At 31.3% G+C, this 45,744-nt stretch carries 57 protein-coding genes, 1 tRNA gene, 1 pseudogene and 2 riboswitches; of the genes and pseudogenes, 13 read left to right on the forward strand and 46 right to left on the reverse strand.

The genetic code is table 11. The features are described from left to right. Both Q0977_RS14245 and Q0977_RS14250 read right to left on the reverse strand, forming a co-directional pair. On the reverse strand, nt 1-459 hold a 459-nt coding region (locus Q0977_RS14245), incomplete at its 3' end, for an SH3 domain-containing protein (RefSeq protein ID WP_299515211.1). A 791-nt stretch (nt 460-1,250) separates the two neighbouring features. Continuing rightward, nucleotides 1,251-1,895 carry an alpha/beta hydrolase gene (locus Q0977_RS14250; RefSeq protein WP_124217533.1) on the reverse strand — a complete coding sequence of 215 codons (645 nt, stop codon included), beginning with the start codon at nt 1,893-1,895 and terminating at the stop codon, nt 1,251-1,253. A 155-nt stretch (nt 1,896-2,050) separates the two neighbouring features. On the opposite strand from Q0977_RS14250, the gene Q0977_RS14255 reads away from it, so the two are divergent. Beyond that, the gene (locus Q0977_RS14255; RefSeq protein WP_299515215.1) at nt 2,051-3,202 is read left to right on the forward strand and encodes an acyl-CoA dehydrogenase family protein; all 1,152 of its coding nucleotides are present in this window, start codon (nt 2,051-2,053) and stop codon (nt 3,200-3,202) included. A 268-nt stretch (nt 3,203-3,470) separates the two neighbouring features. On the opposite strand, the gene Q0977_RS14260 is transcribed toward Q0977_RS14255, so the two are convergent. The 3 genes from Q0977_RS14260 to Q0977_RS14270 form a co-directional block, all read right to left on the reverse strand. Then, the gene (locus Q0977_RS14260; protein WP_367269480.1) at nt 3,471-3,908 is read right to left on the reverse strand and encodes a DUF3139 domain-containing protein; all 438 of its coding nucleotides are present in this window, start codon (nt 3,906-3,908) and stop codon (nt 3,471-3,473) included. 123 nt (nt 3,909-4,031) lie between these two features. Beyond that, entirely contained in the window at nt 4,032-4,703 is a 672-nt protein-coding gene (locus tag Q0977_RS14265) for a CPBP family intramembrane glutamic endopeptidase (protein ID WP_299515217.1), read from the reverse strand. A 77-nt stretch (nt 4,704-4,780) separates the two neighbouring features. Next, a complete protein-coding gene (locus tag Q0977_RS14270) occupies nt 4,781-5,428 on the reverse strand; it encodes a bifunctional 2-polyprenyl-6-hydroxyphenol methylase/3-demethylubiquinol 3-O-methyltransferase UbiG (protein ID WP_299515219.1) in 648 nt (215 codons plus the stop codon). A 1,255-nt stretch (nt 5,429-6,683) separates the two neighbouring features. On the opposite strand from Q0977_RS14270, the gene Q0977_RS18275 reads away from it, so the two are divergent. After that, on the forward strand, nt 6,684-6,968 hold the full coding sequence (locus tag Q0977_RS18275) for a DUF5658 family protein (RefSeq protein WP_367269479.1): 285 nt from the start codon (nt 6,684-6,686) through the stop codon (nt 6,966-6,968). 369 nt (nt 6,969-7,337) lie between these two features. On the opposite strand, the gene Q0977_RS14275 is transcribed toward Q0977_RS18275, so the two are convergent. From Q0977_RS14275 to Q0977_RS14300, 6 genes and pseudogenes are all read right to left on the reverse strand, one after another. Then, nucleotides 7,338-8,303 carry a zinc-binding dehydrogenase gene (locus tag Q0977_RS14275; protein ID WP_299515221.1) on the reverse strand — a complete coding sequence of 322 codons (966 nt, stop codon included), beginning with the start codon at nt 8,301-8,303 and terminating at the stop codon, nt 7,338-7,340. Between the two features lie 18 nt (nt 8,304-8,321). Beyond that, complete coding sequence (locus Q0977_RS14280) at nt 8,322-9,554, reverse strand: MFS transporter (protein WP_299515223.1); 1,233 nt, start codon at nt 9,552-9,554, stop codon at nt 8,322-8,324. A 50-nt stretch (nt 9,555-9,604) separates the two neighbouring features. Further along, on the reverse strand, nt 9,605-10,201 hold the full coding sequence (locus tag Q0977_RS14285; RefSeq protein ID WP_299515225.1) for a DJ-1/PfpI family protein: 597 nt from the start codon (nt 10,199-10,201) through the stop codon (nt 9,605-9,607). Between the two features lie 19 nt (nt 10,202-10,220). Further along, entirely contained in the window at nt 10,221-10,874 is a 654-nt protein-coding gene (locus Q0977_RS14290) for a VOC family protein (protein WP_299515227.1), read from the reverse strand. A gap of 111 nt (nt 10,875-10,985) precedes the next feature. Next, a complete protein-coding gene (locus Q0977_RS14295) occupies nt 10,986-11,537 on the reverse strand; it encodes a hypothetical protein (protein WP_299515229.1) in 552 nt (183 codons plus the stop codon). A gap of 26 nt (nt 11,538-11,563) precedes the next feature. After that, nucleotides 11,564-12,039, reverse strand: a pseudogene (locus tag Q0977_RS14300) (GNAT family N-acetyltransferase). A 257-nt stretch (nt 12,040-12,296) separates the two neighbouring features. On the opposite strand from Q0977_RS14300, the gene Q0977_RS14305 reads away from it, so the two are divergent. Together Q0977_RS14305 and Q0977_RS14310 are read left to right on the forward strand one after the other, a co-directional pair. Then, a complete protein-coding gene (locus tag Q0977_RS14305; RefSeq protein ID WP_119417284.1) occupies nt 12,297-12,830 on the forward strand; it encodes a hypothetical protein in 534 nt (177 codons plus the stop codon). Between the two features lie 298 nt (nt 12,831-13,128). Further along, nucleotides 13,129-13,566 (forward strand): GNAT family N-acetyltransferase, encoded by a 438-nt coding sequence (locus Q0977_RS14310; protein WP_299515231.1) that lies wholly within the window; start codon nt 13,129-13,131, stop codon nt 13,564-13,566. 133 nt (nt 13,567-13,699) lie between these two features. On the opposite strand, the gene Q0977_RS14315 is transcribed toward Q0977_RS14310, so the two are convergent. From Q0977_RS14315 to Q0977_RS14330, 4 genes are all read right to left on the reverse strand, one after another. Next, on the reverse strand, nt 13,700-13,987 hold the full coding sequence (locus Q0977_RS14315) for a hypothetical protein (RefSeq protein WP_299515233.1): 288 nt from the start codon (nt 13,985-13,987) through the stop codon (nt 13,700-13,702). A 1-nt stretch (nt 13,988) separates the two neighbouring features. Continuing rightward, the gene (locus Q0977_RS14320) at nt 13,989-14,579 is read right to left on the reverse strand and encodes a tetratricopeptide repeat protein (protein WP_299515235.1); all 591 of its coding nucleotides are present in this window, start codon (nt 14,577-14,579) and stop codon (nt 13,989-13,991) included. A gap of 198 nt (nt 14,580-14,777) precedes the next feature. Further along, nucleotides 14,778-15,584: a cytochrome c oxidase assembly protein gene (locus Q0977_RS14325; protein ID WP_124217572.1), complete on the reverse strand. Its 807-nt coding sequence runs from the start codon at nt 15,582-15,584 to the stop codon at nt 14,778-14,780. Next, a complete protein-coding gene (locus tag Q0977_RS14330; protein WP_119417280.1) occupies nt 15,574-16,065 on the reverse strand; it encodes a DUF2243 domain-containing protein in 492 nt (163 codons plus the stop codon). Before Q0977_RS14330 ends, Q0977_RS14325 begins: the two co-directional genes overlap by 11 nt. 278 nt (nt 16,066-16,343) lie before the next feature. Here Q0977_RS14330 and Q0977_RS14335 point away from each other — a divergent pair, with 278 nt between their 5' ends. Then, nucleotides 16,344-16,835 carry a GNAT family N-acetyltransferase gene (locus tag Q0977_RS14335; protein ID WP_124217520.1) on the forward strand — a complete coding sequence of 164 codons (492 nt, stop codon included), beginning with the start codon at nt 16,344-16,346 and terminating at the stop codon, nt 16,833-16,835. A 29-nt stretch (nt 16,836-16,864) separates the two neighbouring features. Here Q0977_RS14335 and Q0977_RS14340 read toward each other — a convergent pair whose 3' ends face one another. Further along, on the reverse strand, nt 16,865-17,434 hold the full coding sequence (locus Q0977_RS14340; protein ID WP_299515238.1) for a hypothetical protein: 570 nt from the start codon (nt 17,432-17,434) through the stop codon (nt 16,865-16,867). Between the two features lie 90 nt (nt 17,435-17,524). Here Q0977_RS14340 and Q0977_RS14345 point away from each other — a divergent pair, with 90 nt between their 5' ends. After that, nucleotides 17,525-17,983, forward strand: coding sequence for an N-acetyltransferase (locus Q0977_RS14345; RefSeq protein ID WP_299515240.1), 459 nt, complete (start codon nt 17,525-17,527; stop codon nt 17,981-17,983). 722 nt (nt 17,984-18,705) lie between these two features. Here Q0977_RS14345 and Q0977_RS14350 read toward each other — a convergent pair. The 9 genes from Q0977_RS14350 to Q0977_RS14390 all read right to left on the reverse strand — a co-directional run bounded on the left by Q0977_RS14350 (nt 18,706) and on the right by Q0977_RS14390 (nt 22,816). Next, the gene (locus tag Q0977_RS14350; RefSeq protein WP_299515242.1) at nt 18,706-19,200 is read right to left on the reverse strand and encodes a GNAT family N-acetyltransferase; all 495 of its coding nucleotides are present in this window, start codon (nt 19,198-19,200) and stop codon (nt 18,706-18,708) included. Between the two features lie 267 nt (nt 19,201-19,467). After that, complete coding sequence (locus tag Q0977_RS14355) at nt 19,468-19,938, reverse strand: hypothetical protein (protein WP_164489544.1); 471 nt, start codon at nt 19,936-19,938, stop codon at nt 19,468-19,470. A 160-nt stretch (nt 19,939-20,098) separates the two neighbouring features. Beyond that, nucleotides 20,099-20,653, reverse strand: a complete 555-nt coding sequence (locus tag Q0977_RS14360) for a GNAT family N-acetyltransferase (RefSeq protein ID WP_124217514.1) — start codon at nt 20,651-20,653, stop codon at nt 20,099-20,101. 40 nt (nt 20,654-20,693) lie between these two features. Then, nucleotides 20,694-20,918: a hypothetical protein gene (locus tag Q0977_RS14365; protein ID WP_124217513.1), complete on the reverse strand. Its 225-nt coding sequence runs from the start codon at nt 20,916-20,918 to the stop codon at nt 20,694-20,696. A gap of 23 nt (nt 20,919-20,941) precedes the next feature. After that, the gene (locus tag Q0977_RS14370) at nt 20,942-21,439 is read right to left on the reverse strand and encodes a GNAT family N-acetyltransferase (RefSeq protein ID WP_124217512.1); all 498 of its coding nucleotides are present in this window, start codon (nt 21,437-21,439) and stop codon (nt 20,942-20,944) included. A 45-nt stretch (nt 21,440-21,484) separates the two neighbouring features. Next, the gene (locus Q0977_RS14375) at nt 21,485-21,676 is read right to left on the reverse strand and encodes a hypothetical protein (RefSeq protein ID WP_124217511.1); all 192 of its coding nucleotides are present in this window, start codon (nt 21,674-21,676) and stop codon (nt 21,485-21,487) included. 62 nt (nt 21,677-21,738) lie between these two features. Then, a complete protein-coding gene (locus tag Q0977_RS14380) occupies nt 21,739-22,008 on the reverse strand; it encodes a YesK family protein (RefSeq protein WP_124217510.1) in 270 nt (89 codons plus the stop codon). A gap of 95 nt (nt 22,009-22,103) precedes the next feature. Continuing rightward, the gene (locus Q0977_RS14385) at nt 22,104-22,616 is read right to left on the reverse strand and encodes a hypothetical protein (RefSeq protein WP_299515251.1); all 513 of its coding nucleotides are present in this window, start codon (nt 22,614-22,616) and stop codon (nt 22,104-22,106) included. Nucleotides 22,617-22,630: 14 nt separating this feature from the next. Next, nucleotides 22,631-22,816: a hypothetical protein gene (locus Q0977_RS14390; RefSeq protein ID WP_299515253.1), complete on the reverse strand. Its 186-nt coding sequence runs from the start codon at nt 22,814-22,816 to the stop codon at nt 22,631-22,633. Between the two features lie 288 nt (nt 22,817-23,104). Here Q0977_RS14390 and Q0977_RS14395 point away from each other — a divergent pair, with 288 nt between their 5' ends. Then, nucleotides 23,105-23,410, forward strand: a complete 306-nt coding sequence (locus Q0977_RS14395) for a hypothetical protein (RefSeq protein ID WP_299515255.1) — start codon at nt 23,105-23,107, stop codon at nt 23,408-23,410. A 182-nt stretch (nt 23,411-23,592) separates the two neighbouring features. Continuing rightward, nucleotides 23,593-24,630: a WG repeat-containing protein gene (locus tag Q0977_RS14400; protein WP_299515257.1), complete on the forward strand. Its 1,038-nt coding sequence runs from the start codon at nt 23,593-23,595 to the stop codon at nt 24,628-24,630. A gap of 579 nt (nt 24,631-25,209) precedes the next feature. Here Q0977_RS14400 and Q0977_RS14405 read toward each other — a convergent pair. The 4 genes from Q0977_RS14405 to Q0977_RS14420 all read right to left on the reverse strand — a co-directional run bounded on the left by Q0977_RS14405 (nt 25,210) and on the right by Q0977_RS14420 (nt 29,470). Then, the gene (locus tag Q0977_RS14405) at nt 25,210-25,668 is read right to left on the reverse strand and encodes a hypothetical protein (protein ID WP_119417373.1); all 459 of its coding nucleotides are present in this window, start codon (nt 25,666-25,668) and stop codon (nt 25,210-25,212) included. A 74-nt stretch (nt 25,669-25,742) separates the two neighbouring features. Further along, a complete protein-coding gene (locus Q0977_RS14410; protein ID WP_299515260.1) occupies nt 25,743-27,281 on the reverse strand; it encodes an NAD(P)H-hydrate dehydratase in 1,539 nt (512 codons plus the stop codon). Between the two features lie 542 nt (nt 27,282-27,823). Next, nucleotides 27,824-28,462 carry a hypothetical protein gene (locus tag Q0977_RS14415; protein ID WP_164489543.1) on the reverse strand — a complete coding sequence of 213 codons (639 nt, stop codon included), beginning with the start codon at nt 28,460-28,462 and terminating at the stop codon, nt 27,824-27,826. A 639-nt stretch (nt 28,463-29,101) separates the two neighbouring features. After that, complete coding sequence (locus tag Q0977_RS14420; RefSeq protein WP_119417402.1) at nt 29,102-29,470, reverse strand: hypothetical protein; 369 nt, start codon at nt 29,468-29,470, stop codon at nt 29,102-29,104. A gap of 186 nt (nt 29,471-29,656) precedes the next feature. On the opposite strand from Q0977_RS14420, the gene Q0977_RS14425 reads away from it, so the two are divergent. Then, nucleotides 29,657-30,322: a hypothetical protein gene (locus Q0977_RS14425; RefSeq protein WP_124217503.1), complete on the forward strand. Its 666-nt coding sequence runs from the start codon at nt 29,657-29,659 to the stop codon at nt 30,320-30,322. 79 nt (nt 30,323-30,401) lie between these two features. Here the strand turns inward: Q0977_RS14425 and Q0977_RS14430 are convergent, their stop codons facing one another. The 8 genes from Q0977_RS14430 to Q0977_RS14465 form a co-directional block, all read right to left on the reverse strand. Next, on the reverse strand, nt 30,402-30,707 hold the full coding sequence (locus Q0977_RS14430; RefSeq protein ID WP_119417400.1) for a hypothetical protein: 306 nt from the start codon (nt 30,705-30,707) through the stop codon (nt 30,402-30,404). Nucleotides 30,708-30,860: 153 nt separating this feature from the next. Then, nucleotides 30,861-31,040, reverse strand: coding sequence for a hypothetical protein (locus tag Q0977_RS14435; RefSeq protein WP_299515267.1), 180 nt, complete (start codon nt 31,038-31,040; stop codon nt 30,861-30,863). Between the two features lie 577 nt (nt 31,041-31,617). Then, nucleotides 31,618-31,782 carry a GNAT family N-acetyltransferase gene (locus tag Q0977_RS14440; RefSeq protein ID WP_299515269.1) on the reverse strand — a complete coding sequence of 55 codons (165 nt, stop codon included), beginning with the start codon at nt 31,780-31,782 and terminating at the stop codon, nt 31,618-31,620. A gap of 76 nt (nt 31,783-31,858) precedes the next feature. After that, nucleotides 31,859-32,053: a DUF6366 family protein gene (locus tag Q0977_RS14445; protein ID WP_124217499.1), complete on the reverse strand. Its 195-nt coding sequence runs from the start codon at nt 32,051-32,053 to the stop codon at nt 31,859-31,861. Between the two features lie 37 nt (nt 32,054-32,090). Continuing rightward, nucleotides 32,091-32,612: an AAA family ATPase gene (locus Q0977_RS14450; protein WP_299515272.1), complete on the reverse strand. Its 522-nt coding sequence runs from the start codon at nt 32,610-32,612 to the stop codon at nt 32,091-32,093. A 157-nt stretch (nt 32,613-32,769) separates the two neighbouring features. Next, nucleotides 32,770-33,552, reverse strand: a complete 783-nt coding sequence (locus Q0977_RS14455; protein ID WP_299515274.1) for an alpha/beta hydrolase — start codon at nt 33,550-33,552, stop codon at nt 32,770-32,772. Nucleotides 33,553-33,780: 228 nt separating this feature from the next. Continuing rightward, entirely contained in the window at nt 33,781-34,302 is a 522-nt protein-coding gene (locus Q0977_RS14460) for a hypothetical protein (RefSeq protein ID WP_299515276.1), read from the reverse strand. Nucleotides 34,303-34,477: 175 nt separating this feature from the next. Next, on the reverse strand, nt 34,478-35,215 hold the full coding sequence (locus Q0977_RS14465; protein WP_119417113.1) for a hypothetical protein: 738 nt from the start codon (nt 35,213-35,215) through the stop codon (nt 34,478-34,480). A gap of 183 nt (nt 35,216-35,398) precedes the next feature. On the opposite strand from Q0977_RS14465, the gene Q0977_RS14470 reads away from it, so the two are divergent. The 3 genes from Q0977_RS14470 (at nt 35,399) to Q0977_RS14480 (ending at nt 36,880) form a co-directional block, all read left to right on the forward strand. After that, nucleotides 35,399-35,827, forward strand: a complete 429-nt coding sequence (locus Q0977_RS14470) for a DUF4395 domain-containing protein (RefSeq protein WP_119417112.1) — start codon at nt 35,399-35,401, stop codon at nt 35,825-35,827. A gap of 115 nt (nt 35,828-35,942) precedes the next feature. Further along, nucleotides 35,943-36,013, forward strand: a tRNA-Thr gene (locus Q0977_RS14475). Between the two features lie 291 nt (nt 36,014-36,304). Then, entirely contained in the window at nt 36,305-36,880 is a 576-nt protein-coding gene (locus Q0977_RS14480) for a TcaA NTF2-like domain-containing protein (RefSeq protein WP_119417111.1), read from the forward strand. A gap of 72 nt (nt 36,881-36,952) precedes the next feature. On the opposite strand, the gene Q0977_RS14485 is transcribed toward Q0977_RS14480, so the two are convergent. Genes Q0977_RS14485 through Q0977_RS14495 form a run of 3 tightly spaced genes read right to left on the reverse strand, consistent with a single transcriptional unit; the run spans nt 36,953 to nt 39,683 of the window. Continuing rightward, nucleotides 36,953-38,053 (reverse strand): ABC transporter substrate-binding protein, encoded by a 1,101-nt coding sequence (locus Q0977_RS14485; RefSeq protein WP_119417110.1) that lies wholly within the window; start codon nt 38,051-38,053, stop codon nt 36,953-36,955. Between the two features lie 27 nt (nt 38,054-38,080). Beyond that, on the reverse strand, nt 38,081-38,857 hold the full coding sequence (locus Q0977_RS14490) for an ABC transporter ATP-binding protein (protein ID WP_233548154.1): 777 nt from the start codon (nt 38,855-38,857) through the stop codon (nt 38,081-38,083). A 4-nt stretch (nt 38,858-38,861) separates the two neighbouring features. Further along, nucleotides 38,862-39,683, reverse strand: a complete 822-nt coding sequence (locus tag Q0977_RS14495) for an ABC transporter permease (protein ID WP_299515283.1) — start codon at nt 39,681-39,683, stop codon at nt 38,862-38,864. Nucleotides 39,684-39,888: 205 nt separating this feature from the next. On the opposite strand from Q0977_RS14495, the gene Q0977_RS14500 reads away from it, so the two are divergent. Next, entirely contained in the window at nt 39,889-40,275 is a 387-nt protein-coding gene (locus Q0977_RS14500) for a hypothetical protein (protein WP_119417108.1), read from the forward strand. 72 nt (nt 40,276-40,347) lie between these two features. Here Q0977_RS14500 and Q0977_RS14505 read toward each other — a convergent pair whose 3' ends face one another. The 6 genes from Q0977_RS14505 to ribD all read right to left on the reverse strand — a co-directional run bounded on the left by Q0977_RS14505 (nt 40,348) and on the right by ribD (nt 45,211). Further along, nucleotides 40,348-40,500 carry a YpzG family protein gene (locus Q0977_RS14505; RefSeq protein WP_119417107.1) on the reverse strand — a complete coding sequence of 51 codons (153 nt, stop codon included), beginning with the start codon at nt 40,498-40,500 and terminating at the stop codon, nt 40,348-40,350. An 81-nt stretch (nt 40,501-40,581) separates the two neighbouring features. Then, the gene (locus Q0977_RS14510; protein WP_299515284.1) at nt 40,582-40,995 is read right to left on the reverse strand and encodes a hypothetical protein; all 414 of its coding nucleotides are present in this window, start codon (nt 40,993-40,995) and stop codon (nt 40,582-40,584) included. An 800-nt stretch (nt 40,996-41,795) separates the two neighbouring features. Next, on the reverse strand, nt 41,796-42,263 hold the full coding sequence (gene ribE, locus Q0977_RS14515) for a 6,7-dimethyl-8-ribityllumazine synthase (RefSeq protein ID WP_119417105.1): 468 nt from the start codon (nt 42,261-42,263) through the stop codon (nt 41,796-41,798). 12 nt (nt 42,264-42,275) lie between these two features. Then, on the reverse strand, nt 42,276-43,466 hold the full coding sequence (locus tag Q0977_RS14520) for a bifunctional 3,4-dihydroxy-2-butanone-4-phosphate synthase/GTP cyclohydrolase II (RefSeq protein ID WP_299515285.1): 1,191 nt from the start codon (nt 43,464-43,466) through the stop codon (nt 42,276-42,278). Between the two features lie 14 nt (nt 43,467-43,480). Beyond that, nucleotides 43,481-44,119, reverse strand: a complete 639-nt coding sequence (gene ribE / locus Q0977_RS14525) for a riboflavin synthase (protein ID WP_119417103.1) — start codon at nt 44,117-44,119, stop codon at nt 43,481-43,483. Nucleotides 44,120-44,128: 9 nt separating this feature from the next. Further along, nucleotides 44,129-45,211, reverse strand: coding sequence for a bifunctional diaminohydroxyphosphoribosylaminopyrimidine deaminase/5-amino-6-(5-phosphoribosylamino)uracil reductase RibD (gene ribD, locus Q0977_RS14530; RefSeq protein WP_299515286.1), 1,083 nt, complete (start codon nt 45,209-45,211; stop codon nt 44,129-44,131). Between the two features lie 142 nt (nt 45,212-45,353). After that, nucleotides 45,354-45,483, reverse strand: a riboswitch (FMN riboswitch). A 140-nt stretch (nt 45,484-45,623) separates the two neighbouring features. Beyond that, nucleotides 45,624-45,744, reverse strand: a riboswitch (FMN riboswitch). This riboswitch is flagged as partial in the annotation.

Below are 45,744 nucleotides of genomic sequence, written 5' to 3' on the forward strand. Positions count from 1 at the left end.
CGTTGTGGTCTTTGTAACAGTAAGTTTGGTTCCATTCGGAATTGTCGCCAATTTTGTTGTTTTTGTTGATGCTGATTGTCGTAGGTTGACATTCGCTGTTGTTTTCACTGTTTCTTTTACGGAAATTGTTGTATTTTTAGGTTCTTCGTTTAATTTTAAATAATTTTTTGCTACCCAGCCCACATGATCTTGCCATTGTATTTTAGCCCAATTAATGCCGTCAACCTTTTTAGTTGAAATAACTTTCACTTTATTTCCTTTTTTTAATACAAAGAGCAGTTTACCATTTAAACCAGCTGCTTGACGGAACTTCACGTTTGCTGTTGTTAAGTAGTTTGCAGTTGCTGCTTTTGCTTGTAATTCTTGCAAATTGAATGGATTTTCAACATAAAAAGCTGTTCCGACAGAACCTGTAATTGCACTAATTAACACTAATTTCGATAATTTTTTAAATGACAAAGTAAAAATCCCCTTTTATCTCTTTATTGATTAGATTTTTGTCAGGTACAACTATTGATCCTTCTCCAACAAAGAATAATTCTATATTGCAAGTCAAATTAATGAATGAGTTATCATTCAGTTAATTTCCATAACGTTAATTTTTAGTATAAAATTATTAATTTATTTATATTTTAAATCATATTCTATTTTCTGCTTGCAAGAATATGAAAATAGGCTTATAGTAATCGCAATTTTATAGTTATAAAACGCTAAAACGAATGACCCTAATAACTAAGCATTTCCATATATTTCATTCTAAAAATCCTGGAGTATTGGTTTAACTTTTTTGACTTATTTATCTTATCTAACTATACTAAATGTTTTTTACATAACATTGTATATGTGTTTGATCTTTATAATTTTTATAAATAGCCAAAGCTAATACATTAAATACCTACCAATAACCTCTATCTGTAAGAATCAAATTCTACGAACATATTTAAATTATTTCATGCCTTATTTAAGCAATATAGATAATATATACCCTTTGCATAGTTTAAATGAATAAAACCTAATTAGTGCATCTTCTAATTATTTTTTTAAATATTTATTCTATGTAAAAATAGTAATACTTTTAGTGGATAAACTATCAATAGAGACCAATGACGACACCTGAATAAGTATAGCACCAATATGTAAAATTATGTATATATCTTTATAACCACCATGGTAATAATGTTATATTATGGATATGCAAAAAAAGAAAAGACCATTTTCTATATAAGAAAATGGTCTTGGTAATTTTATTATTATAACATATTCTCTTTTAAGAATATGACCAATGAACTAGCTATTTCTGGTGTAACACCATGTCCGTCTTCAAAACGTTTGAATGTAACATCTGCACCGTTTTCAATAAAGAAGTCTCTACTTGCTTCTCCCCATTGATATGGAAGTGCCATATCATATGTACCATGTGATATGAAAACAGGCATACCTTCAATAGAATGTTTTTTGTATTCATTTTTAACGAATTCCGGAATATAACCGCTTAATGCTACAATTCCAGCTAACTTTTCTTTTCCCATTGCAAAAGCTAAAGATTTTGCTAAAATTGCACCTTGACTGAATCCCATTAAAAAGATTTTTTCTGCATCAATTGAATATTCGGTAAGAGCTTCTTCTATAAAATTCATAATATGGAGTACAACTTGATCAAATACTTTTCTATGAGGTTTGCCAAACTCTTCAATTGTAAAGAATGCATAACCTGGTTCATGTATGATGGGGCCTTGTAGACTAAATATGTGACATTGATCTTTAATATCATTTAATAATCCTGGTAAATCATGTTCGTCGCTTCCCATACCATGCATTAAAAAAACGGCAGGATATAATTTTCCATGCTCCATATCTTTTGGCGCAGAATGTATAAATGTGAATGGTGAATTCATTAATATCTTCCTTTCAGGATAATCTGGTTCTATGATAACATACTATTTTTTTAAGTCATAACAAGCTTTCTCGAATTCGACAATTTTTCACATTAAGCATAGAAATAAAGTAGGAATAAGATGTATGATATGAATAAAGATTGGGAGGCGTTATCATGGATAGTTTTTTACGAACAGATACTCAAAGAGAATTAATAGCAAAGCTTGAGGAATTAATCCCTGTTTTTCAAAAGCGTGAACCTCAATTAGACATTCGAGGATCTTTTCCATTTGAAAATCTTGAGGATTTGAAAAAAATAGATTATACAAAATTGACATTACCTAAGGAATATGGTGGTCTAGGTCTTGGCTTATATGAATATATTCTAGCTCAAGAAACTATTGCAGTTGGATGTGGTTCTACAGCTCTTGCTCTTGGTTGGTCAAATGGTACGATTCTTGAATATGTGGAAAGTCAACATTGGAATCCAGAAGCAGCTAAAATCGTACTAAATGCCATCGCGGATGGTGGCCTTATCAATACAGCAGCATCAGAAAGAAATGCAGGGAGTCCAACTCGCGGAGCTTTACCTACGACAACTGTTGTAAAAGATGGCGATGAGTTAATTATTACGGGAGAAAAAATCTTCACATCTGCAGCTCCGGCCCTAACTCATTTCATCATTACTGCCACAAATAGAGATAATGAAGTGGAATCTATACTTGTTCCAAGTAATACTAAAGGCATTTCATTGGAAGATTCATGGGATTCACTTGCGATGAGAGGAACTGCCAGTCAAACGTTGATATTAGATCATGTACGTGTTCCAAGTACATACATTTTACAAACAAGCGCTCAAAGAGCCAAAGGAACGAAAGGTTGGCAATTACACATTCCTGCATGTTATATAGGGATAGCAAGAGCAGCTCGAAACTATGCGATGAAATTTGCTACATCTTATATTCCAACTTCTTTAGGTAAACCTATTGCTGAAGCACCTAATATTAAGCACATGATAGGAGAAATGGAACTAACTCTCACAACAGCAAGACATATGTTATATGGAACGATCGAGAGATATGAACATTGTGATGATAAAGCGAACTTTAAGGAACCTTTAGAAGTTACAAAAATTCACGTAACAAATGCTGCGATGAAAGTTGTTGATCTTGCGATGAGAATTGTAGGGGCAAGGGCATTATCAGAATCCAATCCAATGCACCGTTATTATTTAAATGTGCGTGCAGGATTATATAATCCTCCGATGACTGATGTGATTCAAACAAAATTAGCGAATGAAGCAATTAATACGTTTTTGAATAAATAGAAGCAAAAAGCCGATTCTCAACTAAGAGGATCGGCTTTTTCATTCGTAGAAATCCATATACTTTTTATCTCCTTATATTAAGCTAACCTATATTCTATTGTACCTGTGTGGAATTCGCACATGCATTTACGAGATCTTGCCGTCTTCCGCTCCACAATTATTAATGTTGCTTTGAGCTAAAAATTTGATCGTTTTTTCTGTTATTCATAATCGTACCTGTTTATTTAATTAAGCAATGATAAATTTTAGAGATTTCATTGAATCACATTTAATTTCGATTTTCTAGAGAATTAACACATTTTCCTTCACTGTGTTTTGTCTTACCTTCAAAAATATCTGTAACACCATCAGATAATAATTTATCTTTTTCACAAAATTGTTTAACTGTTTTCCTTTTTTTGGTGATTCCATAATAGTATGTCACATCTTGTTCATCTTTAAAAATAACCATGTAATGGCCATGATAAAAATCTTTATTTATAATATATTTCGGCTCTACGTAACTTGCTTCCATTATGTCCTTTTTCGTATAACCCTTTTTCTCTAAATAGACTGGAACATTTTTATTTGCTATATATTTTGTATAAGGATTTCCGTTATTTAATACATAAAAGAAACCAAAAGGAAACGCCACGATAATGAATATAATTAGACCAACAGCAAACCATATAATTTTCTTCTTGATATCATTTTCCTCCCTATTAATAAGGCATTAATTTAGAGTTTAAAAAAACTTTACTTAAAGTCGTGCCTCAATTGTTGTTCGATGAAGTCAAACTTGTTCGTTTATTGGTATTTACATTATTTACTTGAACCCATATTTTAAAAGCTAACTGATCGTAACAATAAAATTATGAAATATATGTAAAATAACAACTGACCATAATGAACCCGTCTTCTTGTAAACAAAACCAAAAAGTAAACCAACAGCGAAAATATATATATGACTCCCAAACACGAAAAACTCTGAATTATAAATCCAAATTGGATAGTGTATTAACAAAAATAATAAAGCTGTAATGATATTCGCTTTCCAAAAAGTAAATTTTTTATTAATCTCTTGTAAAATTAATCCCCTGAAAACAATTTCTTCAGCAATACCTGCCATAAGAAAAGAATTAAGATAGTCGTCAAAAGACAGTGAAAATTGAAACGATTTTCCATTAAGAATATAAGTTACAAATGCAAAATATAAACCAAGCACGAGTGATAGAACTGCTCCCCATAGTAATCCTTTCTTTACATTAACATTCAGTTTTAAATAGTGAACTGGTGAATTGTTTAGATAGTATTTTATATATAACCAAGCAGGAACTATCCAAATTAAAAACTTAACTATTGCCTCAAATATCGCTGAGGTTTTTTCATCAAATAAATCAATATACTTTACAAACCAAAGTTCTTTTAGAGCCCACATCAAGTAAAATATTAATAGATACATCAGCATTATTTTTACTTCACTAATTCTATCTCTTTTTTTGATACTTAACTTTGATTGCATAACCCCCTCCATAAACCATAAATTTAAAATTTAAAAATTTGCTTAGATTACCAATAGAAATGAACAAAATGAATATATTATTTTCTCGATAAGATCTCAAAACTGCTGTGATAATGTGGTTTACCATGCGATAAATCCAAAGAATATGAATTGGAAAAACTAATAATTTCATATTCAGAAACTAATCCTTTAAACTCAGTTTCCGTGAAATAATGTAGATTCATGTTTTTGTTATGATTAAAATATGTATTCTCATCTATTTCTTCATACTTTTTCTTTATACTTTCAATACTAGGTTCAGCTATATTAAAAGCAGTTATGTAAATAAGTCCATTCTTTCGCAAGCCTGTATTTACTTTATTAATAATTTTGCTTATTTCATCTGGAGTGAAAAAATTTAATACATTTGATAGGATGATTAAGTCGTATTTTTCAGAAGAAATATCAAATGATAGAATATCATTTACACTTGCTTTTAACTGAACACCATACTTATTAGATAATTCTTTACATCTTTGAACTGCAGTTTGCGAGAGGTCTATCCCCTCTACTTCAAAGCCAAGCTTCGCAAAAAATAGTGCGTTTCTACCTTCACCAATTCCTATATCCAAAACCTTTCCGTTTTCCGGTAGTAATTTTACATATCTAGTCAACACTTCATTTGGCTTTAATCCCCATAAAATGTCGTTTGATTTGTAATCCTCTTCCCAATTATATTGATTCATAAGTACCTCCACCCACGCGAAATTTTTATAAAGAAAATAATTCAATTTTCAATTTAATAAACATATAATAATAGAATATCGCATTTACAATACATAATTATACCACATATACTTTTTAGAGGGATTTATCAAATGAATTTTAACGGAGGTTTCAATGAGGAAGTATACAGGGATTTTATCAATATTATTGCTTCTTTTTAGTATCAGTTCACTTTTCTTAGGGTCTCAATTCAAATTTTTTTCTGATTACTTATACCAAATTATGTTTCTTTCATATATATTATCTTGGATCTTTACACTTATTTCAAAAAAGGGCATCTGGAAAACATTATCTCTAATTGCATTAATACTCGTCTCTATTGTATTCATCGGATTCTTTCTAATAATGACTATACTTTGGGATAGACCATAATCGTTCTTCTTTATTTTAGGTTGATTTATAGCTATTTTGCGTCTATAAAAAGTTTCCACGAATTAAAGGATTACATCACGAAACTATCAATGAACGTCAGAACACCATCATAAGAAAATTGGATGAAACATTTTCAAGGTGTAGGTCGCTAATTCGAGGCCATCTATTAAGTAAGCAAACAAACTTTGGTTTACCAACATTTGTTTGCTTTTTCTTTTTAGAATACTTCTGTACAACCTTTTATTGGGGCAATGCTCTAGAATTTTTCCGATTCTTTTACTGAAATACTGTTATTTTTTATAAGACGATAGTGAAATTATTTAATTTCGAGTATTTTTCAAATTTATATATAAATCTAAGGTAAATTTCCTATACTAATAACACCATTCACAGGAGTGTCATCATGATTTCATTCATCCTAACTAGAAACCGATACTTAAAGATTTAATGCATTCATTCAAAGAAAAAGTGTTTTTATCTTTCCTATCAACGTTACTTCTCATTAATTTACCTAGTGTTCTCTATTACACATAAATTGAAGGCTGGCGCACTCTGGAGGCGACCTACTTCTCACGGGTTAGCTTGATCCCAAGTAGCCTTGAAATTGAGCTATTTCCGCGAACCAATCCAAGAAAAATCTTTACAATGTGATGTATTTAATAGTCGGCGTAGGAGTCATGATTGGGCTTTTGGCGATTAATGCAAAAGAGTTCATTAATTTTGTTTAATAACTTGATAAAAAAGAACATCCTATGGAGAGTTTGAAAGAAAAGTGCGACAAGGAGAGCTTGCGCTTATAGCGAGGAGTGATATACAACGATTCATTTGTTCGATATCAAAAGGATGCTGTTGGTCATTTTGGTGTTAAATCTAATAGATGGCATTTGTACGGCTTGGGGACTCAGCAATCAATGGATTGAAGAAGCGAACCCACTGTTGAGTTCGTTTTCGCCCTTAACGATTCTTGGAATAAAGGTTTTCTTATCTGGTTTCATTTTGTTTTTGTGGAAATCAAATTTCCCTACAAGGTTAACGAATGTTTGGCGTGTAGTACTTTCTTTCATCATGTTCTTATATAGCGGGATATTCTTTCTACACATGACATGGATGGTTCTTGTGCTAATATAATTTGTTAGAAATATAGTCCCTCAATAGACTATAAATCTGTGAATTAAGATACTACACCAAATAATCTATATATGAATTCAATCTCGCTTTTGACAGACTTCTCCCTTTTGGGAAGTTGTCCTTTTCTGAACGTATGTATAAACTATAGATAATTTGTTTGGTTGTTCGAAATGTTTTTGTTCCAAGCATAGAACTATCTGTTTCTTAATTTATCCTACAAGGAGGCGCTATATGAATTGCTCTTTCTTTATAACCAAGTATACGCGGTGAAGTTTTCCTAACAACCAAAGGCAAAACAATTTAATAGTTTAAAAAGAATTAGGGGCTGATCCACTCATTTTGTTAGCCCCTAAGCCTTATATCAAATCATCATACCTTCAACAAAATCTTGCCTTGATATTGACGGCTTTCCATCAAATCATGAGCCTTAGGTGCATCACATAATTCAAATATACGTGCAATTGGTAGTTTTAATAAGTCTTCTTCAAATAGTTTACATACCTTTTCAGCAACAGATTTTAAACGTTCAGGATGGTGTTTTCTTGTTGTTCCTAAGCTGAACCCTTTTACATTTCTACAGCTTGAATGAACATCACTTGTTTTAAAATGACCTGCTTTCCCACTACTATTTCCAAATTGTACGAGTGTCCCATAGAACGCTAAACACTCCATGCTTTGACTTGTCACATCACCAGCGACAGAATCGAAGATAACATTGGCACCTTCTCCATCTGTCAAATTTAATACAGTTTCAACAAATGTGTCATATGTAGTCACTACGTCTGCACCTAGTTCTTTTACATAGGCTTCTTTATCAAAATTCCCTACTACACCTATAATTCTTTTTACTTTTGCTAGTTTTGCAAGTTGAACAAGCATTGATCCCACTCCACCAGCAGCACTATGAATGACAACTGTATCTTTTTCTCGTACTTGTCCTATTTCATGAATAAGTATGTATGACAATATTGCAACTGTTGGAAAAGTTGCTGCGATTTCAAATGACAGAGCATCAGGAATTTTATAAACGAGGGCTTCTGTTGCTACTACATATTCTGCGTAAGAGCCATTCTTCGGAAAGGCAATCACTCGGTCCCCTTTTGAAAAAGAACTGTTTTCACCTACTTCCTCAATTGTCCCCGCTATATCTAAACCTAAAACCATTGGAAAATTCCCTTTATCTTTCTTTCCCGTTCTATTTTTTATATCTGCAAAATTCACGCTTGTAAAGGCTGTGCGAATTAATACTTCACCCTCACCCAATACAGGTTTTACTACATCTGTATACTTTAAAACATTTGAATCACCGAATTCATTTTGAATAACTGCTTTCATCATAATTCCTCCCTCGTATTATCTCTCTAGGGTGTTCTTTATTGGTTCATTATTTTTTAATGAATTAATCCCCATCAAACCAACAATTACAATAACTCCTCCTCCAACTAAAAATATACTAGCTGTAGAAAGAAGAGGTAACACACTACCGATGACCATTAAAGATAATGTATCGCTTGTATAATTAATAGACGATGATATGCTGAACATTTTGCCTAACATATTACTAGGAGCATGCTTTTGGATGATGACAATTCTTGCAAGGCCTTCACTCGCCTGGCCTATTCCAATGATAATTGCCGCTAAATAGATAACAAAAATAGTTGGTGATAACCCCATTATTAATAAACCAATACCCCATAGAGTGATTCCTATATTAAAAACTATTATTGGATTAAAACTTTTCAGTGTACCTAGAATAATAGAAGTCGAGAATGCTGCAGCCCCAAGTATTCCTGTAATAATTCCGAATGTTGAAATATCTTTACCTAAATTAGAATCTAAATAAATGGGCAATCCCACACGCCATAATCCTGTATTGATCAGTATACTGATTCCTTGAACAAATACAATGAAGAGAATACTTCTATTTGATGTTAAGAAAGCTAAAGTAGATTTAATTTCGCCTATTGTTCCTTGTTCACTTTGATTCGTATCAAAATGAGTATGATAGTTAATCAGTAAATGAAAGATAATCGATATACTTATTAAAATAAATGCTATTGTTATAATGTGAATTTGATCTGTAAACTTAACAACTATACCTACTGAAGCAGGAATTAGAATGCTAGCACCACGTTGAATTGAATCTAAAAGGGCGTTACTTCTTTGTAATTTATTATTCGTAACTAATTCTGGCAACAAAGCTCGAAAACTAGGTTCTGAAAAACAATTTAGAACACTTATTAAGATTGCTATACAGATTAGTAAAACATAATTTAGAACCCCGGAAAAATACATAATCGGAATAGCACCAATTAAAATCGCAATTAGAAAATCACAATTAATCATTAATCTTTTTTTGTTCCATTTATCAGCTTTCACGCCCCCATAAATACCTAAAATAATAAATGGCAAAGTTTCAGCCATAACCATGAAAGACAAATACAATGGTGAATTATTCGTTAACTCCATCGTTAACCAAATTAGTTCCAAGCTAAATAATATTAAAGAGCTTCTTTTAAAGAATCTACCCATTAATAAAAAGATAAAATTTCTCTCACTTAAAGTATGTTTAAATGGAAGTTTCAATTGCAAGCATCCTTTCCGGTAAAGCTTACAAGTCTATTAATAAGATTGTTTTACTTCGATGCATAAAAAGTTAACTCCTCTTCTGAATATGGTGGTTCTTTACGAATACCAGAAAATAATGACTCATCAACAGGTATATTGAGCATTTGACCAACCTTAATCGCAAATTCACGATACGCGAAGGCGATTGCAGTAATGATATTTTTATCTACAGTAATTGGTTGCCGAACAGCATTCCTTTTAGGCAGGAATTCAAACATCTCAAATGCTTCCTCAAATAATCCTGAACTAAATTTTGTATCTTCTAACAATCCTGCTTTCGCTAACAAAACAGGAGAACTTGAAATACTTGCTATTAGAATATTCTTATTATTTTTTAGAGTTTTTAATAATTGTATATTACGTTCATCTTCTATCGCTTCTTTAAAATCAATCATTCCCGGTAAGACAAGTACATCATATTCATCTTGATTGAATTCAGCAAAGGTCTTATTCGGAATAACTTGGATATAATCCTCACTCATATAAATCTTATGTTCTGCTCCGAACACATCCAACTGCTTTTTATGAAACATAAACAATGACGTGAGACAGGTAACTTCTTGTAATGAAAAATTTGGATATATCATAAGTGCTGCCTTTTTCACAAAATTCCTCCTTTGAACCTTAACTTTCACTATGATTAATAATACCTCGATTTGTTTTAATGAATATAGGTGCTACGATTCCCTTTTTGTTTGAGAAAATCCATCTTCTCCCCACAGGGGCAACAATTATATAAACGCCATCTTCATAATCACCCATAAAGTTTAGGTATTGATCATACGAAATCGGTTCATTATTTTTGGATGATATACCTAGTTTCTGAATCCTTTCGATATCCTTTTTAATATCTTGTGAGGTTAATCCAATTTCACTTATATTTACAACATGCATTGGTGTAAATATTTCTTCCGTTGCAGGTGCAGTTGTTTCTCTAGCAATATACTCTACAATATTGCCTGCTGGATCTTCAAAGTAAAAAGATTTGGCTTTCGATTCAACAAATTGCACTTCATCTTCACCCTCTTCTGTCGCTAACGATATTCGTTGTTGAATCCATCTTTTTGCCTCGTTAAAAAGATTTGGTGGAATATTAAATGCAAAATGATAATAATAAGAATGATTTTCGGCCTTGTGCAAAGTTAAGACACTACTGCCTGTTTGAAAATTTGTGACTATATTATTTTCAGAAATACATCTAAACTCCAGAACATTCTTATAAAAAGAAACCGTTTCTTTGTAATTCGAAATATAAAGCTCAATTTGTTCAATTTTCACATTAATCGCCTCCTTTTCTCTATCATAAATTGGAAAAGGAAGGATTAACATACATCATTAGATTGAACTTCAAGTTTAAGATCCAAAACTATAAATTTATACTTGCCATATTTAAAACATTATTTTTGTTTTCTTTTTCTTCGGCCATATAAAATAAGAAATCGTAAAAAGAAAATCAATGCCTAGTACTAGCGCCCATATTTTAATCACCTCAAGTAGTGCTTCAGTTCGTGTTGTATCTTTTATTAAGCTAATCATCATTATTATTAAGCCAGCACCAAGTAGAAATGATAATATGTGCTTACTAAAACCTTTTAAATAATGCAATGCATAGTCCATTCCGGATAACATAACTGGCTTTGTACCTTCCTTTTTAACATAGAAAAGGAATCTCTTATCTGCCCAATCAATCATGCTTTTTCCAAATCCAATTGATATACCGATATAAACGGCAGCGATACCATGCGCTACTGTCGCAGTAGCACCACGATATAAATCGATAGTTGTTATGATTAATAAAATTAAATCAATAACGGGTGTTAAAGCCATTAAAAATAGTCCTAATTTTTTGCGATTGAACACATATCGTGTAACAAGTCCTAAAACAATAACGATCCAAAACATAATTTCACATGCTACAATCATCCATGCTACAAAATTCAAAGAAACCCTCCATATCTAATTATTTTCTATAAGTCTTTATATAATATCTCCCCAGGTAAACCATCAATCTCGCATACCTTTAGAGAATGAAAACCTAAGCTTATTAATATTTTCCTCGATGCTACATTATTTGGGTCAATAATGGCAGTTAATTTTTTTAATCCATCTTCTTTTGCTTTTTCAACTAAGGCATTAGCTATTTCACTACCAAATCCCTTTCCCCAATATTTTGGTAGTAGCATATAGCTTCATTGTCATTATCTTTATTGAAAGTTAGATTACCTGAACCTAGAAATTCATTTGTGGCATTATTAAAAACTTTGAAGCTTCCATACTTATCAAAAAGCGTATTTTGTTTAATAATTTTATTGAATCTTTCCCTAGCAACTTCTAATGTAATGGCCTTTTCAGTAATCATGGCCATTACCTTTTCATTTGAAACCAACGAATAATAAAGTTCAAAATCATTTACAGTAAATTTAGCTAATTTAAGATTCGTCATTTTATTTAATCCTTTCTATAAATTTCCTATTTCAAATAGACAATATCTATTATAGTATAAAGATGGTTTTAAGTTTAAAAAGAATATTCTATAATTATTTAATATCTTATTGCGCTTTTCTTTTTTGTTTATATAGACTATCGAGGTCTGTAATTTTAATAAAAATCAATTTTTATTATTAAAAATATGAACGATTTACATAATATTCGTATTTTGAATCAGCCTAACTATAAATAATTTATATAGAGGTGATTCGAATGAATAAATACTTCGTTTTTCTGTTTACATTTATGCTCACTTTTTTCTCACTCTCTTTTTCATCAAATGCTGATTCAACAAGTGATGACATTGAGTTGTATTATTACGACATCGGCTATAAAGATGTGGCAAATGCTGTTATAGATGGTCAAAAACATTTCAAGAAACAAATATCTTTGCCATCAAAATTGCCGGAAGTAACGTTTACACATGCTTTTGGCCGGATGAATGACTTAGAAGGTGATGAAAGTGATGAATTAGAGTTTACTTTTTTACACGAAGACAAGGCACAAAACCATTTTAAAATTCTCATTAAACCAGTGAAGTATCAGCTTCCTTTTGAAGAAAAACATATTAAGCAAAAGATCAAACTCAATAATGGAGATGAAGCTATATATAGTAAAAGGTTTACTGGATTTGATACTATTGCTTTCGAAAAAAATGGATTTCAATATCTATTAAGCATGGATGAAGACTGTGGGAAGAAAATGTCTGTTGATGCACTAATTGATATAGCTAACTCCATTAAGTAAAACAATTCAATTAGTGTTGTGACCTTATCCCTACATTTGGACATTTAGGTTATTACAGAACTGAATATAGATGAAATTAAAAGAAAGACTTGACTCAACACCTTTTGTTGAATCAAGTCTTCAAAATTTTGATGATTTATAAAATATTTTATTGTATTATTCGTTTGCAATTAAACTTAAAATTGTATAAGATTTTGTCTATGCAATTATAAGCTTGTTATTTGGTATGCTCATTTACTAAATTACCTTTTAAGCATAATAGTCAATTTTAAATACAATTACCAATAAAGGAGAAGCCATGGACATTTTAATAAGACCTATTAAGAGAACTGATTATAGTAAGCTCAAACCGTTATTAGATGAGTTAGGTTATCCTTCTTCAGCTGAGGATATTACTAATCGTTTTATTGAATTACAGAAACATCCTGATTATGAGGGTTTAGTAGCCATTAAAAACAGGCAAATCGTTGGTTTCGCAGGAGTTTGTAAAGCTTATTACTTCGAAATGACAGGTAAATACAGTAGAATCTTAGCATTTATCGTAAGCTCAAAAGAACGTCAACAAGGTATTGGAACAAAATTACTAAAATCATGTGAGCAATGGTCTATCGATCAAGGTTGTAATGCAATCACACTTAATAGTGGTAATCGTGAAGAACGTCAAATTGCACATACTTTTTATAAAGGAAATGGCTATACTGGAAAAAGTACAGGGTTTGTTAAGAAACTCAATTAATCCATTAAATGAATAAATCATACATATCATTGATCAATAAGACGACTATCTCACTCTAATAAATCTGATATTTCATTTTCTGTAATTGGTTTATTTAGTGAATAGTAAATGTCATTGATTTCAATTTCATCATCTAAAAATGTAATAGAAAATTCTTTTTCGTCACTAAAAAGGTTTCATGATATATATAACCCTTTGTTTTTTCATGATGTTTCATTTCCTTATATATTCTTTCATTTAATAGATCAACAAATTGTTGTTTGTCTTCATCACTTATACTGTATCGTTTACCATTTCTTCCATCAATGACTTCTATTTTGGATAATGATTTCACGTCAACAATCTCTTTAAATTCCTTTGAGTTTGTCTGAGTGCAGCCGCTAAGGGTTAAAAGAAATAAAAATGCAATTACTTTTTTCATATTATTCTCCCCTTTCGTTCTGCACTAAGATAGAGTTTCTACCTATAAAATCAATTACTTGGCGAGTTGAATAAACTAACGCATCATTTTCTATTTTCTCTCTTATGCTGAGTGCATCATGAAGATAATCCTTTGCCAAATTTACATCACCTAATTCTAAGAAACATTTCCCTTTGTGTTGATAAATGTAATGCTCATAATCTTCAATTTGATATTCCTTTGATATCTTCATAGCATCATCGAACAATTCGAGTGCTTTTTTATGTAAATTCGCATATTTGTATGCTTCACCCAAACGTATCATTGTTATGATCTGCTTCCGTGGTTCATGTTGACTAATGGTTAAACATTTTTGGAAATATTTAATTCCTTCAGTAGGATTGTTTAGTATGCGATATGAGTAACCTAGAAAGCTAAATATACAATATTGTTCATCCATTGTTAGTGAAGTTTCTAGTAAAATCTCTGTCTCTTGAATAAAGATATGAAAATGTGATTTTGAATTTGTTTGTTCCCTAAAATATTGATTCTCATCAAAGAATACATATTGACTTAACCTATTAAAATCTTTCTTCACTTTTTCTATACTCATGACTACCTCCATCACTAATTTTCAGTAAGTCCTTTCTTGAATAAACCATTTTACTAATATCACGATACTCAGCTATTTTGAGTGATAAAGCCCCAAAAAAGAATATATTATACTAAAAGCCTAAATTTCCTGCTTTAGCAAAGAAAATTTAGGCTTCACACTCAAAATTTCATTGACGATTATTTTTTCAATTACTGATCAATGGGCTAGCATTGTTCGAGGGCGAGTTGCCTTAAACCAATGTAAACAAAGTATGAAAATGATTACGATATCAATAATATCTCCCCCATAATACATGAGCATGCCACCAAGTTCTGCTTGATCTACGGTTACTCCATTAGGCGGGTTCGCATAAATATACTTTGATAGAATACCATGGCCAGCTAAGGCAGCGACTAATACGATTGCTCGGGTTCTAAAAGAAATTCTATGAGGTATTGGATCGATATAAATCATTGATACTGTAAACAAATAACCGGCCAAAAATATATGGAAATGGACAATTAGATGTAAAAGGATATACTCATGCATAAGTGAGAATAGATTGGTAGTGTATAAAATCCAAAGCCCTCCTATGTTAAGAAGGGATGCAACAACAGGATTAGTAATTATACGGAATGGCCAGCTTCTTATAACTTTTGAAAATCTTCTAGCTATTGGAACACTTAACGTTCGTAGTAAAAGTGTCATTGGCGCAGCAAGGACCATAAGCAGCGGCGCAAGCATGCCTAAAAAAAGATGTCCAAACATGTGAGCTGTAAAATCTACATGTGCGCGATTTGCTAAAGGGCCTACAACTGAAAAAGTTGCTAAAATACAACCAAGAGCCCAACAGAAAATACGATGGATTGGCCAAGGTTTGTAACGCTTATTGGATACCACAACAGCAACGATATACATGACCAAAGCCAATACAAACGGTAGTCCCAAGACAAGCTGGGGAATTATTTCGACTATATTGTGGAATTGTGTTCCATTGCTATGATGAATATGGTTATTGATAATCATGCGAGATATCCTTCCTCAATTGATGTCTATCTCTTGTACTTACAAGAAGACGAAGACCATTTATAATCATTAAAAACGCCAATATATTCCATATTAAATCGTAAATAATTACATTCTCTACATAACGAATTTGGTGTATCTCCATTATCTTGTGTTGAATGGTACCGTCATATAATTGAAATCCGCCAGAACCTGTAAACACTCCTCCTAACCATCTCTTAAACCACAGTGCATTTCGTCGCCTGAGATCTGCGAAAAGAAATAATCCTCCAATAGTTGCAAACCAACTAAATGCATGAAATAGTCCGTCTGAAATGAGTCCAATATCAGTTGTGGATTTGTCATAAAAATGATGCCATCGTAGAAGTTGATGAAAAACTGTCTCGTCTATAAAGGCTGCTAGCCCCATTCCAAATAGAACTCCAGACCACAAATTACGACTTAAATAAGCAGATTGAACATTATTTTTGTCAGCCATTTTTTACTCCCTTATAACATAATTATCTATATTCAGTGTTACCTCCAATTTTCCTAATTAAACAAGGCTATTCAGGATTGTCAGAAAAATGGCCATCTATTTTCTTAGTTAACGCTTGCTCAAATACTAACAATCTATCAAATTCAAAGTTTATTATTAATTTGTAGGTCTGACTTTTTTATCACCATATAAGATAAACCGAATTATTTTATTTCTATTTACTTACCAATTAAAAAGTAATAGAATTTTCAATTAATATATAATGCGAGGTGATAACCATGAACTATACGATTAGAAAAATGGATAAAAAAGATATATCCGGAGTACAACAGGTGGCCAAAACAAGTTGGCATCATACTTATGCTGGGATCATTCCTTTTGATATTCAAGAGAATTTTTTAAACATGGCATATAATGACGAAAGGTTGCAAAGAAGGTTAGAACTATCGCATATGTTTGTTGCGGTTTCAGAAGGTAAAATAGTTGGTTTTGCTAATTACTCCCCTTTAAAAGAGGATGCAACAGCTGAACTTTCTGCCATTTATCTATATCCTGAATATCAAGGATTCGGCATAGGCACTTCCCTTTTACACGAAGGCATAAAACTTCTAAATGGTGTTAAAGAGATATATATTAACGTTGAACGCGATAACAAATCTGGAAGAGATTTTTATCACGCAAAAGGATTTACAATTGTTTCAGAATTCGATGATAACTTTGATGGCCATATTTTAAAAACTGTTAGAATGGTTTTGAAAGTTTCATCATAACAACTAAAAATGCAGAAATATAGATAATACTATTTCTGCATTACTTTTATTTCTTTATGATCTTGATCATAAGTAATGATATTTTCCGAAGCATCATTTGATTTTATAGCTTTCGGTAATCGATCAATTTTCATAAAAAAATCCTGGTTTGAATTGATATTAGTCGAATATTGATAGTCATAGCTTAATAATTTTACTTTTATAGAGTGGATTTTCCCCTGTGGATTAGAACCATAGACAATACCAAATCGTCCATCTTTGGTATTAACTGTTTGATATTTTAAATGATTTGTTCCATACCCAGCAGATATTATTTGAAATTTCCCGTTCCATCCTTTATCTAGTTTCACTATGCCAAGTTTTTTAGATTTGAATTGTAGAAAACCAATATATGAATTTGAATTGCCTAATTGATGTAACTTAACCTGATTATTTAGAGTGATCTTTTCATTTCCTCTACTTAACCATTCTTCTATATTTTCTGTTAGATGTTCATCATTTTTTACATTGAAACGATGGTTATAATTTAAAATATAGATAACACCTATAATCATTAATAATCCAATAAAAGAAAAGAAGACTGCTTTTTTATGCTTCATAGTAACCTCCTGCAGGAAAGAAATTTATTCCATTAATGTAATTAATATTATATACTAAAAGAATCAATAAACGAATATGGAGAGATTAAATTGAAGCTATTAGTTAAAATGAATGAAGCAGAATTTGAAAAGTATATAGCAGACAAAGAAAAAAGATATGCTGAAACTTTAGCATCTCATACATATGAAATCACAGAATCAGCAGATATTCGTGCAAAAAAATCGATGCAACAATACTTACCTAACGGTTTTCACACCAACCAACATGAATTTTATAAGATTGTGTATCACAATGATGATTGTGGTTACGTATGGATTAAGATCGATGATGGAAAAAAGAGTGCATTTTTATATGAGATTTTTATATTTGACCAATACCGATCTAAAGGAATTGGCACAATGGTAATGAATGAAATTCAAGAATATTTAACAAGTAAAGAAATTCAATACTTTAAGCTACATGTTTTCGGAACAAATGTAAAAGCCATAAAACTGTATGAAACATTGGGATTTGAAGTTGCTGGGATTAATATGTATAAAGAAATTTAATCATTATATGATAACAAATTGCCCCCGAAAAATTTATCCTAATAGGTGGCAAGTACATTTACGATAATCTTCTATTTTCTCTTTTTATAGAAATACCAACCCGAGAATAATCCTAAAAAGAAACCAATCAAAACGATACGTAAAACGGGTATTATGAAATCAACAAGTGGTTCATAAGATGTTATAGATGATCCTGCATCAATATGTTCAACTGATGTATATTTTACAAATAGTATTCCTAATCCTAATCCAATATAGAACCCGTAATTCAATATGTTCTGATATTTTTTCCATTCTATTCCCCCTAAATGAAATTTTGAAAGGATTATTTCTATGAGATTATATTGGCAAACTTATAAATATATTTTAAAAAAAGATATAATGTTACTGATTATAGCTTGTTTTATGTTATTTTTTACATTTGGTCTTTGGGTCGGGTTACCTGTGTGGGTTATATCAGTCTATATAGAACAGTATACAAATAGTATTTTACTTGTAATTATAATTGTCCCTATATCAGTTGGGTTATTTTTTTCACTATATTTTATGCCTATTAATATCAAAGTCGCTAGAAGAATAGCACATATCAAAAAAAGCAGCACATGGAAAATATTACTCAAAATTGAGAGTGTATTTGTCTTGATGATTGTTATTATTTTTATTTTAATAGTTTTTATTATTCTTTTATTGAATCAATTATTATAAATAAAATATTACCATTACTATTTCCCTTTTTGCATTGTTACTGTCGCCATTTTAAAACCCGTTGGACTAGTTGTGAGTTCCTCTTTTGTAATGTGATAGCCAAGCTTGCTATATAAGCGAATATTATCCTTTTCAGATTTTCTAACTTTGCATTTAACGTGATTAATGTTCTCTTCATAGGCTACCTTTTCAATATAAGTCACTAACGCTGAAGCTATGCCCTTTCCTTGATATGTGGGTAGTACCGATAGTCTAGAAAAATATAAAGAATCCTTTTGATTCATTACTTTAACTACACCAACTAGTTGTTCTTTAACATAAGCTCCAAAAATACGTATTCCATCTTTTAGATTTTCTTCAACTGTCATACTTGTTTCAGATAAAGCGCTTGAAGGCATAGGGTCTGTCTCGTAGCGTTTAAATGCTGCATGAATAACATCAATTATTTGTTTTGAGTTTGTTACGTTTTGGATACGATCAATAAGATTTAATTCTTTTTGGTTAATTTGCATAATAGCCTCCTAATTTTTTGAAATATTTTGCAAGTTCCCTTTAATTATATAAAAGATTAGTGATCTTCTGAAATTTTTATTCGCTTTTGACAAGAACTTATTCGCTAATTAGGAGGTTTTATTCGCTCCTGCAGTCAGTTTATTCGCTCGAAATGAAATTGAATTCGCTCTTTCGAAAATTTAAGTCCTTATAGGAAGGCAACTTAATAAGAAATCCAGCTCAATAATCTGGTCCTTTTGCTAAGTAGCGGAGTCGATGGAATGGTACTACTCAACTTCTATAACAAATGCATAAGAAGCATCACCTTTAGACATATTCGAATCTTTTTCATCCGTCCATCTAACTCCATATGAATAATAATAAATACCTTTTTTCATGGGTGCTTTTATCTCGTTATCTATTATTTCTATATCCGATACTTTGTTGTTCATAAACTGTTCTACCGTAAATTCTGTTGGTTTAGGTTCATAGTCCATCAGGAATGATATTGTTTCACCAGGTTTCACCTTAATAGGATCTTTTCCTTCTAAAAGTTTAACTGGTCCAACAGTATCAACACATCTTGCTTTATTCGTTTCTTTCCAACAATAAGTTCCTAATTTCGTTTCATACTTTTCATTTCCGATTTGAAGCCATACTTTTGGTGGCTTTCCATCAGTCATCTCATTATCATTATTAGAACACCCTATTAGAAAACATCCTACAAGAATTACTAAAACAAACATCCACCTACTCATATAACACCCCTTTTAATTATTAACCAATTTCTATGAAAATCACTGTCTTAGTTTTCTTTTTCTCAGGAGCTTCTTTCCTCTTGGGTTATAAGTAAAGGTAACTAAAAAAATAATAGTTATAACGCCTTTCTGATTAATCTATTTTAATCCCCTTTGTTGATCAAGCTTTCGTATTCTGCTCCCACTCATTAGCTAGTAAACTATAAGTAACAATATCTTCATAATGATCGTATAGCCATTGCCCATGTCTTTTAATGCCTTCTTTTACAAAACCTAATCTTTCAGGTATTGCTATGCTTTTATGATTATTTACTGCACATTGAATTTCGACCCTAGTTAAGTTCAAATTTTTAAATATGTATTCCAATAAAGCTGTTATTGTTCTTGTAATAATTCCCTTCCCTTGAGCCTCTTCAGCAAGAAAGTAACCTATACTTGTTGCTCTATTATTCCAATCTATATAGTGAAGTCCAACCATGCCGACTAATTGATCATGGTATAGAATCCCTGCATCAAAACCGTTATTATTGGCATAATTACTGATCCAAATCGGAATAATTGGTTCAAAATCTTGAGCAGACTTCCTTTTATCTACCCATAGCAACCATTTTCTTAAATGTTCTCGATTAGTATCTATAAGCTTGAATAATTCTTCCTTATGATGTTGTTGTAATAATACAATAGAAATTTCTTCATCTACTTTAAATGAAAACACAAATATCCCCCTTTGTAATTCCCAACTGATTAACTAGACATCATTTCATCATTTGATAAGAAATATAGATGTTATATAATAAAGGAACTAATAAAGCTATAGCTAAACAAAGTACTGCCCCTTTTTTGGCTTGCGCTGTCTGACTTTTGTCATCAGCTTTTAAATATTGTAAGAATGTCAATGTAAAATAAAAACATAATACTATAAATACATTTGAAACAATTCCAATCCACCCTGCTGAACTTAGTATATTTAAATTATCCATTTATTTATCTCTCTTTCTATTATTTAAATTGTAAAAATCTTCACCTGTTTACCTTTTAAATCAATCTCCCTTTCCTCTTTCATCCCTATATTTCTTGCTACTTTTTGGGAAGCCAAATTATCAACTTGTATAAGCGCAATCATCTTTTGTAAATGCAATTCTTTTTCTCCATAATCTCTTAATGCTTTTGCTACTTCAGTTGCGAATCCTTCCCCCCAGTAATTTGTACTTATCCAATATCCGATTTCTATAAGCTCTTCACCATTGATTATTTGCGGTACTAATCCTGCATGTCCAATTCGTTCCCCTGTGTCCTTTAATTCAATTATTTTCAAACCATAATCTTTGTTTTGATCATAGGATGCTTTGATCCAATCATAAAACGCTTTTGCTTCTGTTTCATTTTTAGTTTTACCATTGCCGATAAATCTCACCATTTCGGGGGCTTTTAAAAGCGAATTTAAAAAATGAAAATCATCCGTATTATAATCTCTAAGTTTTATTCTTTTAGTTTCAATCATTAACGTCTCTCCTAACTCCAAATTATATTAAGACAACTATTTTACTTAATCGAAAATCTGAACATTTCGATTAGGATAGTCAATAACCAAGCGTTTTCCCTTTATAATATCAATTCCAAAAACACCGTCCAACTTGAAAAACGTTGCAAATTCACTTAACACTTGATTTAACTTTTCAAATTGGATTGCTTGATTTGTATTAAAAAGAACAGGAAATTTTCTATATGTTTTACGCATTAAAAAAATGGGTCTGCTTGTAAAACTGCTGACCTTATTAGAACTAGTCATCTTGAAATGTCTTAATGAGTAGATTGAATTTTTCTAAAATTCAAGACAAACGTTACTATTGAAAAGACCACAATCGGAAAGCCTAAAAGTAAATATGCAAACCCTTCAAATCCTCTAACAACTAAATAACCATAGAATGCGATTGCTACACCAAGAATCATAGTTCCTAAAGAATAGATTTGTATATAGGTTTTAGAAACACCATTCTTATTTAACACTGTAGCAATGACAGTCAAAATAATCCCGGCCAATACGCCGAGTAATAAAGGCACAAAAATCATTTTTTCACCACCTTTAAAATCTAATTATAAAAAGGCTCTACTTATTATATTATACAAATTATTGTAGAAAACCATGATTTTGTATATACGGATTATTACTTAGTTTTTTTAAATTCCATTATTTCGCTTAATTGAAACTGTTGATTTACTTTCTTATTATTTTTATCAGTCCAAGAAACAGTTGTGTGGGCATTTTTAAATTTGGCTTTGAGCTCTTTTTCAGATAATCCTTTTGCATAAAAAACAATTTTCGCTTTATGTTCTATAGAATTTTCTGTTGGACGTTCTTCTTCCATTATATTACCGAACCAGTATCTCTTAATATCATCAGTATCTCCTAGAGCTTTTTTCCAATCATCGTATGAATGAATTTTAAGGTTCTTTATTGTATTCGTGTTTGTAATTCGCAATTTATAGTTAATTTTTTGAAAATCTGTTTGCTTTGGGTTATTTAACTCTTTGGTCCCGATAACTCCATATTCTTCTGCACTTATTGGTGAAATTTTAAATTGTACATTAATTATTGGCTCTTCGCTCTTACTACAGGCTGTTACAAGAAAAAACGTCAACATTCCAACAAAAATCATGAATAACCGTTTTATCTTCATCTTCATCTCCCCTCTTATCCATTTAGAATACCTACAATTATTAGGGCTAAAATAATGGTAAATATGATAATACCACCCGCAGTTGGGCTCCCGAAAAATGTTCGATTATAATAATCATGATCATCGATTATTCTCTTTTGTTTTTCGTTCCACTTCTCTCTATCCTTTTCAAACATATCCATTTTTTTCTTATCAAGCATTTTCCTACCCCCTAAAGAGAAAACAGACAGACATCACAGTTCTTCAAAAATGATATCTTAATAATTTATTTTAACATTCCGGCCTCATCATTTACAGTAATTTCTAATTATAGAAGTTCAATAATTAGACAATTTTTAGAAAAATAGATGTTAAAATCAATTCTGCTATCATATTATTTTATAAGATGATTTATTGAAACGTAGGCTTATTTATCCCTATTTATAATGGAATTACTGTTTTTCTTAGACTGAAGTGAATGACCATTTCGTTTTAGGGGGGAATATTGATTGGATAATAGGCTGTTGAATTTTATTTCGATTATTTCTTTCGTAACTACAATTGTCTCTTTTCTAGTTTGCTTTTTATTGTATCGATTCACAAATGATACAAAGGCAATCGCTGAATTTAGTAATACTGGATTTATTGGTTATATCTTTTTCATCTTGGTATTTACAGCACCATTAGCTGGAATCCTATTTGCAATACTAAGTAAGAAGACAATTCTAAAACCTGCATTAATTTTAGGAAATACAGTTGCTTTTTTAACGCTTGCCTTAATCGTAGCAAGTAAAGCATTTTATGATTTTATATAACAATTGAAGAGTTCGTCCATCATAAAAACACCTTATTTTTAAGGTGTTTTTTCTTGTATCCTCTTAACATTCCATTAATAATTAGCCTCCTTTACATTTATCTGGTAGAATAATCTTTACCATTTCTATAACTCTTAATATTATGCAATAAATTCAAAGATTCCAAGATAGGAGAGTTTTATATGAAGAAAATTATCGGCAGTATTATTACAGGGATCATATTAAGCTTTACAGTTCTTACAGATGCAAATGCTGAAAATAACTTTTTGCCTTACAATGAAGTAAGAAATTTTAGTGAAGGTTTAGCTCCTGTTTCAATTTTAAAGAAAAATGATAAAGGCATTGAATTCGAGCTATATGGATTTATGGATGAAAAAGCTAAAGAAGTAATTGCACCGAAATATGAGGATGTCGGTAAATTTAGTGAAGGTTTAGCAAAGGTACAACTAGAAGGAAAATGGGGATTTATTGACCAAACAGGTAAGCTTATAGTTTCCAATAAATACGATCAAGCTGATAAATTTAAAAATGGCTTAGCAGCTGTTCGTAAGAATGGAAAATGGGGGTATATTAATACAAAAGGTAAAGAAGTGGTTAAACCTCAATACGATAAAGCTTATGCATTCAGCTATAATTTAGGCGCAGTTAAGAAAAATGGTCATTGGAGTTACATTAATAAAAAAGGAACAGCGGTTATTAAAACGAAATACACAAGTGTTAAACGTTTTATCAGTGGATACGCTGCTATCAAGCACAATGGGAAATGGGGGTATATTGATACAAAAGGAAATGTGGTAATTCAACCTCAATACAAGAAGGTCCACTCTTTTTATGAAGGGCTTGCGGCAGTTTATAAAGATGGAAAATGGGGTTTTATCGATAAAAACAATCATGTGAAAATCAAATTCAAATATGAAGATATAACAGATTTTAGCGAAGGACTTGCGGGATTTCAAAAAAATTGGCATTGGGGTTTTATCGATAAAAAAGGAAATGTAAAAATTAAAAACAACTATTTACAAATTTACTCAGGCTTTAGTGAAGGCTTTGCTAGTATTATGAATCGAGCTGAAAATGGCGGTTATATTGATCAAAATGGCAATGCTTTTCCTAAGTTTGAAACGGATTTCGTTGGTTATCCATTCCAAAATGGAAAAGCAATCGTAAATGTTGGCGGAGATGGTCAATACTATATCTTAAAAGTACTTAGTTTGCATTAGATCAAAAAATTTTATAACGATAGAAGCCTTGCTACTAGTTAATAATTAGTAAGGCTTTTTATTTTTATCTCATTCCTCACGTAAGCTTCTTTTTCCCTTCTAAATATTCATTTAAGTTATTATAATTAATTAATTGATTAGTTATATTTTCCTGATTACTATGCAATAATCTATCGACTCTCTCAATATACTACTATATACATTTATGCAATATATATTAAAAGTGGAGGTGTATAACCATTAAGAAAAAAATATTGCTAGGCTGGAGAATTTTTTTAATACATGCAATAGTCTTATTGTTTGTTGCTGGAAAGATTAATTTCTTTTATTTCTCATCTTTTATAAGTGGATTATTGATTATGTTTGTAGTGGATGTGTTACAAAAAAGAAAAAAATCAAAAAAAATAACTGTAATTGAAAATGCGGAAAATATAGACTGAATATACCTCAAAGCCATGGATAAATCATTCACTTTTCGGCGATATTTTTGTGTCATTCTTATAACTAGTCTATAAAATTCCTAATATAAAAGCAGCTCATACTTAGTATGGGCTGCTTCTCTTTAAATCTCCATAAATTCTAATGCATATCAATTTTTCTACCAAAGAATCCGCAAAAGAATGCAAGAAGATGTATTAGTAAGAATGTATTTTCATTAAAGTACCAATTATTCGTATAATAATTTAAAGCCCCTTTTCCAAAAATAACTGAACTTGGATTTTGCCAATTACCATGTAATTCATTTAGGGAATTTTGTAAAAGTTGATACTCTCCCGTTATACCGATTAAAAGTATTAAGACTGTAATAAATATCAACAACCAAAGCTTTTCTAGGGGTTTAATTGCAAAATAATCTCTTCCAACCGTCCACGTGATAAAAAGACTTAATATTAAAAATGGGATTAGAAGTGTAATTGGTATAAGTGCTTCATTTCCGTGTTGATCAGTTTTTGTTGGATCAAGTGTAAAATAAAATTCAATGATGATAAATCCGAAAAATGTAATTGCCAAAGATATGTACCATGCTAAGTTTCGCAAGCTAATTCTCCTTTCGAAGACAAGATTCTTCAAATTTCGCAAATAGCATAGAGTATATTCGACAAAATTAGTTATTAAAACATTTTGTTTAAAATTTGAGGTATTCCATCAATTACGTTGTTTGGTGTTACGCCATAATGAGATAATTCATTTGCTTTAACTTCTGCAGTTTTTGCATGTAAATAGGAAGCACAAACTACCGCCTCTTCTGGTGTTGCACCTTGGCATAATAATGATAATATTACGCCAGTTAAAACATCTCCACTACCGCCTTTTCCAAGTGCATCATGACCTAACGGATTGATCCAAGTCTTGCCATTAGGATTTGCGATTATTGAACGGTGCCCTTTTAATAAAACATAAACATTAAATTCTCTAGCAAATTGTTGAGCGACTTCGATTCTATTTTCTTCAACTTCTTTTACTGTTGTATTAAGTAATCTAGCCATTTCACCAGGATGTGGTGTAATAATTACTGAACCTTCATAATTCCTTACTAAATGCATCTGATTTCTTAATATAGTAAGTCCATCCGCATCTACTATGATTGGCTGACCATTAAGTCGTTGAAATAGACTTTGTACTAATTTTTCCGCGCCTGTAAATCTCCCCATACCTGGTCCAAAAGCAATCGCTTTGTAAGATGATAAATCGATTTCATCTAGTGCAGTTACTGTAAAATGTCCCTCTTCAGATTTTAATGGTAAAAATAACGCTTCTGAAACTTGAATAGCGGATAATTCGTAATTACTTTCTGGCACAGCTAAAGTGATTAAACCAATTCCTGTTTGAAATGCAGCTTTTGCAGAATACAAAGGTGCACCTACATATTGTTTCGATCCACCGATGACTAAACCATGTCCAAAAGTTCCCTTATGCCCATTTTGTGGTCTTTTTGGCATTTGCGCAAAGACATCACTTATTGTAATACATTTTGGTAAGTCCATATTCAATTTCTCAACCAATGATAGCGGAACTGAAATATCTACTACTTTCCAATTCCCTATATAATCGGGTCCATTATGTAAAAAGAAACCTTTTTTCGGCATTACAAACGTAATGGTTTCATCAGCTTTGACAGCAAGTTCCTCAATACGTCCATCATCTGCCTGAAGACCAGATGGAATATCTACCGATAAAACAAAAGCTGTAGATTGATTGACCATTTGAATTACAGATCGGTAAGGTTCTCTTATGATGCCATGAGCACCAGTTCCTAACATAGCATCTACTATGATGGTTGCACAATTTACTTTTGCTTGAAGTTCAGATAAATTTTCTGTTGTCAATTGGAAAAAAGGTAATTCACGGTTACGATAAACAGTTAGATTAATCAATGCATCCCCTTTAACCTTATTTTCATCAACTAGCAGACAAAGTTCAACATTCATACCTCGTTCATAGAGTTTTCTTGCTATAACAAAACCATCGCCACCATTGTTACCAGCACCAGATAAAATAAGAATTCTTGCTTCGACATCTTCAAAATGCTCTAATAACGTCTCCGCAACTGCAGTACCTGCATTTTCCATCAAAACAATTCCTGGTAAACCTAATGATTCTGCTGTATATGTATCTAAAATTTGCAAGTCTTTTTGACCACCTATGTACATACAATACCTCCCATTATCCAATTTCCCACTTACTTTAATCTAAAAGTTCGTAAACTATTGAAAATACTTGATACAAATAGTCTAAAGGTGATAAATACATTCTTAAGAATAAGTCTACCTCTAAGTAAGAAATTTGTACACAACACAAATTTCCTCTTTTAATATTTAAGTGTAGCGTTTTCTTACTACCTATTCTAACGAAATTATATTAACTTTAATATTGAGGAATGTTAATAGTTTCAAATTTTCTGTCAAAAGCGACATTATTTTCTATATTATTACAAAATTTCTACAAAATCAATACCATCAATTACCAAAAACTCGAACTCCATTAATGCAGTTGCTTATCCCGTATATTTTTAGTAGTGTACTCTTCCAAAGCTAAGGTAAATAGAAATAAAGCTTCGTGTACACAATTTTCAAAATCTTATCGCTTTATTTTCGAAATAATCAGATTAGTGTAACAAAAATATTAAATTATAACATATTAAAAGCAGCCCATTCTTCTTTTGTGTTTAAAGAAGAGGACTGCTCTATACTTTTTAACTATTCTTTCTGATATTATCCATTAATCCGCCATCATCAAAATATTTGATTTCACTTATTTTTCCGCTTTCCGGAAGTGTTGCTACACCTTTGATATTATATTTTTTCTCAGTACTACCATCTTCTTTATATTTTACTTTAACAACAAAATCAAAATCTTCATCATCATTTTTATTCTTTTTTATCTTAATATCATCAACTTTTATATGAATATCTTTAGATTGCAGTGTATAGTTAAAAGCTGAGCTGATAAAGAACTTTTCAAATCCGGATTGTGTAAAGTAAGGTTGGTATAAATCTTCAACGTATTCGTAAAGTTCGCTTCCGCTCGATGCTTTTACGACAGTTTTCCCATCTACATTTGTAAGATTTTTGGGGTTTTGAATGATTTTATTGTACTTTTGCTTCGGACTGGTAAATTCCGATTTTAGTACTTCTTCTATTGATTGAACGCTTTTTTTATCAATAATTTTATCGTTTTTTTCAACTATAACAGAATCTGCTTGTACCTTTTGATCGCTGACCATTTCTTTATTTTGAGAACAACCAGCTGCTACTAGTAATATAGAAAACAGAATACCTATCTTATAAAAAGCATTAAAATTGATCAATTTATTGAAGTGTCTATTTAACATTGAACATCACCTTTCGCTCTAGTTATTTGAGTATTCCAAAATTCTAATTAAAATCGCCGATTAATAATCTTTAAAGCTTTTAACTTACTTTTATCACTCCCAGTTAATTTTACGAAGTGCCAATTAATCGCTTTCTTCCAGTTCTCTCTGCATGTTGATAATCTATTATTTTTTGTTGTTATACATCTTATTGAGAACTTCAAGACATTATCATTACAGTGTGTTTAAAAATTGGTATTCATTTGATATGTATTTGTAACATAATTGTAATCTTTTGTTTTAAGATCTATATATCTTGTTATTGAAACTAGATGCGATTTTAAAAATACTTTAAATACATACAAATAGGTAAAGCCTTGATGGCAATTATAAAGGATTACATTTACAGGATTTAGACAATAGTTGAGAGGGTATTTTCTTCATTTTAGAAATATGAGCTGACTAGTGTAACATTCAAAGAAATAGTTTTCATAAATCGAAGTTTTGGCATTTATAGCTTGAGAGGAAATAAAGATACTAAGATTTTTTATTCAAACAAAACAGTAATTAAAATAAGTCAGGGGCTGCCAACTTATAAATGGTCACCCCCTTTGAGAAATATTAACTTGTTTTCCTTCTATAAATACACGATTCTTGATTTTAATCAAGAGGTATCGTTTCAATCTTTCCATTAGAGTTTGGTAACGGATTTGGTCCGAATCCACTTCGAGCATCTTCTCCACTGAACTTTTCTGATTGAACAGTAGATTGTTCTGCAACTTTATACTGTTCCCTCATCGTTATTGCAAATTCTCTTGGTGTCATACTTTTCACACTATCGTAAAACCTTTCCTTATTTTCTTCAGCCACATAATGAGTCACACCTAATTCTTCACTAAGTTGACTAAGTACTTTTAAGTATGGAATCATTTGAATTTCTAATTCATTTAATCGATTGTTAGAGGCCATAGTTAAGGAACTAGATATCCATAGTAACATTATGCTTAATATAACAGTTTTCTTTAACATGCTTTGCTTTTCACCTCTCAAACACAAAACTTTCTTTTTTGTGATACCTTCTTATATATTCTTTCTCTCGTAATTTATACGAAGAATATTCTTTTTTTATAATAATCTTTCTAAAAACTGTCCATGATGAATATGATATGACAACAGAATTTTTACTATATATTCTGAATAGGATGGTATATATCCATGAAATTATTACGATTTATATTTTTTGTAATCTTCGTATTTTGCTTTTGGTACTCTGTCAATATAGAAAAATTTCAATACGTTGAAAAAGCTGCTGTTTTTCAAGAAAAGATTGAACCAATGAGTGAATTCACTGTAGATTCTTCGAAGGAAATACCAGATAGAGAAATTACATTACGAGAAGCAATTTTAATTTCTATAGAAATAGCAAAACAATATGATCCTAATCCAGAACTATTAAATATTAATAGTGTGGCGGATAAAAAAGGAACTGGAAAAGATGGTAAAAAACCAAATTGGAATAGCATGGTTAGCTTACCTCATGCAAATTATCGTATGAGTGTCACCATTGTAAATGGAAAACTTAAAGAATATAAATTTTTAGATCCATCTGATGATAAACCAATTAAGAATATAGATATTAGTATTGACAGTGATACATTTATTCAAAAGGCAATACAAAAATACAATCTCAAACCAATTAAAGCAAAAAATTCCGCCAAAGAAAACTACCATTTTAAGATTCAACGAAACGATGAACAGATGCCAATTTTTAGTATTGAAGGCTATACAAAATCTGGTGAATATATGGAAATTTACTTTAATCCATTGAATGGAAGCTATTTAGGTAAAGGAATTAAACAATTTGAAAATGGGGAAAAGTGATTGATGCTATATCTTTATTAAAGACTTGAAGTATGTATTTTTTCTCCCCTTTCCAGATTCACTTTAGCTATATTATTATTTAATGTTCATGTTCTTCACAATTACATGCTTCTGGAATAATGTAACCGTCTAAAATGAGTTCTACCTCATCTTTGGATTGGTCAATACCTATCGTAACATCTTTTAAGTCATCAACCACTGCTTGTTCAATAGCTATCTGGATACCTTCAACAATTTCAATTTTATCACCAGGCTCAGCTGGTTCAAATTCGGCTGTCAATGTTGGATGACAACACCCCGCTAAATTATAAAAACGTATCGTGTCATAGTTATTTTCCTCCATTTCTTTTTTGAAGAATTCAGATGCTTGTTCTGTCATTTTCATTCAAGTCGCCTCCAAATATTTGAAAGTCTTTGCCGCATTATCCTTATTGTTACCACTTGGATTTTGCTTCATACATTATTAAGCAAAACATAATTTTTTCATAAAGATTAAGACATCTCTTTTCGGCGAACTCTTAATTTTTGAGTACTTAGTTTATTTTTTAGGAAGATTTCCATAAATATTAATCAGTTCTAATAATATTTCTTTATATTTTCCTTCCATATCATTTCCATATATTGCTGCGTCAATAACTGTATAGATAATCATAAGAAGACTTTTTGCTTCATTTTCATTTAATTTCACAATATTTTCCCCTACTTCCTCTATTTTCAAAATACGATTCCCACCTTAGCTTTTTTCATTTACAATAATTAATTTTGATCATGATATATTTATAACCAACATTATCTAAATTGAAGAAACTTGCCTTATAAATTACTAAATTTCGATAAAAAGTAGGTTTTACCTTTAATAAATTTCTGCTATTCATAACATTTTTTGAACATTACTAAAGATATTTATAGCATATTCTAAATTAACATTATTTACCTCAACCCCTATTTTTGTTATATTATTTTACAAAGTAATAATTGGGCCAAAGACTTCAGAAAGAAAAGAATGAGGTGATATAATGAGTAAAATTGATTCTCCATTATGGCTAATTGGTGGATTGCTTAATATTGGATATTATATTTTTATAGTTTTTGCTTTAATCTACATAATTATTTTATTAAAACAAATAAAAAATAAACTATAACTCTCTCGCTCTTTCTTATGATAAAAAATGCCCTAACATCATTTCGGATGACAGGGCTTTGACCGTATTATAAGTTATATATTTACTCAATAAATTCTTTATTTACAGTAATAATTAGACCATGAACCAAATTTAGCATAGCAGATGCTCCACTTATTTTAAAAGCTCATTGTTTAGAATACTCATTCTTAAACGGTCTACAAATTTACCATTTGTGAAATAATCATGTCTTAAAATAACTTCTTCAACATATCCCATTTTTTTAATTGCCTTTTGGTTATCAACTTCCACTCTTATCCGAGTTTTGTTAAGCTTCAAAATGTTAAATCCTCAAAGAAGCATTTCATTCATTGCTGTATATTGTTAAATACCAAATGTTTGCCTTTTAGCAGATTTAATTGAAAAAACTTAAATATATAATAATACCAACTATTATTACTATAATAAGAATTCCTGTTCCTTTCCATCCTAAATCCCCGATTAAATCGTGAAGTCCTCCACCATGAATACTTCCTGCTGGGTTTCTTTTTAATTCTTCTTGTCTTAATCTTTCTCTTCTTGCTGCGGGAGTTTCTTTAGCTTTGTTCATCAATACACCTCTACTCTTAAATGGAAAGGGAGCACACCTATGAAAGAAACGCGCACTTTTTAATACAATTTACGTTTTTAATAACTTCTATCTTGTCTTTATGTATGCCATAATTTTTGAAAAAATCAACTTTACTAACTTCTTCAAAATAACGATTCCATTTAAACATTTTAAAAAATATTTCTAATGTTGGTTTGTAATTTGCTTTCTCTAATTTAAGTTTTTGTTTAAGAAACCTTTTTATAATTCGGTAAGTTCTTATTGAATATTTTGGATCTAAAAAGATAATTAAATCTGCACTATTAAAACAATTGCTTACCCATTCTTCATTGTGCACTCCTTCAATTATCCAACTGTCGGTTTGTATTATACTGGTTAGATACTCTTTTCTTTCTTGTTCAGTTCTTTTTATATCACCAGACTTATTCCTTATCCAAACTACATTATCCAATTCGTAATACGGTATACCTAACTTTGAAGATATTTCTTTTGCTAAAGTTGTTTTACCACTTCCAACTGAGCCGATAATATGTATCCTTTTGTATATTTTCTTTTTCATAAAAGCACCAACTCCATAATGACTTTTTCAAAAGACAATTCGACATTACAGTTGGATTTACCTCTTATTAATTGAAATGGAAATTCTATTACCTTTGAATAAATAAGCACAAATCTATTTTTCTAGAAATGCGTCCAAATTATTGAATAAAATTATATTAAAAGAATTGGTTCGATTTACGAGATAAAAATGTAAATAGTTTAGGGACTCTATCCCTAAAGGCCAAATAGTTATGTTCTGCTTCTTTAATAATTTGAAACTTTGTATTTGGTATTTTCTCTTTTAAGATTTCATATATGGCTTTATTCGAAGCTAAAAATTCCACACTTATTGCTTCGGCATCTCCAGCTTCCTTAGTACCGCAGTCTAAGTAGACACTTTCAATCAGTGATAAATCAGTACATTGTATTAACTTTTCAATTTCCTCCTGGTTACGATAAAATGCTGAAGACAGAATTGCTATATTTCTGAAAATTTCAGGATAGCGACACATTGCATAAGTTGAAATGAGTCCTCCTAAGGAAATCCCTGCCATAGCAGTATGCTCTTTTAATGTCCTATAATTATTATCTATGAATGGCTTAAGTTCATTCACTATAAACTCAACATATTGTATCCCTCTTCCACCATCTATTGATTCCTTACCTAAAAATTTCTTACTATATTCCCAACATGTCCAAGGACAATATTCATTTATTCTTTCTTCACTATTTTGGTCTATCCCGACAACGATAACATTTAATTCATTTTCATCTAAATATTTTTCGAGTTTTAAAGAAGTACCCCCAATTGCATCATTATCTTGGAAGACATTCTGACCATCGTGCATATACAACACTGGGTAGCTCTGATCTTCGATAGTGTAATTTTTGGGTAGATATATTCTAATAAATCTTTCTTGTTCCAATGATGATATGTAAAAAGGGACTATCTCTAACAAAAGCTATTCCACCTTTCCGTTTCATACTTATTGAACTGTCTAGTCATTAGTATAGATATATTACATCATAGCATCGTCTGATTTTAAACATTTATTTCCACATAATGCAGAGACTTTAAACTAATTAAAGAAAGCTAAGCAAAGGTTAATAGCTTTTTATACCCGTGAGATAAAAAATAAAAAAGAAGGAACTCATATTTGGGTACCTTCTTTTTATTAATAGATTTTTTATTTATTTTCTGAAATTTTTACGAAGAATAACTTTTCATTTTCATTTAATGATAATTCTTTAATATCCGACATAGTTAAATACATTAATGTATTACATCCATAATCCTGTGATGTAAAAATAGAAAGCCCATTTTTATCCAAAATATTAAAATGAAAAAATGGCGTTATATTTTCATATTCCGAATCTATCTCTTCTACCATACTTTTAAAAATAATATTTTTAATACTTTCATTTAAACTTATTGTTAATTCAATAAGATTATCTTCGTTCTCTATTCTCTTACATTGAGATTCTGATAATATTATGTTTTTCACACCATAGCCTGTGGAGGGATAACCTTTTTTGGGGTATATTATATCATTGTCATAATAATGAATAGTTAATTTTGTGCCTTTCGTTAAAAAGTACACTGTTAATTTATTCCAAATTCCAATTACTCTTTGCATTCGATTTCCTAAATTTCCTTCTTTATCTTCAAGATTACTAGTATCTAATCGATAATTAAAAAAGTCATTCAATTCTATCCCTCATTTTTATCTTAAATAGCTGCCAAACCTATTGCACTTACGGTTCAAAGAGCCTAAAGCTATGGTTAATTTTGAACTTAAACGTTATTGTATAGCGGATATTTGGTATCCAGAAGAAGGGATTACCTGTGAACTATCTAATTATGGGCCCCTTAAAAGCTAATTATTACAAGTCAATCTCTATATAATCATTATTATTAGTTACATTTGCATCTTGATACCACAATTGCCCTTCATAGTAATAATAGAATCGTAAAGTTGTACCATCATCATACCATGTTGGCGAACCGTTAACTTCATATAGAATAAACGTTTCTTTTTTGGGCTTTATAGTAATTGACTTTGGATAAATAATTCTTTCGTCATCCGTTAAACTTATTAGTGTTAATGTTCTATCATAATCAAGAAAATCTCTATCAAATAAATCCCCATAATTTTGAATATAGATACTCTTGCTACTCTTATTTTTTACGGCAATTACTACATAACTTTTGTTACTATCAGTTTCATCATCCATAAAGGTGTATACATTAGGGTAAGTAGCAAACTTTGTTTTAATTGTTACAGTTTTCGAATATGCACTATAAGTTGTTTTACCATTCTTCTTAACATAACTCTTTACGCGATAATAATGTTTGGCATTGGCTTTTAAATTGTAATGTGTATAAGAATTTTTGGAAGTCGTTTTAATCTTCTTGTACTTATTATTCGCTGCTCTATGATACACTACATAACCATTAACACCTTTAACTTTTTTCCATGTTAAAGAAGTCGAGTATGCTCTTGATGAAGTATTAAATGACGTAGGTGCTTTAATCGTTTTCGCATGAACATCATTTCCGCCAAACGTTAAAGATGTGATTAAAAGAAATAATAATGATACAAAAGTAAATATTTTCTTCATGACATTCCCCATTTCTATAAGAATATGAAGTTATAATATGCTAAGCACATTTGGAATAATAAGTATAAAATTCAAAATACTAAATAAGATCTTTTAAATTTGAATTTTTCAACAAAAACACTTTTGTTTTTTCTGATAATGGAGTAATATTTAATTAATCTTATATGAAAGGTTGGTTTTTATATGCAAAAACCTGCATTTATCCCAAGACCTTTAGTACGTGTCAATCAATGGATCATTTTATTAAGCACTATTGCAACATGGATTTTTCAACAGCCATTAATTTTATTAATACCTTTGGTTGCAAATTTACTTGGCCTATTATTTAATTTCAATCCATTTATGAAGTTCGCTCGTTTATTTTTAAAGAAAAAGCCATCAGAATATATTCCAGAAGATGTAGTTCAACAAAAATTCAATTCATGCATTGCTATCACATGTTTATTGTTTGGCTTTATTGGGTTCGAGCTTGATAAATCTGTAATAGGCTATATATTCACAATTATGGTTACAGCGGCTTCAGGAATCGCTATTTTAGGTTTCTGTATTGGTTGCTTTATCTTTTTCCAACTTAAACAACTACGCTATAAACTAAAGAAATCACATGCATAAAATCAACTGACTCATTTTTAATATATTGGTAAAATTTTTTCTTAGAAACCCTAGCATGTTTCCCTGAAAAGTGCTACAATATATTTTGTTGTTGATAAACAACTTATCAGTTGTTGCCGATTTAGTTTAATGGTAGAACGGTGGTCTCGTAATCCATTGATAAGAGTTCGATTCTCTTAGTCGGCATATTTTTTATAATGTGTAAATCCCTTATAAATGTTGATAATACAACTTTTATAAGGGATTTTTTTGGTAAATTATGTTATTACCTTTTAATTAAACAATTTATTGTAATAATATATTCGAAATCCTACTCAAATTACTAAGAGTTTTGATCTCACCTTATTTTAAGGGTCAAATTTATACTTTTATGAACATTTGTATTAAATAATTATTCGACAGAGAAATTATAGAGTACCAAGTTTTCCAAAAATAAGTTATGATTATATAAAATAGCCTGTGAAAGAAGGACTTGATATGAAAAACTGGAAGATTTTATGCATCACTTGTTTAACAGCTTCTCTACTTTTCGCATGTTCAAATACTGAAGATAAAACAGGTGATTCAAAGAAAACCGAAGCCTTTACTACTGAAACAGCAAAAAATACCGATGCCAATTTACCAGAAACAACAGATAGCACAGTTACAATCGCTGGACAAAAAATGACAGATACCGAACAACAAAAAATAACTGATTTTATCGAAAAATATCCAGTTGAGTATTCAAATGCAATCGAAACAGGTGACTTCACACCTTTAGCAAATGAATATATTATGCATGAAACGAAACTATATGAACATCTTTTAAATGAAGTTGAACAGCAACATAAAGATGGCACTACTCAAAAAATAAATAAAATAGAAATTTCTAAGATTAACCGTCTTTCAGATACAGATTTTACTGTCGATACGAAAGAAACAATTGAAGAAACTAAAAATGGCAAGAACAAATCTATTTTACGTGTTCGTCAATACAAGCTCTACTATGACTATGTAGAAGGCGATGATTCAAATAGTTTCTTTAAAATAATGGATATTCAAGATTTAAAATAAACAAATATATCATAATGACGACATAAAATAGGCACCTATCTACAAGTATTTTGTAGAGGTGCCTATCTCAATTTATTGATAGTTTCCTAAGATTTTTACTGCTTGATTAGTAATTGAAGTATCAATGGCTTTATCAAAGTCAAACTCTCCAACTGTTGCGCCATTCTTTTTGTACATTTCATATTGGTTACGAATATCATCTTCTCGCATTTTACCATCCGGATCTAAACCTGTTACATAAACTTTATCCCATAATGCAGGATCTTTTAATGCAGTGTACTTCGTCATTATATTGATAATCTCCGCTTTCTCTATATCCTTTGTAAAAGCATCATTATAATCACGTACACCTTTTAGATAAGCAAGCATAAAACGTAAAGATATATCCTTTTCATCTTTCATAAACTTAGGTGATGCTAAAACTAAAGCGATTTGTGAATCTGGTGCAAAATCGGTTGCGTCACCAAAGCGAGTTAATATTCCTTTACTTACACCCTGTGCTATTAGAGGTTCAATACTAAGTGCAGCATCAATTGAACCATTTTCTAATGCACCAAGCATACTACCAAAATCGGACATAACTACAGTTTTTACATCTTTTTCTGTTAATCCAGCATGCTCTAGCATTAAAGCATAGATATAGCCATCAATTGAATTTCTTGAAGAAATAGCAATCTTCTTCCCTTTAAAGTCTGGGTAATCTTTAATAACATTTGTCATCTTATTACCTATGACAAATGTAAAATAAGATTTTCCTGGCATATTATGTCCTTTATCTCCTACTATTTTAACATCGATCCCTTGTGCAATTGCATTAAAAAATGATGCAGTAGAAATGCCACCCGCTATATCAACTTCCCCTGCTGCTAGTGCTGGCAGCATATCATCGCTATTGGCAAATTGTGCAAATTCGACTTCTATATTGTAATCGTCAAAATAGCCTTTTTCATTTGCAATATAAAATCCTGCACCTGAAGCTGCTCCGTCTTCAGCAACAACGACTTTTGTTCTCTTTTTTAACGGTGCAAGATCACCTGATTTATTTTCTTTACTTACTGCATTATCGACTTTACCGTTGTCTGTTTTGTTTGTACTTTTTTCTGAACATCCTGCTATGACCATCGCTAGTAACAGCAATGGTATCACAAGCCCCCGTTTCAACCATTTCCCCATTGAAATCCCCCTTTCCTTAAAACAAACTTACTTTCTAGATTTTTGTACTTCTTCGTGCAAATGATTTAATATCTCTATAAAATTCTTTGTTGTTTGCTGATGTGAACGGATTTTTTCGATATTTCTTGGTCTAGGTATATCATTTTTAATTTCTTTAATAATTTTCCCAGGTTGGGCACTCATTAGTAAGATACGATCACTTAACAGTAGCGCCTCATCAATACTATGTGTGATAAACAATACCGTTTTCTTAGTTTCTTCCCATATTGAAAGTAATTCCTCTTGTAAGATGAACTTATTCTGCTCATCAAGTGCTGCAAAAGGTTCATCCATCAGCAATATTTCTGGATCATTGGCAAAAGCACGAGCAATGCTTACTCGTTGTTTCATACCACCCGATAATTCTTTTGGAAATAGTTTAGAAAACTTTTCAAGGCCTACTTTTTTAATATAGTAATCTGTTCTCTCTTTGATCACACTTTTTGGTAAATGCCTCATTTTCAAACCAAAAGCAACGTTTTCTTCAACTGTTAACCAAGGAATAATCCCTCTTTCTTGAAACACCATTGACTGAAGAGGTCTATCTTCCTTGCCTAGTTTAATCTCAAAATCTCCAACACTCGTTGTTTCTAACCCCGCCAAAATTCTTAATAGAGTTGTTTTACCACAGCCGCTTGGACCTACTAAGCAAACAAACTCTCCTTCAAAAATCTCCATTGAAATATCTTCTAATGCCGTAACACTATTATTTTTTTTAAAAAATACTTTAGTTAAGTTATTAATCGATATTTTCGTATTCTCCAATACCTCACCTCCAAGGAAGAATCTTCTTCTGCAGATATCGTAGAATTAGTGAGAATAAATAACCGAAAAACGAGATGAGTATTAGCCCTACAAACATTTCTTTCAATAAAAATGCTTTGTAAGAGGTCCAGATTAAATAACCGATTCCTGAAGTTGCACCCATCATTTCTGCAGCTACTATTGTTAAAAGAGCTATTGCCTGACCCATTTGAATCCCTTCCACCATAACTGGTAGTGAACCTGGAAGTGCGATTTTAAAGAAAAAGTCTTTTGAATTTGCTCCGTAATTTTTGGCTACATCTAAATATATTGAGTCTATATTGATAACTCCAGCAGTCGTATTAATAACTACAGGGAAAAACACACTTCCTGCGATTGTAAAGATTTTAGAAAAATCTCCAATTCCAAATAAAATAATGATAATTGGTAGCAATGCTAATGTAGGAATTGGCATAAGAGCCATTACAATTGGTGATACAAAATGTCGAATTGGTGAATATAACCCCATCAACAGTCCAATCACGATACCAGGAATTACACCAAGTAAAAATCCAGCAAAAATCCGATAAAGTGATACCCCTATGTGATGGAATAATTCCCCACTTACGGACATGTTATAAAATGTGTATATAATATCAGTTGGCGGAGGGAAGAAACGTACATCAATAAGATTTGTTCTGGATAAAAATTCCCACAAAATTAAGAGAAAAATGGGTGAAGCGATCGTTAAGGTCTGCTTCCATCGTTCATTAAGTCGTCTTTTCTTCCATTCCTGTTGTTCAACTTCGACAGGATCATGGGTTAGAGCTCTTTTTTCTTCTTTCATCCTTCACCACCTCTTCTATAAAATGATATGTATTTGACTCCCAAAGTGTGTCGACTGCCTATTGATATAAATACAATATTTTAAAGAAAAAATGACTGACACAAAAAAGACAAGCAGATATTTTATTTACTTTACAAATAGTCAATAAGTAATGTTATAATAAATAAAAACAAGTACTATTATCATGTGATTAGAGGGTTTATTTATGAAAATAGATAGAGATATTGTATATTTAGAAAAATTTATAGCAAATAATGATTTTCCATCAGCTCGAAAAATTGTCGAACAAAACTTAGATAAATTTACTAAGCCAAGAATACGTTCACAATTATCTTTAGACGCACTAACTTTTTTAAACTGCATCATTCAAATAAATGATGGAAAAAATAAAAACATATACTCAAGAGAAACACAACTTATTATTAGACATATAAACAATCTGGCTTATGAATGTAAATTAAGTGAGCTTAAATGTTATGTATATTTACAAAAGGATTTATTGTCAGAACCTGAAATTTACAATTCTTTAAGCGAAGATGCTAAAGTATTTATTCCAAAACCTAAAAACTTAGAAAATGATGTTGTCATTTAAAAAGAAGTCCCAAAGCTATTGGCCTTGGGACTTCTTTTTTTGATTTGCACTTATCCTACACAATGATTAAAACTAGAATTGACGAGCTTTCGCTTGACTCCTCAAGATTTGGTTTCGAAGTGTTATCTTCGTTTCTCCCTTAACTTGAGATTTTGAATGTTTTATTCTAGTCCAGAGTTGATGAACCTTTTGAGACTTTGGATCTAAGTGGTCCGGTTTCCCCATAATGTTCTTCCCTCCTAATCATGTTGGATTTCATAGTGAAATCTTTTTTAGTATGGCTCTTACTTTTCAGTTTATGCCTAATTAGAAATTCACACTATCCGTTAGTACATATCCAAAAACGATTCCAGCAATTATAGTGAACATAATTGTAGTATCACCTAATGCTAAAATTTGATTTGTAAATACTAACTTATCACCGAAGCTCGAATAACTCAAATAAGGTAGTAGTAAAAAATACAAAGCTGGTAATGCAATAACGATTAATTTTATCCAATCCATGCGCCATTTCTTTTTGCCTTTTTTCTCCTTAAGAAATTTAGGTAATCGTAATAAAATCCCTACGAAAATCGGAAAAATTAGGTTAAATATCATTATTTGTTTATTATCAAAAGAAATTTCTGCTTCTTTTCCCAAATATACACGAAATCGTAAAGCCATATAAATTGAAAAAACTATTATAATAACCCAAGTGACATAATCCAAAAAGCATTTCAAACTAAACCTCCTCCAATTACATCATTACTATTAAAATTTCGCCTAAAGTGAAATTTTTCCTTTAAATAATTTATCGTAAATGTCGGAAATTATTATGTATAACTATAAATAGAAAAACGAAAGAAATTTTAAATGAAAATGAAAAACCCGGAAAATTAATTCCGGGTCTGATTTCACTTTATCCTTCATATCGATTAAATGTTATTTTAGCTTTGCATATATCTAAGACTCCTGCACGAAGCATTCACCTTGGACCTAACTTTTTAAAGCAGCTCACAGTAGAAGAATATTATTGAGAATTAAGAACTAAAGTTCTACTTACTCTTTAACCATTCAACATCCTGATCATAAAAGATGTTATCCTTTATGACGATTAAAACGTTAAGCTTTCGCTTTAAACTCAAACCTGATCCACGGGACTTCACTCTCCGTTTCATTAGAAATGAGATATTAACTTTTTAATCTCGCCCAGAGTTATGAACTCTCTGAGTAATTATCGCTTTTTTGGCGGATCACCCATCGAATTCTCCCTCCCAATCATGTTAGATTTACGAATCCTTCATGATGTTTAAAAAAGTCTTGCAATCGCTAAATTACTCAGACCTGATCCACGGGACTTCACTCCGTTTCATTAGATTGAGAATGTTTAACGCTTTAATCTACTATGAGCTATAGTGCTCACCTGGACTTGGTTCACCCATCGGTTAACCCCTCCTGTTTATGAAAGGATTTGTTAAGTGAAATCTTTTATAGTATAGCTCGTACCGTTTCTTTTATACACTAAATTAAAAATTTTTATATTAATCGAACATGTGATTTAAATTAGCCATTTCAATTGCAGATACGGCAGCATCATAACCTTTATTTCCTGATTTTGTGCCAGATCGTTCGATGGCTTGTTCAATATTTTCTGTAGTAACGATGCCGAACATGACTGGTACGCCAGATGTTAAACCTACATTTGCAATACCTTTTGCCGCTTCGTTACAAACATAATCATAATGAGATGTTGCACCTCGAATCACTGTACCTAAACCTATAATGGCATCGTATTTTTTTGTCTCCGCCATTTTTTTTGCGATAAATGGCACCTCAAATGCTCCAGGAACCCATGCAACATCAATATCTTCCTCATCTACACCATGACGCTTTAAGCCATCCATTGCTCCTGACAATAGTTTTCCAGTTAAAAATTCATTGAATCTTCCAACGACAATACCAATTTTCAAACCTGTTCCGATTAATTGTGCTTCAAATGTTTTTCCCATTTCCATTCACTCCTATGCTAAGATATGTCTCATTTTTTCTTTTTTTGTGTGCAAATATTTTTCATTTTCTGGTTCAGCTTCAATTTCTACAGGTACTCGTTCGACAACTTGAATACCATACTTCGTTATTCCTTCGATTTTGGCAGGATTATTGGTCATTAAACGAATTTTTTCAATTCCCAAATCCCGCAACATTTGTGCACTTATGCTATAATCCCGCATTTCTGCAGGAAATCCAAGATGAATGTTGGCTTCTACAGTATCGAAACCTTGTTCTTGCAATTCATAGGCTTTTAATTTGTTTAGAAGGCCAATCCCTCTTCCTTCTTGACGCATATATAGCACAATTCCATTGCCAGCTTCTTCTATTATTTCTAGTGATTTTTGTAATTGTGGTCCGCAATCACAGCGTTTTGAATGAAAAATATCACCAGTCAAACATTCCGAATGAATTCGAACAAGTGGTGCTTCTTCGTTTTGAGGTTTTCCCTTAATAATTGCAACATGTTCTTTATCATTTAATTGATTTGAATAACCAATCATTTGAAATTCTCCAAATGATGTTGGTAGTTTAACGGAAGCCACCCTTTCAACAATTGTTTCTGTTTCCTTTCGGTAACGTATTAAATCAGCAATAGTAACAAAGGTTAAGTTATGTTCCTTTGCAATTTCATATAATTGTGGAACTCTTGCCATTTTGCCGTTATCTAACATGATTTCACAAATAACTCCCGCTGGTTCCGAACCACAAAGTTTTGCAAAATCTACTGCAGCTTCTGTATGACCTTGTCTCTCAAAGACACCGTTTTCCTTTGCAATTAATGGAAATACATGTCCAGGTCGACGGAAATCTGCTCCAATTGATTTGCGATTAATCAATTGGAGAATTGTTTCAGATCGTTCATATGCACTTATTCCTGTCTCAGTCGTCTTGTAGTCAACGCTGACAGTAAATGCAGTTTGGTGATTATCCGTATTATTTTCGACCATCGGATTCAATTCAAGTTGTGTTGCTAGTTTTTTAGACATTGGTGTACAAATTAGACCGCGACCATATTTGGCCATAAAATTAATGTTTTCTGGTGTAGCAAATTCAGCTAATACAAGAAAATCGCCTTCGTTCTCACGATTTTCATCATCCACCACAATGATTATTTTCCCTCTTTTTAAGTCTTCTATTGCTTCCTTGATTGTATTAAACATTTACTTTCACCCCTTTAAAATCCATTTTCTTTTAAGAAATCTAATGTAATACTTGATTTTTCATCTTTTCTTTCTAAATGATGGATTATATATTTGCCGAGTAAATCATTTTCAATATTGACAACTTCTTGTTCTTTTTTTATTCCTAATATCGTTTGATCAAATGTATGTGGAATTAACGAAACCGTTATTTGTGTTGGTTTTACATCGAAAATAGTTAAGCTAATACCATCAATCGCGATAGAACCTTTCATCATACAAAATTTACTTAGCTCTTTACTAATTCCTATATCTACATAAACTGCATTCGCCAATTTTCTTTTTCTCAGGATTATACCGGTACCGTCTACATGACCTGATACAAAATGTCCGCCAAATCTGCCATTTGCGGGCATCGCTCTTTCTAAGTTAACGACTTGGCCCGTTTGTAAAGCGTGAATATTTGTAGCTTTAACAGTCTCAGGCATAACATCTACAGTAAATTGTTTAGTTGAAAAAGAAATAACTGTTAAGCAGACACCATTGATTGCGATACTGTCTCCTAAATGTATATCTTCTATAACCTTTTTCGATTCAATCGTTAACTGCATACTTTTTGGTTCATTTTTTATTGTTTTTATTACCCCTAATTCTTCAACAATTCCAGTAAACATATAACAACCTCATTTCGGTACAGAAGTAATTTTGATATCTTCACCAATCATTTCAACGTTTTTAAATTTAAGCGGATATGCATCTTTTATATGATGAATATTTAAATCTCCGATCATATTAACAGCATTATTTCCACCAATGATCTTGGGTGCAATGTATGTGATTAGTTGATTGACATATCCTGATTTTAAGAAACTTGCATTTACCTTGCTGCCCCCCTCAACATAAAGCTTCATAATATTACGTTTGCCAAGTTCTTTTAATACTTCTTTTATAGAAATAGTTGGTTTTTTAATTTGAATAATCTCAACATGTTCTTGTGAGAAGCTTTTGACCTTTTCCTCCGATACTTCTGAACCAACAAAAATGAGAGTATCTGTTATATCTTCTGTAACTACTTTTGCATTGTCTGGCATATTCAGACTTGTATCTAATATCACTCTTATTGGTTGTTTTTTTGTATTACCCAATCGATTGGTTAAGCTTGGATTATCAGCTAAAATCGTACCAATCCCTACAAGTATGGCATCGTTTGACTCGCGATCTCTATGAACATCATATTGTACTTCTAGACCTGTAATTGCTTCTCTACCATTATTTTCCGTTGCTAATTTCCCATCTAACGTAATTGCTTGTTTTAGTGTTACATAAGGGACCTCATTTTGAATAAAGTGAAAGAAAGCTTCATTTAACTGATTAGCTTTGTCTTCTAAGATACCTGTAGTTACCTCGATTCCAGCATTTTTTAAAATGGTAACACCTTTTCCAGCAACAATTGGATTTGGATCCAAAGAAGCAATAACCACTCTTTTAACGCTAGCTTTTACGAGCGCGTGCGCACATGGAGGTGTCCTCCCATAATGACTACATGGCTCTAGCGTTACATAAACGGTGCTTCCATTTGCCCTTTCTCCTGCCATTTGCAATGCATTTACTTCTGCATGAGGAGTACCCGCTTTAAGATGAGCTCCAAAACCAACGATTTCTTGATTTTTTACAATGACGGCACCGACAACAGGATTGGGATTGGTTTGTCCTTCAGTCACTTTTGCCAATTGAAGCGCAAAATTCATGTAAAATTCATCGGTCATTTGAATCACTCCAAATTCTATAAACTTTCCAAAAAGAAAACTCCTAAAGAGTTTATTCCTTAGGAGTTTACGGGAGATTATGTAATAAATGGTATTATGAAATAAACTTATGCCTACAACTTCATAAGAATTACCATTACACATCGTCCTTCTCCCATCCAGACTATACTGTCGGCTTTGGAATTGCACCAAATCCTGCCTATAAAGGCTCACGGGCTTAGAATTTCTTCATCACCGTCGATTGGGATTTTCACCCGACCCCGAAGGACATTACTATAAAATTGTTAAATGGTTTTCTTTAAAAAGAAAACCCCATAGATTTACTCTACGGGGTGGATTGGAAGTTTGAATTTAAACATTGCTAAATAAACCTATAGAACATAAATAGATTCCATAAGCAATAAGCATTCCATACATCCTTCTCTCATCCAGACTATACTGTCGGCTTTGGAATTACACCAAATCCTGCCTATAAAGGCTCACGGGCTTAGAATTTCTTCATCACCGTCGATTGGGATTTTCACCCGACCCCG

Origin of the sequence: uncultured Rummeliibacillus sp. (assembly GCF_934216135.1) — a bacterium.
In the GTDB taxonomy this organism is placed as follows: domain Bacteria; phylum Bacillota; class Bacilli; order Bacillales_A; family Planococcaceae; genus Rummeliibacillus.

Excerpts from the sequence above, each read along its gene's own strand:
- Q0977_RS14350 (WP_299515242.1), bottom strand. The coding sequence starts at position 19,200 with ATGCAAATTAACCAAAAAGAATTAAATCTTATTGATCGTATCCAAAAC.
- Q0977_RS14495 (WP_299515283.1), bottom strand. The coding sequence starts at position 39,683 with ATGAAAGAAGAAAAAAGAGCTCTAACCCATGATCCTGTCGAAGTTGAA.
- Q0977_RS14400 (WP_299515257.1), top strand. The coding sequence starts at position 23,593 with ATGAAGAAAATTATCGGCAGTATTATTACAGGGATCATATTAAGCTTT.
- Q0977_RS14330 (WP_119417280.1), bottom strand. The coding sequence starts at position 16,065 with ATGGCTGACAAAAATAATGTTCAATCTGCTTATTTAAGTCGTAATTTG.
- Q0977_RS14470 (WP_119417112.1), top strand. The coding sequence starts at position 35,399 with ATGCAAAAACCTGCATTTATCCCAAGACCTTTAGTACGTGTCAATCAA.
- Q0977_RS14320 (WP_299515235.1), bottom strand. The coding sequence starts at position 14,579 with ATGAGTATAGAAAAAGTGAAGAAAGATTTTAATAGGTTAAGTCAATAT.
- Q0977_RS14315 (WP_299515233.1), bottom strand. The coding sequence starts at position 13,987 with ATGAAAAAAGTAATTGCATTTTTATTTCTTTTAACCCTTAGCGGCTGC.
- Q0977_RS14410 (WP_299515260.1), bottom strand. The coding sequence starts at position 27,281 with ATGTACATAGGTGGTCAAAAAGACTTGCAAATTTTAGATACATATACA.
- Q0977_RS14425 (WP_124217503.1), top strand. The coding sequence starts at position 29,657 with ATGAAATTATTACGATTTATATTTTTTGTAATCTTCGTATTTTGCTTT.
- Q0977_RS14375 (WP_124217511.1), bottom strand. The coding sequence starts at position 21,676 with ATGCGTAAAACATATAGAAAATTTCCTGTTCTTTTTAATACAAATCAA.
- Q0977_RS18275 (WP_367269479.1), top strand. The coding sequence starts at position 6,684 with ATGCTGTTGGTCATTTTGGTGTTAAATCTAATAGATGGCATTTGTACG.
- Q0977_RS14505 (WP_119417107.1), bottom strand. The coding sequence starts at position 40,500 with ATGGGGAAACCGGACCACTTAGATCCAAAGTCTCAAAAGGTTCATCAA.
- ribD (WP_299515286.1), bottom strand. The coding sequence starts at position 45,211 with ATGACCGATGAATTTTACATGAATTTTGCGCTTCAATTGGCAAAAGTG.
- Q0977_RS14310 (WP_299515231.1), top strand. The coding sequence starts at position 13,129 with ATGGACATTTTAATAAGACCTATTAAGAGAACTGATTATAGTAAGCTC.
- Q0977_RS14340 (WP_299515238.1), bottom strand. The coding sequence starts at position 17,434 with ATGAAGCATAAAAAAGCAGTCTTCTTTTCTTTTATTGGATTATTAATG.
- Q0977_RS14485 (WP_119417110.1), bottom strand. The coding sequence starts at position 38,053 with ATGGGGAAATGGTTGAAACGGGGGCTTGTGATACCATTGCTGTTACTA.
- Q0977_RS14355 (WP_164489544.1), bottom strand. The coding sequence starts at position 19,938 with ATGAGTAGGTGGATGTTTGTTTTAGTAATTCTTGTAGGATGTTTTCTA.
- Q0977_RS14465 (WP_119417113.1), bottom strand. The coding sequence starts at position 35,215 with ATGAAGAAAATATTTACTTTTGTATCATTATTATTTCTTTTAATCACA.
- Q0977_RS14450 (WP_299515272.1), bottom strand. The coding sequence starts at position 32,612 with ATGAAAAAGAAAATATACAAAAGGATACATATTATCGGCTCAGTTGGA.
- Q0977_RS14480 (WP_119417111.1), top strand. The coding sequence starts at position 36,305 with ATGAAAAACTGGAAGATTTTATGCATCACTTGTTTAACAGCTTCTCTA.
- Q0977_RS14305 (WP_119417284.1), top strand. The coding sequence starts at position 12,297 with ATGAATAAATACTTCGTTTTTCTGTTTACATTTATGCTCACTTTTTTC.
- Q0977_RS14335 (WP_124217520.1), top strand. The coding sequence starts at position 16,344 with ATGAACTATACGATTAGAAAAATGGATAAAAAAGATATATCCGGAGTA.
- Q0977_RS14385 (WP_299515251.1), bottom strand. The coding sequence starts at position 22,616 with ATGAAGATAAAACGGTTATTCATGATTTTTGTTGGAATGTTGACGTTT.
- ribE (WP_119417105.1), bottom strand. The coding sequence starts at position 42,263 with ATGGGAAAAACATTTGAAGCACAATTAATCGGAACAGGTTTGAAAATT.
- Q0977_RS14250 (WP_124217533.1), bottom strand. The coding sequence starts at position 1,895 with ATGAATTCACCATTCACATTTATACATTCTGCGCCAAAAGATATGGAG.
- Q0977_RS14520 (WP_299515285.1), bottom strand. The coding sequence starts at position 43,466 with ATGTTTAATACAATCAAGGAAGCAATAGAAGACTTAAAAAGAGGGAAA.
- Q0977_RS14500 (WP_119417108.1), top strand. The coding sequence starts at position 39,889 with ATGAAAATAGATAGAGATATTGTATATTTAGAAAAATTTATAGCAAAT.
- Q0977_RS14270 (WP_299515219.1), bottom strand. The coding sequence starts at position 5,428 with ATGAATCAATATAATTGGGAAGAGGATTACAAATCAAACGACATTTTA.
- ribE (WP_119417103.1), bottom strand. The coding sequence starts at position 44,119 with ATGTTTACTGGAATTGTTGAAGAATTAGGGGTAATAAAAACAATAAAA.
- Q0977_RS14415 (WP_164489543.1), bottom strand. The coding sequence starts at position 28,462 with ATGTTAAATAGACACTTCAATAAATTGATCAATTTTAATGCTTTTTAT.
- Q0977_RS14430 (WP_119417400.1), bottom strand. The coding sequence starts at position 30,707 with ATGAAAATGACAGAACAAGCATCTGAATTCTTCAAAAAAGAAATGGAG.
- Q0977_RS14390 (WP_299515253.1), bottom strand. The coding sequence starts at position 22,816 with ATGCTTGATAAGAAAAAAATGGATATGTTTGAAAAGGATAGAGAGAAG.
- Q0977_RS14265 (WP_299515217.1), bottom strand. The coding sequence starts at position 4,703 with ATGCAATCAAAGTTAAGTATCAAAAAAAGAGATAGAATTAGTGAAGTA.
- Q0977_RS14420 (WP_119417402.1), bottom strand. The coding sequence starts at position 29,470 with ATGTTAAAGAAAACTGTTATATTAAGCATAATGTTACTATGGATATCT.
- Q0977_RS14370 (WP_124217512.1), bottom strand. The coding sequence starts at position 21,439 with ATGATTGAAACTAAAAGAATAAAACTTAGAGATTATAATACGGATGAT.
- Q0977_RS14445 (WP_124217499.1), bottom strand. The coding sequence starts at position 32,053 with ATGAACAAAGCTAAAGAAACTCCCGCAGCAAGAAGAGAAAGATTAAGA.
- Q0977_RS14275 (WP_299515221.1), bottom strand. The coding sequence starts at position 8,303 with ATGAAAGCAGTTATTCAAAATGAATTCGGTGATTCAAATGTTTTAAAG.
- Q0977_RS14255 (WP_299515215.1), top strand. The coding sequence starts at position 2,051 with ATGGATAGTTTTTTACGAACAGATACTCAAAGAGAATTAATAGCAAAG.
- Q0977_RS14380 (WP_124217510.1), bottom strand. The coding sequence starts at position 22,008 with ATGATTTTTGTGCCTTTATTACTCGGCGTATTGGCCGGGATTATTTTG.
- Q0977_RS14365 (WP_124217513.1), bottom strand. The coding sequence starts at position 20,918 with ATGGATAATTTAAATATACTAAGTTCAGCAGGGTGGATTGGAATTGTT.